Here is a 57671-nt window from a genome sequence, read left to right as displayed (position 1 = left end):
CTTCGGCTACGTCTGGCCGCCGGTGCAGAACGCCATCCATGCAGGTGGTGAATGGATTGTGGGCGCGGGCGCGCTCGGCTCCGGTATCTTTGGTTTCATCAACCGTCTGCTGATCCCGACGGGTCTGCATCAGGTGCTGAACACCATCGCCTGGTTCCAGATTGGTGAATTCACCAACGCTGCTGGCGCCGTGTTCCACGGTGATATCAACCGCTTCTATGCGGGTGACGGCACCGCGGGGATGTTCATGTCCGGCTTCTTCCCGATCATGATGTTCGGTCTGCCGGGTGCGGCGCTGGCGATGTATTTCGCGGCCCCGAAAGAGCGTCGTCCGATGGTCGGTGGTATGCTGCTGTCGGTTGCCATCACCGCGTTCCTGACCGGTGTGACTGAGCCGCTGGAATTCCTGTTCATGTTCCTGGCGCCGCTGCTGTATCTCCTGCACGCCATCCTGACCGGTATCAGCCTGTTCGTTGCCACGGCGCTGGGTATCCACGCGGGCTTCTCTTTCTCCGCAGGCGCCATCGACTATGTGCTGATGTACAGCCTGCCGGCAGCCAGTAAAAACGTCTGGATGCTGATTGTGATGGGCGTTGTGTTCTTTGTTATCTACTTCCTGTTGTTCAGCGCGGTAATCCGCATGTTCAATCTGAAAACGCCGGGTCGTGAAGATAAAGTGGATGACGTGGTCACTGAAGAGGCCAACAGCAATACCGAAGAAGGTTTAACCCAGTTGGCGACCAACTACATCGCGGCGGTCGGCGGTACGGATAACCTGAAAGCGATTGATGCCTGTATTACCCGTCTGCGTCTGACCGTGGCGGACTCTGCGCTGGTTAACGACGCGGCCTGTAAGCGCCTCGGCGCTTCCGGTGTGGTTAAACTGAACAAGCAGACCATCCAGGTTATCGTGGGTGCGAAAGCCGAATCCGTCGGCGATGAAATGAAGAAAGTGGTTGCCCGTGGCCCGGTTGCCGCGGCGGCTGCAGCGTCTCACAGCGCACCCGTAGCCGCTCAGGCTGCTAAACCGCAGGCTGTTGCTAACGCGAAAACCGTCGAAGCGCTGGTTTCGCCGATTACCGGCGACATTGTAGCGCTGGAGCAGGTCCCGGATGAAGCGTTCGCCAGCAAAGCCGTCGGCGACGGCGTGGCGGTGAAACCGACCGATAAGATTGTTGTTGCGCCGGCGGCTGGCACCGTGGTGAAGATTTTCAACACCAACCATGCTTTCTGTCTGGAAACTGAAAACGGTGCGGAAATCGTCGTCCATATGGGTATCGATACCGTCGCGCTTAACGGCCAGGGCTTTAAACGTCTGGTGGAAGAGGGCGCGGAAGTGAAAGCGGGTCAGCCGATTCTGGAACTGGATCTTGAGTTCCTGAACGCTAACGCGCGCTCGATGATTAGCCCGGTCGTATGCAGCAATAGCGACGACTACAGCGCGCTGGTTATCCAGGCAACCGGTAAAGTGGTTGCTGGCCAGACGCCGCTGTACGAAATTAAAGGCAAATAAGACTCCTGAGTGGCGTTTATGCCTCAGCGGCGCAGCGAAACCTGCGCCGCTTTTTTACCGCAAACACCCCCATAATCTCCTTCCGATCGCTATTTTGCGTAACTAATAGTTGTCTCTACGCCCTGCTTGTAAGATCATGTGCCGTTATACGTTGTTTACGCTTTGAGGAACCCACGATGAGTGAGGCAGAAGCCCGCCCGACTAACTTTATTCGTCAGATCATTGATGAAGATCTGGCTACTGGTAAGCACACCACCGTTCATACCCGTTTTCCACCGGAACCGAACGGCTATCTGCACATTGGCCACGCGAAGTCTATTTGCCTGAACTTTGGTATCGCTCAGGATTACCAGGGCCAATGCAACCTGCGTTTCGATGACACCAACCCGGTGAAGGAAGATATCGAATACGTTGAGTCGATTAAAAACGACGTGCAGTGGTTAGGTTTCCACTGGTCCGGGGATGTTTGCTACTCGTCTGATTATTTCGATCAGCTGCACCAGTATGCGGTTGAACTGATCAATAAAGGTCTGGCCTACGTTGACGAACTGTCAGCGGAAGAGATCCGTGAGTACCGCGGCACGCTGAAAGAGCCGGGTAAAAATAGCCCGTACCGCGATCGCAGCGTGGAAGAGAACCTGGCGCTGTTTGAAAAAATGCGCAGCGGTGGATTTGCCGAAGGTAAAGCCTGCCTGCGCGCGAAAATCGACATGGCCTCTCCGTTTATCGTGATGCGCGATCCGGTGCTGTACCGCATTAAGTTTGCCGACCATCACCAGACCGGAAGCAAGTGGTGCATCTACCCGATGTACGACTTTACCCACTGCATCAGCGATGCGCTGGAAGGGATTACCCACTCGCTGTGTACTCTCGAGTTCCAGGATAACCGCCGCCTGTACGATTGGGTGCTGGATAACATCAGCATCCCCGTGCATCCGCGCCAGTATGAATTCTCGCGCCTCAACCTCGAATACACCGTGATGTCCAAGCGTAAGCTGAATCAGCTGGTGACCGAGAAGCACGTTGAGGGCTGGGATGACCCGCGTATGCCGACCATTTCCGGTCTGCGCCGTCGCGGCTATACCGCTGAATCCATCCGCGAGTTCTGCAAACGCATCGGCGTGACCAAGCAGGACAACACCATCGAAATCGCTTCGCTGGAATCCTGCATCCGTGAAGATCTGAACGAAAACGCCCCGCGCGCGATGGCCGTTATCGACCCGGTTAAGCTGGTTATCGAAAACTATCCGCAGGGCGGCAGCGAAATCGTGACCATGCCGAATCATCCGAATAAACCGGAGATGGGCAGCCGCGAGGTGCCGTTCAGCGGCGAAATCTGGATCGATCGCGCCGACTTCCGCGAAGAAGCGAACAAGCAGTACAAGCGTCTGGTGCTGGGCAAAGAAGTTCGCCTGCGTAACGCTTACGTGATCAAAGCGGAGCGCGTGGAGAAAGATGCGGAAGGCAACATCACCACTATCTTCTGCACCTACGATGCCGATACCCTGAGCAAAGATCCGGCCGACGGCCGCAAGGTGAAGGGCGTGATTCACTGGGTGAGCGCGGCGCACGCGCTGCCGGTAGAAATCCGCCTGTACGATCGCCTGTTCAGCGTACCGAACCCGGGCGCGGCGGAGGACTTCCTCTCGGTGATGAACCCGGAGTCGCTGGTGATCAAGCAGGGTTTTGCCGAGCCGAGCCTGGCGCAGGCGCAGCCGGAAAAAGCGTATCAGTTCGAGCGCGAAGGTTATTTCTGCCTGGATAGCCGCTATGCAACCGCAACCAATCTGGTGTTTAACCGCACCGTCGGTCTGCGCGACACATGGGCGAAAGTCGGCGCGTAGCTACCCGCCGTTATTGAGAACGCCGCTTACTGCGGCGTTTTTTTTATTCAGAATCAGAGAATTAAATCCTCATATTTTCGCGATGCGAATTAATCTTGTTTACAGATTGTAATAACCGCTTTTATTAACTCTTTCCATCCAGTGCATATAAATATGTAATCGCTTTCATTTCCCCTAATTTTCTCTTTTTTTTGCAAGCACTTCACCCGCCAAACGTGTGACATCTACGACTGAAACAAAAAGACATAAATTATGTGCGCTTTGTCATAATCTTCATCTTTGGTCGGCGAAAGAGATTGATAATTCGCGTCACGAAAAATAGTCTATACCCAGTGGTTATGCGAATTTTTACCGCACCACTTTTTAAGCAGTCTTATTTTATTTTTTTGCGTGTTGCCTTTGGTAACCGCACTTTTAAAACGTCAAAGAGGATATGCATATGCGTACGTTTAGTGGCAAACGTAGTACGCTGGCGCTGGCTATTGCTGGTGTCACAGCCCTGTCAGGATTTGCAATGGTGCCGGATGCAAAAGCAGAAGGGTTCATTGATGATTCAACGTTAACCGGCGGCATCTATTACTGGCAGCGTGAGCGCGACCGTAAAGATGTGACCGACGGCGATAAATATAAAACTAACCTGTCGCACTCCACCTGGAACGCCAACCTCGACTTCCAGTCCGGCTATGCCGCCGACATGTTCGGTATTGACGTTGCTGCCTTTACCGCCATCGAAATGGGCGAAAGCAGCGAGAGCGGTCATCCGAACGAAATCGCTTTTTCCTCGCGCAATAAAACCTACGATGAAGACTATTCCGGCGATAAGAGCGGGATCAGCCTGTATAAAGCAGCCGCAAAATTTAAATTTGGCCCGACCTGGGCGCGCGCGGGCTATATTCAGCCAACCGGCCAGACGCTGCTGGCGCCGCACTGGAGCTTTATGCCGGGTACCTATCAGGGGGCTGAAGCCGGTGCGAACTTTGACTACGGCGATGCGGGCGCGCTGAGTTTCTCCTATATGTGGACGAACGAATATAAAGCGCCGTGGCACATTGAGATGGATGAGTTCTACCAGAACGACAAGAAAACCAAGGTGGATTACCTTCACTCTCTTGGCGCCAAATATGATTTTAAAAACGACCTTGTGCTGGAAGCGGCGTTTGGTCAGGCACAGGGTTATATCGACCAGTATTTTGCCAAGGCCAGCTATAAGTTTGATGTTGCAGGCACGCCGTTAACCACCAGCTATCAGTTCTACGGCACCCGCGATAAGGTCAGCAACGGCGGGGTTAACGATATCTATGACGGTACCGCGTGGCTGCAGGCATTGACCTTTGGCTATAAGGTTGCCGACGTTCTGGACCTGCGTCTGGAAGGAACCTGGGTTAAAGCTGATGGTCAGCAGGGCTACTTCCTGCAGCGTATGACGCCAACTTACGCATCGTCTAACGGGCGACTGGATATCTGGTGGGATAACCGTTCGGACTTCAACGCCAACGGTGAAAAAGCGGTGTTCTTCGGCGCGATGTATGACATGAAGAACTGGAACATGCCGGGCTGGGCCTTCGGCGCCTCCTACGTTTATGCCTGGGATGCGAAGCCGGGGAGAATGTCCTCGCCTGATGCGTACTACAACCCGGATAAACGCCTGGAAGAGTCCGCCTATAGCCTGGATGCCATGTACACCGTTCAGGAAGGACGGGCTAAGGGCACGCTGTTCAAACTCCACTTTACGCAATACGACAACCACTCCGATATCCCAAGCTGGAGCGGCGGTTACGGCAACATCTTCCAGGATGAGCGCGACGTGAAGTTCATGGTTATCGCTCCGTTCACCATTTTCTGATGCCACTGCGGCGGGGGAAACCCGCCGCAATTTCCCGAGGTTCATGATGAAAAAGTTAATACTTGTCGCCATTATGGCAGCAGGTCTGGTTGCCTGTACCCAGTCGCCAGCGCCTAAGGAAGACTCAAAGTTAAAAGATGCCTACAGCGCCTGCATTAATACCGCAGAGGGCAATCCGGATAAAGTTGAAGCCTGTCAGAGCGTACTGAACGTGCTGAAGCAGGAGAAACAGCATCAGCAGTTCGCGACCCAGGAAAGCGTGCGGGTGCTGGATTATCAGCAGTGCATCCAGGCGCGCAAAACCGGGAACGATCAGGCTGTAGAGGCGCGCTGCGACCAGATCTGGAAAGAGATCCACAGCAACAATACGCCGCGTTAAGCCAGACGGCGGCAAGCAAACGGGCGGAGCGTCAACTCCGCCCGTTGCTATTTTAGCGGGGTATTTCTGCCGGCTGGTAGCCGCGGCCCAGGCGTACGAAGAGCATCGCGGTAGCGGCCAGGCCGCATAGCGCGGCGCACATCAGCCACCAGCCCGGCGAGCTTTTGTCGCCCGTTATCTCGACCAGCGCGGTGGAAATGGCCGGCGTCAGGCCGCCGAAGATCGCGGTGGCGAGGCTAAAGGCCAGTGAAAAGCCCACGGTGCGGACGTAGACCGGCATCACTTCCGTCAGGGCGGCCACCATCGCGCCGTTATACATCCCAAAGAAGAACGAGAACCAGAGCAGGACCAGCGTCATGCGGGTGAAATCCGGCGCGGCGGTGAGCCAGTGCATGACCGGCCAGGTAGTGAGCAGCGCCAGCAGGGTTATGCCCATCAGCACCGGCCGACGGCCTATTCTGTCAGAAATTGCCCCGCCAATCGGTAACCAGATAAAGTTAGAGATGCCGACCAGCATGGTCACCAGCAGACTGTCGCGGGCGCTCAGATGCAGAACGGCTCTACCGTAGGTCGGCGTATAGACGGTAATAAAATAAAAGGTGGTGGTGGTCATCGCCACCAGCAAGGTCCCCGCCGTGATGATGCGCCAGTTTTTGGCAATCGTGCTCAGGATCTCACGCGTGTCAGGGCGATGCTTGCGCTGCAGGAAGGCTTCGGTTTCCTGCAACGAACGCCGCAGCACAAAAATCAGCGGAATAATCATACAGCCAATAAAGAAGGGAATACGCCAGCCCCATTCGGCTATCTCATCGTGGCCGAGCGTTTCATTCAGCGCGTAGCCAATCAGCGCCGCGAAGACGATAGCCACCTGCTGGCTGGCGGATTGCCAGCTGGTATAGAACCCTTTTTTCCCCGGCGTGGCGATTTCCGACAGATAGACCGACACGCCGCCGAGCTCGACGCCCGCCGAGAATCCCTGCAGCAGGCGACCCACTAATACCAGAACGGGGGCGAGAATGCCGATGGTTTGATAGCCGGGAACCAGCGCTATCAGCAGCGTCCCGCAGCCCATAATCGCCAGCGTCACCATCAGCCCTTTACGCCGTCCGATCCTGTCAATATAGGCCCCCAGCACTATCGCGCCGATGGGGCGCATCAGAAAGCCCGAACCAAACACGGCGAAGGTCAGCATTAACGCCGCAAACTCGCTCTCCGCCGGAAAGAACGTTCTGGCGATATAGGTGGCGTAAAAGCCAAACAGAAAAAAGTCGAATTGTTCGAGAAAATTACCGCTGGTCACGCGGAGAATGGCGCCAAAGGTACCGGCGCGCGATGAGGGTTGCGTCATAGGGGTTGCTCTCCATTGTCTTTATCTTGTTTTTATAGAGGTAAGAGGAGCGGACTAGTCGCCTGCGACTGCCGCCTGTTTTCCGCGTCGTTTCTCAATCGCCCACTTGAGTAACGCCGCACAGCGATAAAATCCGTGGGCGAATTTTCCGTATGGCAGGGTCAAAAACAGCGCCATGACCACGCCGAGGTGAATGGCAAGCAGAATGCCCATCCACGAGGTGTCTCGTCCCGCCAGCAGGGCGAGGCCGGTGAAGCTGGTCAGCAGCAGCAGCAGAATAAAGCCGCGATCCATCGGTTTTTGCCGCGGGTCGCCGTGCAGCGGCGAGCGGCGCAGGTTCAGCCATAGCAAACCCGCCGGGCCCACCAGCAGGCCGATGCCGCCGAGCGTGCCCAGCACAACCGGTACGCTGAAGAACGGGTAGGGGGCCTCCCAGCCGGCGATATAGTGATAACCTGTGGCTACCACTGTGGCGGCGAAACAGAGCAGAAACCCGTAGAAGGTAAAGTGATGGAAACGGCGGCGCAGCAGGGTAAACGCGTCATCGGCCTCGTTGCAGCCCTTACCGTGCCCGCCGTCGAGATACTTCAGCGTGAGCGCATTATGCGAGGCTTTAACGATGTCGATGGCCTGAGGCTGACCCGGCGAGATCTCGCGCCAGAAGCGGATCACCCCGGCCATCAGTAACCCCATGGCCAGTATGAAGACCGTGCCAAACATCCACGCCAGCAGGTTATGGGGAAAAATCTGGTAGAAATCGCCGGCCAGCGGCGGATGAAGAAGGGAGCCTTTGAGCCCCATCGCCAGCAGCAGAAAGAGGATCAGCCCGCCGACCAGCGCCAGTACCGTGGTTACGCCGGCCCGACGATACAGGCTGCCGAAAGCCGCGGGCTGAGCATAGTGTTGATAGGTCTCCAGGCGCACTTCCGCCATCGCCTTCGGGACATTAATGGCAAACTCGTGCGGCGGCGCGTACTGGCAGGCATGCAGGCAGGCGCCGCAGTTATGGCACAGGTTGGCCAGGTAGTTTATATCCGCTTTGCCAAAAGCCAGGCGCTGGGTCATGGCCGGAAACACGGCGCAAAACCCTTCGCAATAGCGGCAGGCGTTACAGACCTGCATCACCCGTTCAACTTCCGCTTCCGACTCGGTGATGATTTGCGCGTCAATGATCAGCTTTTCAAGCGATTTCATGGTGTGTCTCCTGCTGCGCCGCGCGGGCGGCCTGCTGGCCGGCAATGCGGCCGAACGTCGTACCGATGGACATGCCCACGCCGGCGGTATACCCCTTACCCAGCACGTTGCCGGCCATCATTTCGCCGGCGACGAACAGGTTGCGGCTCGGCTTGCCCGCAAAATGGACGGCGGCGCGTTCATTAACGTACAGCCCAAGGTAGGTAAAGGTGATCCCCGGCCGTAGGGCATAGCCGTAGTAGGGCGGGGTATCGATGGGCCGCGCCCAGTGGGTTTTCGGCGGCGTCAGGCCGGATGTCGCGCAGTTATCAAGGCGAGTATGATCGAACTGGCCCGGCGTACAGGCGGCATTGTAGCTGGCGATGGTTTGCGCCAGGCGTTCCGCGTCCAGCCCCAGCTGGCGAGCCAGCTCTTCAATGGTATTGGCCTGGGCGCCGGGGAAAACGGGCGGCATAAAGTGGCCGATCGCTTTGCTGTCGATGATCGAGTAGCCGATTTGCCCCGGCTGGTGGGCGACCAGCCTGCCCCAGATGGCATAGCGTTTGGGCCAGAAATCTTCCCCTTCATCATAAAAGCGCCCGGCGTCGCGGTTCACGACCACCCCCAGCGACACGCAGTCCACGCGCGTGCAGATGCCGCCATCGTAGAGCGGCGCCCTGGCGTCAATGGCGACGCAGTGGGATTGCGAGGGGTCGCCAATAATGTCAGCCCCGGCGTCAATCATAAACTTGAGCAGCACGCCCTGATTGAAGCGGGTGCCGCGGATGAGAAAGTTATCGGCTGGCCATTCACCGCGCTCGTTCTGTCCCCATGCTTCACGCAGCCACTCGCGGTTAGATTCAAATCCGCCGGCGGCGAGGACGCAGGTTTTGGCGACGATCCTCTCTTCGCCCGCCAGCGCGGCGATGAATTCGCCGTTATCTAATTCGAGCGCCTGTACCGGCGTGTTGTAGCGGATCTTTACGCCCATCTGCTCCGCGCTGCGGTAATAGGCATTTATAAGAGCTTTGCCGCCGCCCATAAAAAAGGCGTTGGTGCGGGCCACGTGCAGGGCGCCGGAGAGGGGCGGCTGAAAGTTAACCCCGTGCTGGCGCATCCAGTCCCGGCACTGCGATGAGGTGCGGATCACCAGGCGCGCCAGCGCTTCGTTGGTGTTGCCCTCGGTGACGCGCAGCAGGTCCTGCCAGTACTCTTCTTCCGGATAGCTGTCGACCAAAACATCCTGCGGAGCATCGTGCATACAGCGAAGATTCCGCGTGTGCTGAGAGTTGCCGCCTCGCCATTCCCGCGGCGCGGCCTCCAGCAGCAGCACGGACGCGCCAGCTTCCCGGGCGGTTAAGGCGGCGCATAGCGCGGCATTGCCGCCGCCAATGACCAGTACATCCACCATTTATGGCTCCATTACGCTTTGCTTGATTGTTAAATTTGTAATGGAAATGTATGCGTTACGGCCGGCTGGACGCTATGGCGTATTGCTAAAGGGGGGTTTAGTTTGCGTAAAGGCTGGCGCCGGGCCAGCGACCCGACTCAACCAGCTGACGCATGACTTTCGCCAGTATTACGCGGGCCGCAAGGCCTGCCGGAGTCAGTTCATCATCGGAAAGGCTGACGAGAAAATTAGGTCGACTGAGTATCGGATTGTCGACGCCGATCACTCTCAGGGACTCGCTGTCGAGATGGGAAATTGCCGCCCCCGGCTGCAAAGTGGCGCCGAGCCCGTCGCGGACGGCGCGCATCAGCAGGGCCAGGCCGTCGATTTCAGCCACCACATCGACGCTCAGGGCATGCTCCTGGCAGATCGCCTCCAGCCTGCCGCGCAGTCCATGCCCCAGGCTTGGCATTATCAGCGGGATAGCGGCCAGCTGGCCAGGCGAGATGCTCGCTTCGGGAAGGGGGGACAGCACGTCATGGGTGCCAATCAGAAACAGACGCTCTTCGAGAATAGGCCTGGCGCTCCAGCGCAGGAGCTTCTCCTTCTGGAACACGATAGCTAAATCAAGCTGGCGGGTGTTGATCATGCGTTCAAGGTTACCGGAGAGGCTCTCGACTAAATGCAGGCGGACGTCGGCATAGCTTTCGCGCATCGCGTGAATAAAAGGCACCCCGAGAACGGAGGCGGTGCTGGGGGCCATACCGACGCTGACGTGGCCGGAAAGGCGCGCCTCGCGCGCGGCGAGCACCGCATCATCGGCGTGACGCAGCGCGAGCTGCGCCTGGGAGTAGAAGGCGAGGCCGGCGCTGGTCGGCATTACGCCGCGAGACGTCCGCTGCAGCAGACGGATGGCGAGTTCGTTCTCCAGGCGCGCCATCTGTTGGCTAAGCGCGGAGACGCCGATATCCAGGTCAAGCGCGGCGCGGCCCATACTGCCGGTTTCAATAATGCGCACAAAATAGCGTAGCTGGCGAAGCTCCATGTCGACTCTCCGTACACGTCAGGATGCACTGACAGTAAACGTATTGCAGCGCGAGAGAAAGAGGCGGCAGATTCCGGGCAAAAAAAAGCCAACCTTCAGGTTGGCTTTTGGCTGTATACGATGCGGTGATTATTTCTCTGCCGCGTCGTGGGCATGTTCATCTTCGCGGCAGTCGCCTTCTGCGCAGTGGCCGTACAGGTACAGGCTGTGGTTAGTCAGGCGAATACCGTGCCTTGCGGCAATTTCACGCTGGCGCGCTTCGATGGAATCATCGCTAAATTCGATCACTTTGCCGCAGTCGAGGCAAATCAGGTGATCGTGATGATGCTGCTGCGTCAGTTCAAAAACGGATTTACCGCCTTCGAAATTATGACGGGTGACGATGCCGGCGTCGTCGAACTGGTTCAGTACGCGGTAGACGGTAGCCAGGCCAATCTCTTCACCCATATCAATCAGGCGTTTGTATAAGTCTTCCGCACTGACATGATGGTTATCCGGTCCTTGCAGCACTTCCAGGATTTTTAATCTCGGAAGCGTCACTTTCAGGCCAGCTTTCTTTAATGCGGTATTGTTGTCAGTCATGCGGAATCTGTCCTGTTGCTAAACGATCTACTTCCATCAGCGGAAGTAATACAGAGAATCACCCGATGTAATGCGTCTCATTATAGAACTGCCATGGTGAAATGAAAACTGCAAGCATCGGGCCTTGTATGCTGTCAAAAACGAGGCACTCGCTACAAAGTGCTTCACGCGACCCCGTTAAATCAGAGGACATTGTACAGATATGTGATTAAAAGTTAAAAACTTGTAGCTATAACTTTGATTGCTTTTATCTATCAATTCGGCGAAACCTGAGGATTACGCCGTTCAGACTCAGGCATTCTTGATTTCTTCGAGGTGCAGCTCTTCAGAAATCTGTTTTACCCATTTTTCCACGCGTTCGTTAGTCAGCTCAGGCTGACGGTCTTCGTCAATGGCCAGGCCAACAAAGTGATCGTCATCGGCCAGGCCTTTAGAGGCTTCAAAATGGTAGCCGGCGGTCGGCCAATGGCCAACGATAGTTGCGCCGCGCGGTTCGATGATATCGCGGATAGTCCCCAGCGCATCACAGAAGTATTCAGCATAGTCCTCCTGATCGCCACAGCCAAACAGAGCCACCAGTTTGCCATTGAAATCGATCTCTTCCAGCGTCGGGAAAAAATCGTCCCAGTCGCACTGGGCTTCGCCGTAGTACCAGGTGGGAATGCCGAGCAGCAGGATATCGTGAGCTTCCAGATCCTCTTTGCTGCTTTTGGCAATGTCGTGAACATCAGCAACGTCTTTACCAAGCTGCTTTTGGATCATTTTTGCAATATTTTCGGTGTTGCCGGTGTCGCTGCCAAAAAAGATGCCGATGATTGCCATGAGTAAAATAACCTCTTGAAACTTAATGATGTGGTAGTGGCGTAATGCCCGCAGATAGGGGCAATGATAGCAGAACTGAGAAGGGCGCGGAAACAGCAATCACGCCCAACTGCACACTCTGCTACACGAAAGCTTATTTTTTGAGGGTTTTAGGCTTTATCCTGGCCGCGCAGGGCTGCCAGCTGGTTCATCAGCATCTCTTCGATGAGATCGCTGCGGTTCATGTTACGGGCTTCGGCCAGCTCATTAAGCGCATCGACAGCATCGGCATTGAGCTTTAGCTCCACGCGCTTCAGACCGCGACTCTTATCGCGTTTAAGCTGATTGCGTTTGTTGATGCGCAGCTGTTCATCGCGCGAAAGCGGATTCGTTTTCGGTCTACCCGGCCGACGCTCAGTTGCGAACAAATCTAATGTCGTACGGTCCGTTTGTTCTTTTGCCATGATTCAGAGTGACTTCGGGGGAAACAAGCTATCGGGCATAGCCGACGCAGACAGCGCGCCATAATACATCAGGCGACGGGCTGCGCCAACGGCCGCGGGCATTAAGCCGCGCGGTCGAGTATATTTTAGGCAGTTACGCGGCGATAGAGGTCAAATAACGACGGATCGCGCGGATAACGGCCTCCGGTTTTTCTGCATGCACCCAGTGCCCGGCGCCGGCGATAACGTGCGCGCGCGCCTGGGGAAACTGAGCTAATAAAGTCTCGCGGTAGGCATCGGTGACGTAGGGGGAGTTGCCGCCCGGGATAAACAGCGCCGGATGCGGCCAGGGCGGAACGGTTTGCCAGCCGACGATATTATCGTACTGCTCCCACAGCACCGGTACGTTAAACCGCCACTGGCCGTCCACGAAAGATTTTAACAGAAACTGAATCACGCCCTCTTCGTTAAGGTGCTGGCGCATGACCGTCGCCGCCTGCTGACGCGTAGCGGCCCCCGCGTCGGTGACGGCATTGATGGCGGCGAAGATTTCATCATGGCGGCGGACGTGATAATCCACCGGGGCGATATCAATGGCGACCAGGCCCGCGATGCGCTCCGGGGCCAGCGCGCTCAGCGCCATCACCGCTTTACCGCCCATTGAGTGACCAATAAAGGTGGCTTTCTCAATCTGTGATTCATTGAGAATATCAAGCAGATCCTGGGCCATCGCGGGATAGGTCATGTCAGGCGAGCGTGGCGAAAGGCCGTGGTTTCGCATGTCGACCTGGATAATATCGCGATCGAGAACCAGATCGCGGGCGAGGATCCCAAGATTATCCAGGCTGCCAAAAAGGCCGTGGACCAGGACGATAGGGGGATTATTGTGCGGATTCTGTGCAGATTGCGCTCGGCTATTTAATTTCATGGCAAAGTTCTTTTTTTCGCTCCGTCGGGTTAGGGTATTATGTTGGACATTCTGCCATCCGGCTGCAAGACCCGGAAGATATCCGAGTTTTACCGCCATCCTGGTTTGACGCTATCCGCGGTTGGGATTTGTCCCTATAATCCCGACAACTTGTATTCAGAAAAAGATATCGCACTGGATTAAGATGAAAACAATTGAAGTTGATGATGAACTCTATAGCTATATTGCCAGCCACACCAAGCATATTGGCGAGAGCGCATCCGACATTTTACGGCGCATGTTGAAGTTTTCCGCCGTTTCCCAGCCTGTCGCACCGGTAGCGAAAGCCGCTCCGGCCCCTGCGCCAACGCCTGTCGTTGAAGTGAAACCCGCCAATCCTCTGAAAGATAAAGTTCGCGCTATGCGTGAGCTGCTGTTATCTGATGAGTACGCTGAACAAAAGCGCGCGGTAAACCGTTTCATGCTGGTTCTGACCACCCTCTACGCCTTAGACAGCAAAGCGTTTGCCGAGGCGACCGAGTCCCTGCACGGGCGCACCCGCGTTTATTTCGCTGAGGATGAACGCACGCTGCAGAAAAACGGTAATCAGACGAAACCTAAGCAGGTACCGGGAACGCCGTGGTGGGTCATTACAAATACCAATACCGGTCGCAAATGCAGCATGATCGAACATATCATGCAGTCAATGCAGTTCCCTGCGGAATTGATCGAAAAGGTTTGCGGTACGATCTAGTTAGTTAACTTTGCACCAGAAGGATCAGGCAATGGCAATCGATAAGCGCGCGGGTCAACCTGCGCAACAGAGTGATTTGATTAACGTCGCCCAACTGACTGCCCAGTACTATGTGCTGAAGCCGGAAGTTGGCAACGCGGAACATGCAGTGAAGTTTGGCACCTCCGGTCACCGCGGCAGCGCGGCGCGCCACAACTTCAACGAGCAGCATATTCTGGCGATTGCTCAGGCAATTGCTGAAGATCGCGCGAAGAACGGGATCACCGGCCCATGCTATGTTGGTAAGGACACACACGCACTCTCCGAACCGGCTTTCATTTCCGTACTGGAAGTGCTGGCGGCGAACGGCGTTGACGTCATCGTTCAGGAAAACAACGGCTTCACCCCGACGCCGGCGATTTCCAATGCGATTCTGGTGCACAACAAGAAGGGCGGCCCGCTGGCTGACGGTATTGTTATCACGCCGTCCCACAACCCGCCGGAAGACGGTGGTATCAAGTACAACCCGCCTAACGGCGGCCCGGCGGATACCAACGTGACTAAGGTGGTAGAGAATCGCGCCAACGAACTGCTGGCTGCCGGTCTGCAGGGCGTGAAGCGTATTTCTCTTGATGCGGCGCTGGCCTCCGGCCACGTCACAGAGCAGGATCTGGTGCAGCCGTTTATTGAAGGGCTGGCGGATATCGTCGATATGGCGGCGATCCAGAAAGCCGGACTGACGCTGGGCGTCGATCCGCTGGGCGGCTCCGGTATCGAATACTGGAAGCGTATCGCTGAGCATTACAATCTCAACCTGACCATCGTTAACGACCACGTCGATCAGACCTTCCGCTTTATGCACCTCGATAAAGACGGCGCAATCCGCATGGACTGCTCCTCCGAGTGCGCGATGGCGGGCCTGCTGGCGCTGCGCGACAAGTTTGACCTGGCCTTCGCCAATGACCCGGATTACGACCGTCACGGTATCGTCACGCCGGCCGGGTTAATGAACCCGAACCACTACCTGGCGGTGGCGATTAACTACCTGTTCCAGCATCGCCCGCAGTGGGGCAAAGATGTGGCTGTCGGTAAAACCCTGGTCTCCTCGGCGATGATTGACCGCGTAGTCAACGATCTGGGGCGCAAACTGGTGGAAGTACCGGTTGGCTTTAAGTGGTTCGTTGACGGCCTGTTTGACGGCAGCTTCGGCTTCGGCGGCGAAGAGAGCGCGGGGGCGTCGTTCCTGCGCTTTGACGGCACGCCGTGGTCGACCGACAAAGACGGCATCATCATGTGCCTGCTGGCGGCGGAAATCACCGCAGTCACCGGCAAAAACCCGCAGCAGCACTACGACGAGCTGGCAGAGCGCTTTGGTGCGCCAAGCTACAACCGTCTGCAGGCTTCCGCGACGTCTGCCCAGAAAGCGGCGCTGTCTAAGCTCTCCCCGGAAATGGTGAGCGCCAGCACCCTGGCAGGCGATCCGATTACCGCGCGTCTGACCGCGGCGCCGGGCAACGGGGCGGCGATTGGCGGTCTGAAGGTGATGACCGACAACGGCTGGTTCGCCGCGCGTCCGTCAGGTACCGAAGATGCCTATAAAATCTACTGCGAAAGCTTCCTCGGCGCTGAACATCGTCAGCAGATTGAGAAAGAAGCGGTAGAGATTGTCAGCGAAGTGTTGAAAAACGCGTAATTGACCGCACGATAAACAGGCCCTTTTCAGGGCCTGTTTTTTTCGCAGGGATAGCGATGAATCGGGAACGAAAAAACGTTTTTTGGTTTTGGGGTGGGATGGATCTCTTTTATCTCTTGCAGTTTATTGGCTGGAACATCTACCACCGGCGAGTACCGCTTTACGACGATATCCTCTCATTTTTACCGCTGCTGCAAACCTGGGGCTCCGCGGCCGCCTGGCTGTTTACCCTTCATTTTATTCTGACTATCAGCATTCCCGCATCGATGATTCTCTTCTGGCGCCAGAGCCGCTATGCGCTGTGGCTGGCCTATGCGCAGACGCCGCTGCGTCTGGCCTTTATGCTCCCGTCGCTTTCGCTGGTGGTCTGGCTGGCGCAGGCGGTGGCGTTGAAAAGCGCGGCCTTCTTTATTGCTCTGCTGCTGGTCTCAGAGGCGGCAAAAGTCGTGACACTATGGCGATGCCGCAAGGTTTGACGTTATGTGTTATCCAGACGGCACAGGCCTGGCGGATATTACGCTGACTGAATCGGGCATAAACGGGTATTATTGCTTTGACCGGGTTTGCCCGTTTTAGCGAATATACGGCTAAAGCAAACGAACAATTACGGCTAATTCTGCGATTTTAATCACAAATTTATTTCATCCAAAATGAAAGTTGCCTGATATATATGATCAACTTCAAACTAAAAAAAGCTAAAAACTTGTTTTGATTTTGTATGATTTATGTCACTTACTGATATGGACGATTTTGTTATATTTATGTCATTAAATCCTGAATGCTTTCTTGAGAACGTCTATGTTACAAGTTAAACGTCATTCATTAATTGTGGAATATGTCGTAGAAAAAGGATGCGCCAGAGTTAATGAGCTCTCACAGATATTCGGTGTATCTCCAGAAACCATTCGCCGGGATTTAACCGCGCTGGCGAGAAATAAAAAAATAGTTCGCAGCTTTGGCGGTGCAATGATTTCTGAAAATAACGCATCATTTTTAGCTGCCGATACGCCGACAAATCACGGGAACTTTGTCGATAAAGCCGAGGCCTTTATTAAGCGCACCAAAGAGCAGCCGGAACGTAAGATGCGTATTGCTAAAGGCGCGCTGCAGTTTATTCATGAGCATGAGTGCATTATCATGGATAATAGCAGCTCCTGCTGGTTTTTAGCGCGCCAGCTGCCTGACATCGAGCTGACCGTGATTACCAATTCTTTGAATATTATTCAAACCTTAGCCTGTCGTAAGAAAATAAGAATAGTCAGCGTTGGGGGGGAATATTCTGAGCGCCACGGTGATTTTCACGGTCCGGTCGCCGAGTTCATTATCAACAACTTTAAGGTCAATAAGCTGTTTTTTTCTTGCCAGGGTCTCGACGCCGGGCTGGAAATAAAAGACAGCAATGAAGTCAACGTCCGGCTGAAGCAGGAGATGCTGAAAGTTGCCGATCAAAAAATCCTGATGGTCGATAGCAGTAAGTTTGAACGCTATTCACTCTATAAAATATGCGATCTGGCGGATATTGATGTGTTGATCACTAACGAATTACCAGCTGATACCTATCGCCAGCACCAGGTACATATTGTCGAGACTAAATAGCCGCTCTGCCAGATATTCTACCGGCATTATTATTGAATAGCCCTTGTGCCCGATGGAGGGGTATTGCGCCAGCAATACCATCCCTCTTCATTATTTATCCGAAAAAGAGGTTTACGATGGAACAATTACCTGAAGATATGAAAGCGGTTGTCTGCCATGGTCCCCAGGATTATCGCTTTGAGAAAATTCCCCGCCCGGTCGCCAAAGAAAAGGAAGTGGTCATTAAGGTTGACGGGTGTGGAATCTGCGCCGGCGACTGCAAGGCCCAGGACGGCGCGCCGATGTTCTGGGGCGATAATCCGTGGGTGAAAACGCCGGTGGTGCCCGGCCATGAGTTTTACGGTCGGGTTGCCGAATTAGGCCCGGGCTCCGCTGAAAAATATCAATTAAAAATTGGCGATCGCATCCTGGCTGAACAGATTGTCCCCTGCCATGAGTGCCGTTTCTGTAAAACCGGCAAATACTGGATGTGCGAAACCCATGATATTTACGGTTTCCAGAAGGATGTCGCCGATGGCGGTATGGCTGAATATATGCGTTTTTCCGAACGGGCGATTATTCACAAAATTCCTGAATCATTAAGTGAAGAAGATGCCGCGCTGATCGAACCTATGGCCTGCGCAATCCACACGGTACGCCGCGGTGATATCGAACTGGATGATGTGGTTGTTATCGCCGGCGCCGGGCCGCTGGGGCTGTGTATGGTGCAGGTCGCTCATCTGAAAACGCCGAAGAAACTGGTGGTCATCGACACGATGGACGACCGCCTGGCGCTGGCGAAAGCGTTTGGCGCCGACGTGGTCATCAATGCGGCGCAAGAGGACGCCATCGCTATCGTAAAATCCATGACCGATGGTTACGGCTGCGATGTGTATATCGAAGCGACGGGCGCCCCTATCGGCGTGACCCAGGGTCTGGAGATGATTCGTAAGCTGGGACGCTTCGTTGAGTTCAGCGTGTTTGGTAAAGAAACGACCGCCGACTGGTCGATTATTGGCGACCGTAAAGAGCTGGATATCCGCGGCGCGCATCTGGGGCCTTACAGCTATGAAATCGCCATCGATCTCTTTGCGCGCGGTCTGCTGACCGCCAAAGGCGTGGTGACGCATTTCTATTCTATTGATGAGTGGAAAGCCGCTTTTGAGATGGCTAAATCGCTCGATTCGATTAAGGTCGTCATTAAGCCATAAATTTTTTAACTAGTTAAGTTCGTCATTTTTAATTATTACGCAAATGACCGCTGATGGCTGTTCATTAAATACTGGATTTCAATCATGGGGATAACTGAGAACAATATCAGTGGCTTCTGGCTATCTGCCAGCGGCGTATTTATTGCTCAGTATATCAGGCAGCATCCGTACCATGAAAACGCTGATAAATAAATTTTATTTCTCAGCGCATTACTCAATAAGGAGATAGTGAATGCCTGTAAAATTTAAGACTAAAGCAATACTCTCAGGACTTCTTGCGATGAGCATGGTTGCCTGCGTTAATGCCAAACCTTTGACTATCGGTATGTCGTTCCAGGAATTGAATAACGAATATTTCGTCACCATGAAAGAGTCGCTTGAGCAGTCGGCAAAAGATATTAACGCCACCGTCTATACAGCGGATGCGGCGCATGATGTCTCCAAGCAGATTAGCGACGTTGAGGATATGCTGCAAAAGAAAATAGATATTTTGCTGATTAACCCGGCTGATAGCGTCGGTGCGGAAACCGCCGTGCTGGCCGCTAAAAAAGCCGGCGTGGTGGTGGTGGCGATAGATGCTCAGGCTAATGGCCCGATCGATTCTTTTGTCGGCTCAAAAAACTATGATGCGGGCTTTATTGCCGGGGAACACTTAGCCAAAGCGCTAGGTGATAAAGGCAACGTAGCGATTCTCGACGGGATTCCGGTGGTACCTATTCTGGAGCGCGTGCGCGGCTTTGAAGATGCGATGAAAAAGCATCCCAATATTAAAGTGATTACCAAACTGAATGGTAAACAAGAGCGCGATACCTCCATGAGCGTGACGGAAAATATGCTGCAATCCAACCCGACGCTCAACGGTATTTTTAGCGTGAATGATGTTGGCTCACTCGGCGCTCTGGCGGCGATTCAGGCATCAGGGCGCGATGTGAAGCTGGTGAGCGTTGATGGTTCTCCGGAAGCGGTCGCTGAAATTGCTAAAGGTAATACGCCGTTTATTGCCACCGCCGCTCAGTTCCCGCGCGATCAGCTGCGTATTGGTTTAGGCATTGCCCTGGCCAAACATTGGGGGGCGAATATTCCTAAAGAGATCCCTGTTGATGTGAAGCTTATCGATAAAACCAACGCCAAAGATTTCCACTGGTAATCGCATTATTACGCCATAGCGGCTCTCGCTTATTCAGGTGAGCCGTGCCGGATTCTTATTAAAGTATGGCTCGCTATTTTATCGAGCCATTATGGAGCGATGTTTATGCCCAGCTTACTGGAAGTCAAAAACGTCAGTAAAAGCTTCCCCGGGGTCAAGGCGCTGGATAATGTCAATATCACCCTAGGCCGAGGGGAGGTGCATGCTTTATTAGGTGAAAACGGCGCGGGTAAATCGACGTTAATGAAAATCCTTTGCGGGATATATCAACCTGACGCCGGTAATATTTTTATTGACGGTAAGCAGCAGCATTTTCATAACTATCGTGACGCGATTGCCTGCGGCGTAGGGATTATCTTTCAGGAGTTTTCTCTTATTCCCTATCTGAACGCTTATGAGAATATTTTCCTTAATCGCGAAAAGGTAAATCGTTTTGGCCTGCTAGATCGTAAAGCGATGCGCCGCGAGGCGTTACGCATTTTTAAAGATCTTGGCGTGACCCTCGATCCCGATGAGCAAATTTGCCATCTCAGCGTCGCCGAACAGCAGTTTGTGGAAATTGCCAAAGCGCTGTCGCTGGATGCGCGAATTCTCATTCTGGATGAACCCACCGCGACCTTAACCCCGAGCGAGGCGGAGCATCTTTTCCGCGTGATGCGCGATTTAAAGGCCAAAGGCGTCGGGATGTTCTTTATCTCACACCATCTTGAGGAGATATATGAGATCTGCGACAGCCTGAGCATTCTCCGCGACGGCAAATATATCGGGTCGGCAAAGGTCGACAATATCGATATCGCCGAGATGATCCAGATGATGGTCGGCCGTGAGGTGGAGAATATCTATCCCGAGCGGCGGACGCTGGCGCATGATGAGATACTGCTGGAGGCCGAAATTCAGCTTACCGAGAGTAGCCAGCTCAATCGACTGACGCTGCGCAAAGGGGAGATCCTGGGCCTCGCCGGGCTGGTGGGGTCGGGCCGTTCCGAAGCGATTCTGGCCCTGACCGGCGCGGATAAATGTTTCAAAAAACGCGTCCGTCTGGCCGGAAAAGAGGTGACGATAAATTCCACCGATCGGGCTCTGCGTCTGGGTATCGGCCTGTTGCCGGAAAGCCGCAAAACGCAGGGACTGGTGCTGCCTTTTTCGGTCAAAGATAATATCTGGCTTAACAAACACGCCTGCCAGTTCTCGCTTATCCGCGATAACGAAGAGCGCCTGACCGCCGAGCGTTTAATTAATCACGTTGGCGTGAAAACGCCGGATGCCGGGACCGCGGTGGGGACGTTGAGCGGCGGTAACCAGCAGAAAGTCGTTATTTCCCGTTGGTTAAATCATGATGTCAATATTCTTATTTTTGACGAACCGACTCGCGGTATTGATGTCGGAGCGAAATCAGAAATCTATCAGATTATGCGCGACCTCACCGCCCAGGGTATTTCAATAATTATGATTTCATCTGAGCTACCAGAGGTGATTGGCGTTAGCGACCGGGTAATGGTTTTTCGCGACGGTAATATTGTTGCCGAACTCGAGAACGACCAAATCAATTCCACTGTGATTATGCTGCACGCTGCCGGTAATATTATTTAGGGAGTATTAAATGAGTAATGAAAACGTGTCATTAGCGCCCGCCGCATCTCCTGATAAAAATAAAAAGATGCTCCATGGTTTATTAAAAATGCCCGCGTTCCTGCCGTTTGTTGGTCTGGTACTCCTGTTCTCCTGTATGGCTATTTTTAATGACTACTTTTTAACGGTCGATAACTTATCGACCGTCGCTCGTCAGGTCTCGATTAATGCCATCATTGCCATCGGGATGACCTTTGCCATTCTGACCGGCGGGATCGACCTCTCCGTCGGCGCGGTCATGGCCCTGGCCGGTACCCTGATGGCGGGATTAATGAAGTACTATGGTTTAGATCCGTGGTTAGCCATTCTTATCGGCCTGTGCTCCGGCGTCGCCTTTGGCGCGCTGAACGGCTTTTTAACCGCCTACGGTAAAATGCCGCCGATTATCGTGACCCTCGGGGCAATGATTATTGCGAAGGGGTTGGCGCTGATCTATACCGGCGGCTACCCCATCTCCGGCTTACCGGATTCATTCGCTTTTTGGGGCCGTGAATATCTGTTCGGTATTCAGGTGCCTATTATTCTGATGGTGGTTTTATATCTCATCTTTTATATCGTCCTGAATCATATGCCGTTTGGTCGCTATGTTTATTCCCTCGGTGGCAATGAAGAAGCGGCGCGCCTGAGCGGTCTGCGGGTGAAATATTATAAATTGCTGGTTTACGTGATCAGCGGTTTTACCGCCAGTTTTGCCGGTCTTATTTTCACCTCGCGGGTGATGAGCGGCCAGCCGAATGCCGGCGTCGGATTTGAACTGGATGCCATTGCCGCCGTGGTGCTCGGCGGGGCATCCATTGCCGGCGGCCGCGGAATGATTATCGGCACCCTGATTGGCGCCATGATGCTCGGCGTACTGAATAATGGTTTAAACCTTCTGGGGATCTCTCCTTACGTTCAGTACGTGGTGAAAGGGCTTATTATTTGGGGCGCCACCTTTATTAGCTCAGCCAGACGTTAACTTATTTTAAATATGAGGCGAAGGGATATGAATTTTATCGGGGTTGATATCGGTGGTACGGTCACCAAAGCCGGTATATATAATGAGTTAGGGCAAGAGATTCACGTGGCGTCGCAATATGCGCAGGTATTATCCGAACAGCCGGGCTTTACCGAGCGGAACATGCATGAGCTATGGGACACCGTTTGCAGCGTGATAAAAAAAGCGCTGTATGAAAGCCAGGTGCCGCCGCTAAGCATCGGCGGGATCGGTTTCTCCTCGCACGGCAAAGGGCTCTACGCGATTGATAAAAAAGGCGAACCGGTGCGCAACGGGATTATCTCATCCGATACCCGGGCGCTGGCGTTTGTTAAAAAATGGTATCGCGAAGGTATAGACAAGCTGGCATACCCAAAAGGATTGCAGCAGCTGTGGACCGGACATCCGGTGTCGCTACTGGCGTGGCTGAAAGCGCATGAACCGGCCAATTACGACAGGATCGACGCCGTTTTAATGGTGCACGACTACGTTCGTTTCCGCCTGACCGGCGAGGCGACGGCGGAGATCACCAATATTTCCGGCAGCAATTTTTATAACCAGTTTACCTCCCGCTATGACCGCGACATGATGGCGCTGTTTGGCATTGAGGAAGTGGCGGATAAAACCGCGCTGGTGGTGAACTCGACGGACTGCGTGGGCCACATTACCCTGCAGGCCTCGCTGGATTGCGGTTTGTGCCCGGGGACGCCGGTTTTCGGCGGCTTTTTCGACGTGGTGGCCTCCGCCGTCTCCTCGGGCATTGACCGGGCGGATACCCTGAGCGCGGTGGCCGGCACCTGGAGTATCGCCACCTCGGTGACGGATAGCATTATTGCCAGCGACTTTCCCTACATCTGGGGGAAATACTGCATTCCGGGCAAATACTTCGTTCACGAGGGCAGCCCCACTTCGGCGAGCAATCTCTCCTGGTTTGTGAAGCAGTTTTTCCCTGACGATGACCGCTGCTACGACCATTTCGAAAGCTGGATCGCGCAAGATACCGACAGCAACCTCATTTTTTTACCCTATTTGTTCGGTTCCAATCTGGCGATGGATCTGCCCGGCGCGCTGGTGGGCCTCGCGGGGCATCATACGAAAAAGGATATTATTGCGGCTATCTATCGCGGGATCGTTTTTTCTCACCTGGTGCATCAGGACCGCATTATTGAACTCAATCGGGATATTCAAAAAATTCGCTTTACCGGCGGGCCGAGCCAGTCGAGAGGCTGGACGCAGATGTACGCCGATGCGGCCAATCTTCCGCTGGAAGTGGTGGATATCGAACAGGCCGGCTGTCGAGCCGCCGCGCTGTGCGCCGCGGCCGGCAGCGGCGCCTACGCTAACTTCAGCGAAGCGATTGCCGCCACGCAGCCCGAGGTGGTCTGCTATCAACCCGACAGCAATCGGCATCAGCAGCTGCGTGAAGGCTACGCCCGTTACTTAGCGGTCGCGCAAAGCCTCTCCAGGGCGACGGGAGCGGCGCAATGAAACCCAGACTTGGCATCTACGAAAAAGCGCTCCCCGCGGCGCTGGACTGGCCGAAACGCTTTGAAATGGCGGCGGGCCTGGCGTTTGATTTTATTGAAATCTCCGTTGACGAAAGCCCCGAGCGCCAGGCCAGGCTGCGTTGGAACCGGGGGCAGCGGCTGGCGTTCGTGGCCGACAAAATTAACAGCGGCATTGATGTGCCGAGCATGTGCCTCTCCGCGCACCGCAGCCATCCCTTTGGTAGCGTCAATTGCGATACCCGGCTTAAGGCGCGGGAACTGATGCTTGATGCGCTGGATTTTGCCAGCCACGTCGGCATTCGCAACATCCAGCTGGCAGGCTATGACGTCTATTACGAATCCTCTTCGGCGCAGACCCGGGAATACTTTATCGAGGGCATCAACTGGGCGGTGGCCGAAGCGGCGAAAGCGCAGGTGATGCTGTCGATGGAGATTATGGATACCGCCTTTATGAGCAATATCTCCCGCTGGCTGGATCTCGAACGGAAGGTTTGCAGTCCGTGGTTTTGCGTCTACCCGGACGTTGGCAACTTAAGCGCCTGGCAAAACGACGTTCCCGAAGAGCTGAGGAAGGGCATTCATAAAATCACCGCCATTCATTTGAAGGATACCCAGCCCGTTTCCCACGCTTCGCTGGGGCAGTTCCGCGATGTGCCATTCGGGACCGGCTGCGTCGATTTTACCGAGATATTTCGTACGCTCTCGGCGCTGAACTATCGCGGCGCCTGGCTGATTGAGATGTGGGCCAAAAATGACGGGCGGGACAGCGAGAGAATCGCCGACGCTAAAGCGTGGCTAACGGATAAATACCAGCAGGCGTTTCTCCCGCCTCAGTATGAAGGCATTGTGAATTCAGGAGTGAAGTATGTTGGATAACCTCAAGCAGGCGGTTCTTGACGCCAATCTGGCGCTGCCGAAATTTCATCTTGTGACCTTTACCTGGGGCAACGTCAGCGGTATCGATCGCGAGGCCGGGCTGGTGGTAATCAAACCCTCCGGCGTGGAATACGCCGTGATGACGGCCGAGGATATGGTGGTGGTGGAGCTGGCGACCGGCAGGGTGGTGGAGGGGCGCTATAAGCCCTCGTCGGATACGCCGACCCATCTGGAGCTGTATAAGGCGTTTAGCGGCGTGGGCGGAATTGTGCATACCCATTCGCGCCACGCGACGATTTGGGCGCAGTCGGGCAGGCCGCTGCTGGCGATGGGCACCACCCACGCCGACTATTTTTATGGGCCGATCCCCTGTACCCGCCCGCTCAGCGATGATGAAATCCGCGGTGATTATGAAACCAATACCGGTCACGTGATTATTGAAACGCTGGGCGCGCAGCATACCGATCCGCTCAGCGTGCCCGCCGCGCTGGTCCACGGCCACGGCCCGTTTGCATGGGGAAAAGATCCGGCGAACGCGGTGCATAATGCGGTGGTGCTGGAGGAGATTGCCTATATGAATATGTGGACCCGTCAGCTGAGCATTGACGAACAGCCGGTCTCTGCGACGCTGCTGGATAAACACTATTTGCGTAAACACGGGGCAGGGGCCTACTACGGACAATAATCGCCTGCCTTCCCCGGATTGCGGCGTAAACGCCTTATCCGGGCTACCGGCCCGCAGTCGACGGTGAACACGTAGCCCGGTCAGCGCAGCGCCACCGGGATGAAACAGCGTTGATTTATGAGGCCCGGCACATTTCCCGGAGGCGGCGCTTGACGCGCCTGTCCGGGCTACCGCCTGGCAGACGATGGCGGTAGTCCGGCTAAGCGAAGCGCGAGCCGGGGACAACGGCTAGGGCATAAACCGATAGCCGATCCCCGTTTCGGTCAGCAAATGCTGCGGACGCGCCGGATCGGCCTCCAGCTTTTGCCGCAGGTGCCCCATATAAATGCGCAGATAGTGGCTGTGCTCCACCGCATTCGGCCCCCAGACCTGATTGAGCAGCTGCCGCTGGGTCAGCACCTTGCCGGGATTATTGAGCAGTACCGCCAGCAGGCGAAATTCAATCGGCGTCAGGTGGATCTCCTGCTCGCCGCGTACGATGCGGCGGGCGGGGATATCAACGTCAATATCGGCAAAACGCACCCGCGGTTCGTCGGCCTGGGCGCCGGCATGACGGCGCATCGCCACCCTCAGCCGCGCCTGCAGCTCGCCAATACCAAAGGGTTTACTGAGATAGTCATCGGCACCGGCGTCAAGCGCGGCGATTTTGTCCTGCTCCTCGGTGCGCGCCGACAGCACGATAATCGGCATCTGGCTCCACTGGCGAACCTCGCGAATAAACGCGTTGCCGTCACCATCGGGTAGTCCAAGATCGAGAATCGTTAAATCCGGCTTGCGGGTCGCGGCTTCGATCAGCCCGCGCTGCAGGGTCTCCGCTTCAAATACGCGCATGCCGTCGGCTTCCAGCGCGGTGCGCAGAAAGCGGCGGATAGCATTTTCGTCTTCAACGATCAGAACGTTAATCACATTTCCTCGGCTAACTCTTCCAGTTCAGGGGGCGTTTCCCTCGGCAGTGTAACACGGAAGCAGGCGCCGCCCTGCGGGCGCGTCGCGGCGCTAATGGTCCCGCCGTGCACCTCAACGATCGCCTGGCAAATGGCCAGCCCCAGCCCGACGCCGGGGATCGCCGACTCTTTATTGCCGCGAGCGAATTTATCAAAGATAGCCTGTTCTTGCCCGGCGGGAATACCCGGTCCGTTATCCCATACCTCAAGCACTAAAGTGTGCGGATCGACGTCCGCGGTAATGCCGATTTGCGCCTGTGCTCCCGCGTATTTCACCGCATTTTCCAGAAGATTGATCAGTACCCGCTCAAAAAGAGGACCGTCGACGTGAACCAGCAGCAGCGGGTCCGGCAGCGCAAGCTGAATATGCCGCCCGCCGAGCCCCGGCTCCAGCATACGCAGCGCGCTGCCGACGACCTCTTCCAGGGTTAGCCACTCTTTATGCAAATTAAAGCCGCCGGACTGGATCCGCGCCATATCCAGCAGATTATTCACCAGGCGGGTGGTATTGAGCACGTGCTGGCGTATCTCGTTGGCCTGCGGCGCGTGCTTCGATCCTTCGCTGGCGAGATCGAGCGTCAGGATCTCCGCCTGGCCAAATAGCACCGTAAGCGGAGTCCGTAGATCGTGGGACAGCGCCGCCAGCAGCGAGTTGCGCAGGCTTTCCCGTTCGCTGTTCAGCCGGGCCTGCTCTTCGCTGGCGGTGAGCGCCAGCCGTTCCAGCGCGCTGGCGACCAGCAGGGTGAAGGTTTCCAGCAGGCGCTGCTGTTCGGGGATCATCAGCTGGCGCAGGTTGGCCGGCTCCACCACCAGCAGCCCCCAGGTGCGGGCGGCGCTTTTCAGCGGCAGGATCTGGTAGGGCACTCCGGGAAGCGTATCGGTGCCCGCACCGGCGGGCTGGCCTTTATCAAAGCTCCAGCGGGCAATCGCGTCATCCCAGGTGATTGCCGCCGCGGGCTGCGTCAGCGGCGTGAGTCTTAATGTTTCATCGGGCAGCAGCAGCTGGCTGCGCGCCTGAAACGTTGAGGCGATAAACCGCTCGCTGGTGGCGGCGATATCTTCACGGCTGCGGCCCACCGCCAGCGCTTTTGACATTTCGTACAGATGCCGGGTGCGCTGTTCGCGGTAGCGCGCCACCCGCGCCTGGTAGCGTACGCCGGCGGTGAGGTTGCCGATAAGCAGCCCGACGGTTAGCATCACGCCAAAGGTCAGCAGATACTGCACGTCAGAAACCGCCAGCGTGCCGCGCGGCGCGACAAAAAACAGGTCGAAGCTGACCACGTTAATCACCGTCGCCAGTACCGATGGCCAGCGGCCGTACAGGAGGGCGATAATTACCACGCCGAGCAGGTACAGCATCACCAGGTTGGCGGCCTCAAAGGCCATCAGCCACTGCATGGCGACGACGGTAATAACCGCGCACAGGGCGATGGCGACGACGCACCCCTGGAGCTGCAAACGCCATTTTTCCATCGCCGTCCGGCTATCGCTGGCGCGCGCCGGCAGGGAGGCGGCCTTCTCATCCAGCGCGATCACCACCAGGTCGAGATCCGGCGCGTGACGGGCCAGGCGATCGGCGAAGCCGCTGCGATCCCACCAGCGCCTTTTCTGCTGGCGGCCAATCACTATCTTGCCTAGATTATGTTCGCGGGCGTAGTGGAGAACGGCCTTCTCTTCAGAAGGATCGGCGAGGGTGGCGGTTTCCGCGCCCAGCTCCTGCGCCAGCCTGAGCGCGGCGAGAATCGCCCGCCGTTTCGCCTCCGGCAGGCGGTGCAGAGAGGGGGTTTCAACATACACCGCATGCCAGACGCTCCCCAGCCGGGCCGCCAGCCGGGCGGCGGCGCGGACCAGCTTTTCGCTGCCGGTGTTATGGCCGATGCACAGCAAAATGGCGTCGCGGGTATGCCAGACTTTTTCCTGGCCCTGACGGTCGCGCCAGGCGCGCATCTGCTCATCGACCCGATCGGCGGTACGGCGCAGCGCCAGCTCGCGCAGGGCGATGAGGTTGCCCTTGCGAAAGAAGTTCTCGATGGCCCGCTCGGCCTGGCCGCCGATATAGACTTTTCCCTCATTGAGCCGCTGACGCAGATCGTCGGGGGGCAGGTCCACCAGCACCACATCGTCGGCGGCGTCGAAAAACGGATCCGGGACGGTTTCGCGAACCTGCACGCCGGTGATGCCGCTGACGACATCGTTCAGGCTCTCGAGGTGCTGGACGTTAACGGTGGTAAATACGTCAATGCCGGCTTCCAGCAGCTCTTCGACGTCCTGCCAGCGTTTAGGATGACGCGAGCCGGGCGCGTTGCTGTGCGCCAGCTCATCGACCAGAATCAGCGCCGGGCGACGGGCCAGCGCGCCGTCAAGATCAAACTCCTTTACGTAGCGCCCGCGGTGGGAAAGGCGGCGCTGGGGCAGGGTACTGAGCCCCTCAAGCATTGCGGCCGTCTCTTTGCGTCCGTGGGTTTCCGCCACGCCAATCAGAATATCCAGCCCCTGGGCGCGCAGCCGCTGCGCTTCCGCCAGCATCGCCCAGGTTTTACCGACCCCGGCGCAGGCGCCAAAAAATATCTTTAGCTTACCGCGATGCGGGGCGGCGGCGTGTTGCAGCAGGCGGTCAGGGTCCGGACGCAGCGGCTCGTCACTCATTTTTACTTATCCTTCAGGGCATCCAGCGACATATTCAGCTGCAGTATATTTACCACAGGTTGGCCGAGAAAACTGAGCAACGGTTTTTGCGTTGCCTCGTTCACCAGCTGCGTGACCTGCTCCACGCTAAGCTGGCGCGCTTTGGCGACGCGCGGCGCCTGCCACAGAGCGGCGGCAGGCGTCAGACTGTAATCCAGTCCGCTCGCCGAGGCGGCCACCAGCTCCACCGGAACCGTTGCGCTGGCGTCCGGATTGGCGGCGCGCAGGGCCTGCACCCGTTCGCTGATGGCTTTGTCCAGCGCTGGATTGCTGGCGGCGAGGTTGCTGCCGCCGGACGCCAGCGGGTTATCCGGCATCTCCGCCGTCGCGGAAGGGCGGCCCTGGAAGTAGCCCGGCGCGGTAAAGTTCTGCCCGATAAGGCGGGAACCGCGCACTTCGCCGTCAATCCGCACCAGCGAGCCGTTGGCCTGCTGCGGGAACCACCACTGTCCCAGCGCGGTGGTTAACAGCGGATAGACGCCGCCGGTGAGCAGCGTTAACAGAATAAACAGCACAACAGCAGGACGAATGAATGACATGGTTTTTTCCTCACAGCAGCCCGGTCAGGGTCAATAACAGGTCGATCGCTTTGATACCGATAAAGGGCACCAGCAGTCCGCCCAGGCCGTAGACCCAAAGGTTGCGGCGCAGCATCGCCGAGGCCGTCAGCGGCTTATAGCTCACGCCCTTCAGCGCCAGCGGGATCAGGAAGATGATAATCAGCGCATTAAAAATCACCGCGCTCAGGATCGCCGAAGAAGGCGAGTGCAGATGCATCACGTTAAGCATCGCCAGCGGCGGATAGACGGCGGCAAAGGCGGCCGGAATGATGGCGAAATACTTCGCCACGTCGTTGGCGATACTGAAAGTGGTTAACGAACCGCGGGTCATCAGCATCTGTTTACCGATATGTACGACCTCGATCAGTTTGGTGGGGTTAGAGTCGAGATCCACCATATTGCCCGCCTCTTTCGCCGCCTGGGTACCGGAGTTCATCGCAACCGCCACGTCGGCCTGCGCCAGCGCCGGGGCGTCGTTGGTGCCGTCGCCGGTCATCGCCACCAGCCGTCCTTCCGCTTGATACTGGCGGATCAACGCCAGCTTGGCCTCCGGCGTCGCTTCGGCGAGAAAGTCGTCCACGCCTGCTTCCGCGGCAATAGCGGCGGCGGTCAGGCGGTTATCGCCGGTGATCATCACCGTCTTAATCCCCATTTTACGCAGCTGGGCAAAACGCTCTTTGATGCCGCCTTTGACGATATCTTTCAGCGAGATAATCCCCAACACGCGTTCGCCTTCGGCGACCACCAGCGGCGTGGCGCCAAGTCGCGCCACGTCTTCAACCTGTTTATCGACGTCGGCCGGGAAGTGGCCGCCGTTGGCCTCAACGTGGCGGCGAATGGCATCCACGGAACCTTTGCGGATCATCCGCTGGTCGATGTTGATGCCGCTCATCCGGGTCTGGGCGGTAAACGGCACGAAGGTGGCATGCAGCGATTGCAGATCGCGCTCGCGCAGATTAAAGCGCTGTTTTGCCAGCACCACGATGCTGCGGCCTTCCGGCGTTTCGTCGGCCAGCGACGACAGCTGGGCGGCATCGGCAAGGGTTTTCTCTTCCACGCCCTGCGCAGGCAGGAATGCCGAAGCCTGGCGGTTGCCGAGGGTAATGGTGCCGGTTTTGTCCAGCAGCAGGACGTCGACGTCGCCCGCCGCTTCAACCGCGCGGCCGCTGGTGGCGATCACGTTCGCGCCGAGCATGCGGCTCATCCCGGCGACGCCGATGGCCGACAGCAGGCCGCCGATGGTGGTGGGGATCAGGCACACCAGCAGCGCCACCAGCACCGTGACGCTGACCGCGTTACCGCTCCAGGCGGAGAAGGGCCAGATGGTGGCGGTGGCCAGCAGGAACACCAGGGTCAGGGCGATAAGCAGGATAGTCAGCGCGATTTCGTTCGGCGTCTTGCGGCGCTGGGCGCCTTCAACCATGGCGATCATCCGGTCAAGGAAGGTTTCGCCGGGGTTGACGCTGCAGCGGATCACCAGCCAGTCGGAGAGAATACGCGTCCCGCCGGTCACCGAGGCGAAGTCGCCGCCGGACTCGCGGATAACCGGCGCGGATTCACCGGTAATGGCGCTCTCATCCACCGACGCGCCGCCTTCGATAACTTCGCCATCGCAGGGAATAATATCCCCCGCTTCGACCAGCACCACGTCGCCTTTACGCAGCTCTTCGGCGGGGACGTGGTCAATTTGCGCATCGTGCTGCGGCGCGCGCAGCTTACGGGCAAAGGCGGTCTTTTTGACCCCTTTGAGGCTGTTAGCCTGCGCTTTACTGCGGCCTTCCGCCATCGCTTCGGCGAAGTTGGCGAACAGGACGGTGAACCACAGCCAGAGACTAACGGCGGCGGTAAATCCGGCGCTGCCGGCGATCTGCCCGCTTGCCATGGCAAGAGCCAGCAGGGTGGTGAGCAGACTGCCAATCCAGACGATAAACATCACCGGGTTACGCCACTGTACGGCAGGGCTCAGTTTTTTCACGGCGTCCAGCAGGGCCTGACGCACCAGCGTCGGCTCCAGCAGGGCTAATGATTTGCGACTCATAACAGGTTGCTCCGCAATCGCTTAAAGTAAGGAAAAGTGTTCCGCCAGCGGGCCGAGCGCCAGCGCGGGAATAAAGGTCAGGGCGCCAACCAACAGCACGGTGCCGATCAGCAGGCCGATAAACAGCGCGTCATGGGTGGCGAGCGTGCCGCTGCCGGCGGGCTGAATTTTCTTCGTTACCAGCGAACCGGCAATCGCCATCACCGGGATAATGACCGCGAAGCGGCCAACCAGCATGCAGAACGCCAGCAGCAGGTTCCAGAACGGCGTCGCCGCGCTGAGGCCGCCAAAGGCGCTGCCGTTGTTGTTGGCCGCCGAGGTGACGGCGTACAGCACTTCGCTGAAGCCGTGCGGCCCGGGGTTGAACATGCCCGCGCGACCGGCTTCGGTCATCATCGCCAGCGCCGTGCCGAGGAGCACCAGCGTTGGGGTCACGAGGATCGCCAGCGCAATCATTTTCATTTCGCGGACGTCAATTTTCTTCCCGAGGTACTCCGGGGTGCGGCCAATCATCAGCCCGGCGATAAATACCGCCAGCATCACGAACAGCAGCATGCCATACAGACCCGAGCCGACGCCGCCGAAGACCACTTCGCCTATCTGCATCAGCCACATGGGGACCATTCCGCCCAGCGCGGTAAAGGAGTCGTGCATGGCGTTGACCGCCCCGCAGGACGCGGCGGTGGTGACCACGGCAAACAGGCTGCTGGCGAGAATACCGAACCGGCTCTCTTTGCCTTCCATATTGATACTGCTATCGGCGCCAAGGCTCAGCAGATGCGGGTTACCGCGGGTTTCCGCCCACATCACTACCGCCACGCAGACGATGAAGATGAGCGTCATCGCCCATAGAATGGCCCGTCCCTGACGGCGATCGCCCACCACCTCGCCGAAAGCGAAGCACAGCGCCGCCGGGATGAGAAAGATCGCCAGCATCTGCACCAGGTTGGTCAGCGCGGTCGGGTTTTCAAACGGATGCGCTGAGTTGGCGTTAAAGAAGCCGCCGCCGTTAGTACCCAGCATTTTGATCGCCTCCTGTGAAGCCACCGGCCCCATCGGCAGCATCTGGCGTACCCCTTCAAGCGAGGTAAAGCCCTGATTCGGGGAAAAACTCTGCGGCACGCCCTGCTGAATAAAGAACAGCGCGATGAGCAGCGAAATGGGCAGCAGCAGCCAGAGGGTGATGCGGGTCAGATCGACCCAGGCGTTGCCCAGGGTGCTGACTTTCTGCCGGGCATAGGCGCGGGTAAGGGCAAAGATCACCGCGATGCCGGTGGCGGCGGAGAAGAAGTTTTGTACCGCCAGCCCAGCCATCTGGCTAAGGCTACTCATGGTGGTTTCACCGGCATAGGCCTGCCAGTTGGTGTTGCTGACAAAGCTCACCGCCGTATTCAGCGCCAGATCCCACGACAGGCCGGGCAGGTGCTGCGGATTGAGCGGCAGCGAGCCCTGGAACATCAGCAGCGTGAACAGGACCAGCAGACCCAACGCGTTAAACAGCAGAATAGCGAATAAATATTGATACCAGTTCATCTCCTGCGAACGAATGCCCGCCGCCCGCCATAAACCGCGTTCGATACCGGCCAGGCCCGGTAGCGGGGCATCATTGATCATCGTCGCCAGCGCCGTGCCCAGCGGACGAGCCAGGATCATCAGCAGCAGAATAAAGCTCGCGATGAGTAAAAATCCTTGAGCGGCCATCAGAATGCCTCCGCGTGTATCAGGGCATAAACCAGATAAACCAGCAACAGGAACACCAGCGCTACGCCAGCGATTACGCCTGCACTCACAATCCACCTCCGGGTGTCTTTTTGATTTACGAGGAGAATAGGCAGTCGGGCGCAAAGATTTCGCAAAAATCAGCGGCGGGGGTGTAAAAAAAATATAAAAATCGCCAAGACCACAATTTAACTAATGATTAGTATTAATTTAACCTTTTTGTAACTAAGTTACCGGGTGAATGTAAATAAAGGCTAAATACGTGCTTTTTAGTGGTCGGATGAGTAGTAAAATTACAGCCAAAGCGGTACTATTTTAAGCAGAGAAACAGATTAACTTTACCGGCTTTGCTTGCCGGCCTGACAAAGGGGAGAGAAATTATGGCGTTGTACAAAACTTATCCTGCTCATATCATCTTTGCGCGTCGCGCTTTCGCCGTGGCGGCTGGCGTGCTGGCGCTGCCGGTAATGCTGTTCTGGAAAGATCGCGCCCGTTTTTACAGCTGGCTGCACCGCGTGTGGGCGAAAACCAGCGAACAGCCGGTATGGCTGGCGCAGGCTGAAAAAGTCTCCGCAGATTTTTATTAATAACGGTTTATGGCTCAGCGGGCGCGCGCTGCGGAAACGGGCTAATGGATTGATATCCTGGCTTATTTACCCTGTTTTCCCCGGCACAGCGTGCCAACAGATTGCCTTATCATCATGCCGCCGGTTTACCCGGCGGTTTTTTTTTGCCATGAGTGGCTTACACTTATTCACTCCCCGAAGGTTAAGCCTGCGGGAGGGTTAAATATAAGTCGAACTTATCAATTTTCATGATGAAAGGAATGCTATGGCCACCCATCTGGTCTGGTTTCGCGCGGATTTGCGCATCCACGATAACCTGGCGCTCGCCGCCGCCTGCCGCGATCCCGATGCCGAGGTGCTGGGATTATTTATCGCCACGCCTGGGCAATGGCGCCAGCACGGTATGGCGCCGCGCCAGGCGGCGTTTATGGTCAGCCACCTTCATAGCCTGCAAGCGGCGCTGGCCGAAAAGGGGATCCCGCTGCAGATTGAACATGCCGCAGATTTCACCGCCAGCGTGGCGCTGCTCGCCAGCATTTGCCGGCAGCGGCAGGTGACCCATCTGTTTTACAACTACCAGTACGAAATCAATGAACGCCAGCGCGATGCGGCGGTGGAGAAAACCTTAGCGGAGGTGACCTGTCAGGGCTTTGATGACAGCGTTCTGCTGCCGCCGGGCAGCGTACTGACCGGCAGTCGTGAAATGTATAAGGTCTTTACGCCGTTTAAAAATGCCTTTATTCGCCGTTTGCAGGAAGCGCTGCCGGAGTGCGTCGCCGCGCCGCAAGTCCGCGCGGGCGGGCCCATCGCTGCGGCGTCTGAAGTGAAAATAGATTATCCGCAGACGCCATTTGATAGCGAGCTGTTCGCCGCGGATGAAAAAAGCGCCATCGCCCGGCTTCGCGGCTTCTGCCAGCAAAAGGCCGCCGACTATGAGCAGCAGCGCGATCTTCCCGCCATCGAGGGGACCAGCCGACTGTCGCCGTGCCTGGCGGTGGGCGCGCTCTCACCGCGCCAGTGCCTGCACCGTTTGCGGGTTGAGCAGCCGCGGGCGCTGGATGGCGAAGCCGGATCGGTATGGCTCAACGAGCTTATCTGGCGCGAGTTTTATCGTCACCTGATGGTTTACTACCCAAACTTGTGTAAGGGGCGGCCTTTTATCGACTGGACCGATAACGTGGCGTGGCTGGACGATAAATCCGCGCTTCAGGCCTGGCAGCGCGGGCAAACCGGCTTCCCGATTGTCGACGCCGCAATGCGTCAGCTTAATGCGACCGGCTGGATGCATAACCGCCTGCGGATGATTGTCGCCAGTTTTCTGGTGAAAGACCTGCGCATCGACTGGCGGCTGGGCGAGCGCTACTTTATCGAACAACTTATTGATGGCGATCTGGCGGCGAATAACGGCGGCTGGCAGTGGGCGGCTTCAACGGGTACCGATGCCGCGCCCTATTTTCGTATTTTTAACCCGACGACCCAGGGAGAGCGCTTCGACAAAGCGGGGCAGTTTATTCGTCAATGGCTGCCGGAGCTGGCCGGGGTACCTGAAAAAGCGGTGCATCAACCGTGGCTGTGGGCGGAGAAACAGGGCGTAACGCTGGATTATCCGCGCCCGATTGTTGACCACAAGCAGGCGCGGCTGGCGACGCTGGCGGCCTGGGAAGCCGCCAGAGAGCTTAAGACTCCATCGCCAGGCGACGAGTCCGGATCTTAACGGCGTGATACAGCCAGATAGCCAGCACCAGGCCAACGCAGGCCAGCGCGCCCCAGGTTATCTGGCTGAACACCTCAATGTAGGCGTTGATCGAGTAGTTGACGGCCCCGGCGGCGTCGAACGACCCCTGCGAGGTTTGATCGGCAATCACGCCTGCCAGATAGTTAGCGATAGCGCCGGAGAGCAGCATATAAATACCGGTCAGCACCCCGGTCACGCCGGGGATCTCAATACGGGTAATCTGCGACATCGCCACCGGGTCGATAAACAGCTCGGCGAAGCCCATCACCGCCAGGCCCAGCACCATCAGCGGCATTGAAGATTGTCCGTAAGCCGCCGACCAGCGTGCGCTGAGGGTCAGGATACAGAAACCGGCGCTCATCAGGCCGAGGCCCAGCGCGAATTTGCCCCAGATGCGCACGGTACGGTTGCCGTTAATATTCTCCTTCACTAGCCACGCCAGCACCACCCCACAGAGCATCACCGCAAAGGCGTTCACCGACTGGAACATCGCGGTCGGTATCTCATAGCCCATAAAATGACGATTAACAAAACGGTCGATATAGAGGCTGATGGAGCTGCCGCCCTGCTGCGCAAAGGCCCAGAACAGCAGGCTGAAGCAGGTGAGCACCATAATCAGACGCAGATCTTTACGCTGCCTGGCGGTCTCCGCCCGTAGGTAGATCCGCGTCAGTACCGCCAGGCCGATAACCGTCGCCACAATCAGCGCGTAAACCGACCACTCCTGCCAGAACAGCACGGTGATCAGCAGCGGCGCGGCGATCAGCAGCACCAGCAGCCAGCCCCAGTTTGGTAAGACGAAACTCCGCGCCCGCAGCGCTTCGCGATTGACGCCCCGGGTGTGGCGGAAATGGTGATTGCCGCTGAGGAAAATCACCAGCCCGGCGATCATGCCGACGGCCGCCAGCGCGAAGCCCATCGCCCAGCTGTACTCTTCCTGCACGTAGCCGCAGGCGATCGGCGCAACGATAGACCCGACGTTACCCGCCGCGTACATCAGCGAAAAACCGCCGTCGCGGCGCGGGTCGGTGGGTTCATACAGCTCGCCGAGCAGGCAGCTGACGTTGGATTTAAACAGCCCGTAGCCGCAGACAATAATCGCCAGCGACAAATAGAGGAAGGTAGGGGCGATTTCGCTGGCGCCGAGCACCAGATGGCCGATGGCCATCAGCAGCGCGCCGAGCATCACCGCCATGCGGTTGCCCAGCAGCTTATCGGCCAGGAAGCCGCCGAGAATCGGCGTGACGTAGACTAAAGAACAGTAGGCGCTGAACAGCGCATAAGCATGATTATCGTCATACTTGAGCTGGTTGGTGAGATAAAGAATCAGCAGCGCGCGCATGCCGTAAAAACTGAAATATTCCCAGATTTGCAGCGCGACGACGTAATAAATCGCCCGCGGCTGTGAGGATTGTGTGTTCATGTAATGCCTTGTCCTGCCGTAAAAAAGAAAGTCGATCTTTCTGCATGAATAGCCATTAACTAGCGATATTCATGGCCTTATGGGCTTTCTGGTTATTTAATATGCTGTAATAGTGCATAAATATACACGAATGCGCGAGCGAGGGAGTAGACAAATTGCGGGATTTCGCGAAAAGTCAAAATGGACGGCGAAGCGGCAGAACTATCGACTGACCGGACGGATACCGTTATGTTATTCCTCTGCATAGAACGATGACCTGGTGGAACGGCAATGAAAAATAGTGAACTGGAACAACTGATTAATGAAAAACTCAATAGCGCGGCCATCAGTGATTACGCCCCCAACGGGCTCCAGGTGGAAGGGCGCGAAACGATACAAAAAGTCGTCACCGGCGTGACCGCCAGCCAGGCGCTGCTGGATGAAGCCGTCCGCCTGGAGGCCGATGCGGTGATCGTCCATCACGGCTACTTCTGGAAAGGCGAATCGCCGGTCATTCGCGGCATGAAGCGCAACCGCCTCAAAACGCTGCTGGCTAACGACATTAACCTCTATGGCTGGCACCTGCCGCTCGACGCTCACCCGGAACTGGGCAATAACGCTCAGCTGGCGTCGCTGCTCGGCATCAATGTGATGGGGGAGATTGAACCGCTGGTACCGTGGGGCGAACTGTCGATGGCGGTATCGGGCCTGGAGCTGGCTTCATGGATTGAAGCGCGGCTGGGTCGCAAACCGCTGTGGTGCGGCGACACCGGGCCGGATAAAGTCGCCCGCGTGGCCTGGTGCACCGGCGGTGGGCAAAGCTTTATCGACAGCGCGGCCCGCTTTGGCGTCGATGCGTTTATTACCGGTGAAGTTTCAGAGCAAACCATACACTCGGCGCGCGAGCAGGGGCTGCATTTCTACGCCGCCGGGCACCATGCCACCGAGCGCGGCGGCATTCGCGCGTTAAGCGAATGGCTGACGGAAAATACCGAACTGGACGTCACGTTTATTGATATCCCGAACCCGGCCTGATGAACGGAGGCAAAAGTGCAGCGAGCGCGTTGTTATTTATTAGGTGAAACGGCAGTCGTACTGGAGCTTGAGCCTCCGGTGACGCTGGAAAGCCAGAAGCGGATCTGGCGGTTAGCCCAGCGGCTGGTAGGCCATACCGAGGTGGTGGAAGCCATCCCTGGCATGAACAACATTACCGTGATATTGCGCAACCCGCAGCAGACGGCGTGGGACGCGATTGAGCGCCTGCAGCTCTGGTGGGAGGAGTGCGATACGCTCGAACCGGAATCGCGGGAGGTCTCGGTCCCGGTAGTGTATGGCGGCGAATACGGCCCGGATCTGGGAGAAATTGCCCGCCACAGCGGCCTGAGCGAAAAGCAGGTGGTTGAGCTGCATTCGTCGGTGGAGTACGTGGTGTGGTTCCTCGGCTTCCAGCCGGGGTTCCCGTACTTCGGCGGCCTGCCGGAGCAGCTGGCGATGCCGCGACGGGCGGAGCCGCGCCTGCTGGTGCCCGCCGGGTCCGTCGGTATTGGCGGAGCGCAAACCGGGATCTATCCGCTGGCGACGCCCGGAGGGTGGCAGCTGCTGGGGCGTACGCCGCTGGCGCTGTTTGATCCGAAGCGCAAGGAGCCGGTGCTGCTGCGTTCCGGCGACAGAGTGCGTTTCGTGCCGCAAAAGGAGGGCGTATGTTAAAAATTATCCGCGCCGGAATGTATACCTCGGTGCAGGACGGCGGGCGTGAAGGGCTGCGTCAGCTGGGCATCAGCCGCTGTGGCGCTATGGATAAGCCGGCGCTGGTCACCGCTAATCTGCTGGTGGGTAACGGCGCTAACGCCGCGGCGCTGGAGATAACGCTGGGTCAGGTGGATATTCAGTTTGAACGCAGCGGCTGGTTTGCGCTGACCGGCGCCGCCTGCGAGGCGAAGCTCGATGGCGAGCCGGTATGGGTGGGCTGGCGAACGGCGGTCAAGGCCGGGCAGCATCTGGTGCTCAAGAACCCGCAGCACGGCGTGCGCAGCTACCTGGCGGTGGCGGGGGGGATTGCGGTGCCGAAGGTGCTGGGTTCGCGCAGCACCGATCTGAAAGTGGGGATTGGTGGTCTGGAAGGTCGACGTTTGCAGGACGGAGACCGGCTGAAGCTGGGGAAATCGGATAAGCAGTTCCGCGGGCCGCGCGGCGTGAAGCAGCTCCCCATCGGCAACCGCATCCGCGCGCTGCCCGGGCCCGAGTACCAGGAGTTTGATAGCGTGTCGCAGGACACGTTCTGGCGCTCGCCGTGGCAGCTTAGCCCGCAGAGCAATCGTATGGGCTATCGCCTGCAGGGGCAACCGTTGAAGCGGACGACCGACCGCGAGATGCTTTCGCACGGCCTGCTGCCCGGCGTGGTACAGGTTCCGCATAATGGCCAGCCCATCGTACTGATGAACGACGCGCAGACCACCGGCGGCTATCCGCGGATTGCGACCATTATCGAAGCCGACATGTACCAGCTGGCGCAGATCCCGCTGGGACAGCCGATCCACTTTGTTCCCTGCTCCCTGGAGGAGGCGCTGAAGGCGCGCGCCGACAGACAACGTTATTTTGAACAGCTGGCATGGAGACTGAACGATGAAGATTGATTTAAACGCCGACCTGGGCGAAGGCTGCGCCAACGATAGCGCGCTGCTGCAGCTGGTCTCTTCCGCCAATATCGCCTGCGGTTTCCATGCGGGCGATGCGGTGATGATGCTGCAGTGCGTCCGCGAAGCGCTGAAATATGGCGTCGCGGTGGGCGCGCATCCCAGCTTTCCTGACCGGGAAAATTTTGGCCGTACGGCGATGCAGCTGCCGCCGGAAACGGTTTATGCGCAAACGCTGTATCAGGTCGGCGCGCTGGCGGCGCTGGTGCGCGCGCAGGGCGGCGAGCTGCAGCACGTCAAGCCGCACGGCATGCTCTATAACCAGGCGGCAAAAGATCCGCAGCTTGCTGACGCTATCGCCAAAGCGGTATATGACGTTGACGCGGGTCTGGTGCTGGTAGGCCTGGCGGGCAGCGAGCTGATTCGCGCCGGGCAGCGTTATCAGCTGACCACCCGCCAGGAGGTCTTCGCCGACCGCGGCTATCTGGCGGACGGCAGCCTGGTGCCGCGCACCCAGCCCGGCGCGCTGATCGAGAGCGAAGAGCAGTCGCTGGCGCAAACCCTGGAAATGGTGCAGCACAGCCGGGTGCGTAGCATCACCGGCGAATGGGCGCACGTGGTGGCGGAAACCGTCTGCCTGCACGGCGACGGCGAGCACGCGCTGGATTTTGCGCGCCGCTTGCGCGCGGCGTTTGCCGGGCGCAATATACAGGTCAGTGCGGAAGTAGAAGAATAAAAACAATATTATCAAGCAATTAACATTAGACAACAATTCACAACAACATACAGGATGTAACTATGGGAGAGTCATTATCTCTCTGGCCACTGATCGGCATTGCTGCGATCGTGGTCGGATTTGTTCTGCGTTTTAACCCGGTACTGGTGGTTATTGTGTCCGGGATCATCACGGGTCTGACGGCGCATATGCCGATCGCGACCATTCTGGAAAAGCTGGGAGAAGGATTTCTTAATACCCGCAACCTGCCGTTTATTCTTCTGCTGCCGCTGGCGGTGATTGGCCTGCTGGAGCGGCACGGTCTGAAAGAGCGCGCGCAGACGTGGATCGCGAAGATCCGCAGCGCCACCGCCGGTCGTCTGCTTATCGTCTATCTGTTCGTTCGTGAAGTGACCGCGGCGATGGGGCTCACTAGCCTGGGTGGTCATCCGCAGATGGTGCGCCCGCTGCTGGCGCCGATGGCGGAAGGGGCGGCGGAGAAAAACTTCGGCGCCTTGCCCGGCGAGGTGCGCTATCGTCTGCGTGCGATGTCGGCGGCGACCGACAACGTGGGCCTGTTCTTCGGGGAAGATATTTTCGTCGCCTTCGGGGCGATTATCTTTATGCATAACTTTATGCTGGAGTCGGGCGGCATTCAGACCGAGCCGCTGCATATCGCCCTGTGGGGGATCCCAACGGCGGTCTGCGCCTTCCTGATCCACTCCGCCCGCCTGTGGCGCCTCGACCGCCATCTCCAGCGCGAGCTGGACAAGGTTAACGCCGGGCAGGTGAAAGGCGGTGCCGCATGAATTTTCAGCAAACCTGGCTGTACTGGCTGGCGGGCGCGGTTCTGCTGGTGGTGGCGGTGATGTCATGGCGCGATAAGGCCAACCCGCGCAGGCTGACAACCGGCCTGTTCTGGGGGCTGTATGGCCTGGTGTTTCTGTTTGGCGACTGGACCTATGAGCTGGTCGGCGACAAGCGGGCCGTTAATATCGGCGTTGGCGTGGTGGTGGTGGTGCTGGCGCTGATCGCCGGTTTTGGCGGCGTGCGCCTCGGTCGCTATCATCAGCGCTCGCAGGAAGAACGTACCGCCAGCGCCGCGCGTCTTGGCAACCGGCTGTTTTTCCCGGCGCTGGCGATCCCGGTAGTGACGGTGATCGGCGTGCTGCTGTTTAATAATCTCCCCTCGCTGCAGGTCGCTATCTTTGGCCCGGGCAATCACGCCACGCTGATCACGCTGTTTTCGATGACCGCGGGCACGCTGCTCGGTCTGGTGATGGCTATCCGCATGACCCATGAAACGGCGGCGCAGCCGTTACAGGAAGCCCGCCGCCTGCTGGATTCGGTGGGCTGGGCGTTTATTTTGCCGCAGATCCTCGCGGTGCTCGGGCTGCTGTTTACCGCCGCCGGCGTTGGCAACAGCATCTCCCTGCTGACGCAGCACTACCTGGCGGTAGACAGCCGGTTCATCGCCGTTGCCGTCTATACCCTGGGAATGGCGCTGCTGACGATGGTGATGGGCAACGCTTTCGCCGCGTTTCCTATCGTGACGGCGGGGGTCGGGATCCCGATTCTGGTGCTGCAGCACGGGGGGAACCCGGCGGTGATGGCGGCCATTGGCATGTTCTCCGGCTACTGCGGTACCCTGATGACGCCCATGGCGGCGAACTTCAATATCGTGCCTGCCGCGCTGCTGGAGCTGCCGGATAAAAACGCGGTCATAAAAGCCCAGGTGCCGACCGGCGTTATGCTGCTTATCGTGAACGTATTTTTGCTCTATTTCCTGATGTTCCTGTAAGGAGGGATCATGGCTGGCGTGTTAATTACCGGTTTTGAGCCGTTCGGCGGCGAAGCGGTTAACCCTTCGTGGGAAGTGGTAAAGCGGCTGGATGGCGCTATTATCGGCGGACAGCCGGTGGCGGCGCGGCAGCTGCCGTGCGTCTTTGGCGACGCCCTGACGGCGCTGAACGCCGCGCTGGATGAGCTGGATCCCGTCCTGACCCTGGCGATTGGCCAGGCGGGCGGTCGCGTCGACATCACCGTTGAGCGGGTGGCGATCAACGTCGATGATGCGCGGATCCCGGACAATAAAGGCCTGCAGCCGATCGACGTACCGATCGCTGCCGGCGGGCCGGCGGCGTACTTCAGCACGCTGCCGATCAAAGCGATCGTAACCGCCCTGCGCAGCCGGGGGATCCCGGCGTCGGTGTCGCAGACGGCGGGGACGTTTGTCTGTAATCACGTGATGTACGGCCTGCTGCACAGCCTGCGTCATCGCAGCGGCGCGAAGGGCGGGTTTATCCATATTCCGTATTTGCCGGAGCAGGCCGCGGCTCATCCCGGCGAAGCCAGTATGGCGGTAGAGACGGTGCAGGCCGCGCTGGAGACGGCCATCGCCGTTGCCCTGCAGCAGGATGGCGATGTGAAAGTCGGCGGTGGGGCAACGCATTAACACAAGGACAAGATTATGCCGGAAGGTCCGGAAATTCGCCGCGCGGCGGATAGCCTGGAAGCGGCGATTAAAGGCGAACCCCTGACCGGGGCGTGGTTCGCCTTCCCGCAGTTACAACATTACCAATCTCAGCTGGTCGGCCAGCGAGTGACGCACATTGAAACTCGCGGTAAGGCGCTGCTGACCCACTTCTCCGGCGGGCTAACGCTGTATAGCCACAATCAGCTGTACGGCGTCTGGCGAGTGGTGGACGCGGGGGAGCAGCCTGAAACGACGCGCGTTCTGCGCGTTCGGCTGCAGACCGCGCGCAGGGCGATTTTGCTCTACAGCGCCTCTGATATTGAGATGCTGACGCCCGAGCAGCTCGTCAGCCATCCGTTTTTGCTGCGGGTCGGGCCGGATGTGCTCGATATGCGCCTTAGCGTTGAACAGGTCAAAGCGCGGCTGCTGTCGGCGAAATTCCGCAACCGCCAGTTCTCCGGTCTGCTGCTGGATCAGGCGTTTCTTGCCGGATTAGGCAACTATCTGCGCGTGGAGATCCTCTGGCAGGTGGGGCTGACCGGGCGGCATAAAGCCTCTGAACTGGATGAAAAACAGCTCGATGCGCTGGCGCATGCGCTGCTGGAGATCCCGCGCTTGTCCTACAACACCCGCGGTCTGGTGGACGAGAATAAGCACCACGGCGCGCTGTTTCGCTTTAAGGTTTTTCATCGCGAAGGGGAGGCCTGCGAGCGCTGCGGCGGAATAATCGAGAGAACGATGCTATCGTCGCGGCCGTTTTACTGGTGCCCGGGATGTCAGCAATAAAAAAACGCGCCTTCAGGCGCGTTTTTTGTCGCTGCGATAGCCCTCTTAACGGGCGATATCGTTTTTGAAATCGCGCTTTTCGTAGCCGGTATACAGCTGACGCGGACGGGCGATTTTCATGCCGTCGCTGTGCATTTCGTTCCAGTGCGCAATCCAGCCCACGGTACGCGCCATCGCGAAGATAACGGTAAACATAGAAGACGGAATGCCCATCGCTTTGAGGATGATACCGGAGTAGAAATCGACGTTCGGGTAGAGTTTCTTCTCGATGAAGTACGGGTCGTTGAGCGCGATGTGCTCAAGCTCCATGGCCACTTCCAGCAGATCGTCTTTGGTACCGAGCTCTTTCAGCACTTCGTGGCAGGTCTCACGCATAACGGTGGCGCGCGGGTCGTAATTTTTGTACACGCGGTGGCCAAAGCCCATCAGGCGGAAAGAGTCGTTTTTGTCTTTCGCGCGACGGACGAATTCCGGAATGTGTTCAACGGAGCTGATCTCTTCGAGCATCTTCAGCGCCGCTTCGTTGGCGCCGCCGTGTGCCGGTCCCCACAGGGAGGCAATACCCGCAGCGATGCAGGCAAACGGGTTCGCGCCGGAAGAGCCGGCGGTACGTACGGTGGACGTTGAAGCGTTCTGTTCGTGGTCGGCGTGCAGGATCAGGATACGGTCCATGGCGCGTTCCAGAATCGGATTCACTTCATATTTTTCACACGGCGTGGAGAACATCATATTCAGGAAGTTACCCGCGTATGAGAGGTCGTTGCGCGGATAAACGAAAGGCTGGCCGATAGAGTACTTGTAACACATTGCCGCCATCGTCGGCATTTTGGAGAGCAGGCGGAATGCGGCGATATCGCGGTGGCGTGGGTTATTCACATCCAGCGAATCGTGATAGAACGCGGCCAGCGCACCGGTGATACCGCACATGACGGCCATCGGGTGAGAATCGCGGCGGAACGCGTGGAACAGACGGGTAATCTGTTCGTGAATCATGGTGTGGCGGGTAACGATGGTTTTGAATTCGTCGTACTGGGCCTGGGTCGGCTTCTCACCGTTCAGCAGGATGTAGCATACTTCCAGATAGTTGGAGTCGGTTGCTAACTGATCGATCGGGAAACCGCGGTGCAGCAGGATACCTTCATCACCGTCGATAAAGGTGATTTTAGATTCGCAGGATGCGGTGGAGGTAAAACCAGGGTCAAAAGTAAACACGCCTTTTGAACCAAGACTACGAATATCAATAACATCCTGACCGAGCGTGCCCTTTAGCACATCCAGTTCGATAGCAGTATCACCACCCAGGGTGATTTTTGCTTTAGCATCAGACATTTATGGTCTCCTTAGCGCCTTTATTGCTTAAGGCTGCCGGGTGGTGGATTTGCATTCAGCCCGTAGCAGATGACATTACCAGTTTGTTATGTTGCACATCGCTCTGCGTCGCGAAAAGGGCAGGGTACAGAGCAAGGGCGCTTGATGGTACGTCTTCAGCCTACGACGAAACAACAGCAAATCAGCGTTTTAGCAGCCCGAATATTATAAAACTATATACCACTAATAACTGTCCTGATTACATCGGTCAATACTCTCTCACTGTTGCATAACTTATTCTCAGGTAAAAGAGTGACCCCATAACTTTTGCGTATTATTGCATTTATCTGGTAATGGTTGTAACAATAATGTTTAATATTTGTCAAATCAGATGATTAAAAATTAAAAATATGTTGTTATCGTGACATGGATCACTGTTCGGGAGAAAACCCGACAAACTATATGTAGGTTAATTGTAATGATTTTGTGAACGGCCTATACTGCCGCCAGGTCTCCGGAACACCCTGCAATCCCGAGCCACCCAGCGTTATTTTGTCACGCTTTAACTCCTGGAAAGGCGTTTTAACATGACTTTTAGTTATAGATAAGGACGCTGTCTGACCCGCAAGCAGACCGGAGGAAGGAAACAATAAGAACAGCATGTGGGCGTTATTCATGGTAAGAAATGTGAAAAAACAAAGACCTGTCAATCTGGATCTGCAAACGATCCGGTTCCCAATCACGGCGATAGCGTCCATTCTCCATCGCGTATCCGGAGTGATCACCTTCGTGGCGATCGGGATTCTGCTTTGGCTGCTGGGCACCAGCCTTTCCTCTCCCGAAGGTTTTCTCACTGCGGCATCCATTATGGATAGCTTCTTTGTGAAGTTTATCATGTGGGGCATTCTGACCGCGCTGGCGTATCACGCGGTGGTCGGTATTCGCCACCTGCTGATGGATTTTGGCTACCTTGAAGAAACCCTCGAAGTAGGGACACGCTCCGCCAAAATTTCTTTTGTTATTACTGTCGTGCTTTCACTTCTCGCAGGAGTCCTCGTATGGTAAGCAACGCCTCAGCACTAGGACGCAACGGCGTACATGACTTTATTCTGGTCCGTGCTACCGCTATCGTTCTGACCCTCTACATCATCTATATGGTTGGCTTCTTTGCCACCACCGGTGAAATTTCATGGGAAGTCTGGACGGGCTTTTTCTCCTCCGCGTTCACTAAAGTCTTCACCCTGCTGGCTCTCGTTTCCATTCTGATCCACGCCTGGATCGGGATGTGGCAGGTATTAACGGACTACGTTAAACCACTGGCCGTGCGCTTAATTCTGCAACTGCTGATCGTTGTTGCGCTGGTGGCTTACGTTCTTTATGGATTTGTTGTGGTGTGGGGTGTGTAATGAAATTGCCTGTCAGAGAATTTGATGCTGTTGTCATTGGTGCCGGCGGCGCAGGTATGCGCGCGGCGCTGCAGATTTCCCAGAGCGGCCAGAGCTGTGCGCTGCTCTCTAAAGTTTTTCCGACCCGTTCCCATACCGTTTCCGCGCAGGGTGGTATCACCGTCGCGCTCGGTAATACCCATGAAGATAACTGGGAATGGCATATGTACGACACCGTTAAGGGGTCGGACTACATTGGCGATCAGGACGCCATCGAATACATGTGTAAAACCGGCCCGGAAGCGATTCTGGAGCTGGATCATATGGGTCTGCCGTTCTCGCGCCTCGAAAATGGCACGATTTATCAGCGTCCGTTCGGCGGCCAGTCGAAAAACTTCGGCGGCGAGCAGGCGGCACGTACCGCTGCGGCGGCTGACCGTACCGGTCACGCCCTGCTGCACACCCTCTATCAGCAGAACCTGAAGAATCACACCACTATTTTCTCCGAGTGGTACGCGCTGGATCTGGTGAAAAACGCCGATGGCGCGGTGGTCGGTTGTACCGCCCTGTGTATCGAAACCGGTGAAGTGGTTTACTTCAAGGCTCGCGCCACCGTGCTGGCTACCGGCGGCGCCGGTCGTATCTACCAGTCCACCACCAATGCCCATATCAATACCGGCGACGGCGTTGGTATGGCGATCCGCGCCGGCGTGCCGGTGCAGGATATGGAAATGTGGCAGTTCCACCCGACCGGTATCGCCGGGGCGGGCGTTCTGGTGACAGAAGGCTGCCGCGGTGAAGGCGGCTACCTGCTGAACAAACACGGCGAACGTTTCATGGAACGTTATGCCCCGAATGCGAAAGACCTGGCGGGTCGCGACGTGGTGGCGCGTTCCATCATGATCGAAATCCGTGAAGGTCGCGGCTGCGATGGTCCGTGGGGCCCGCACGCCAAGCTGAAGCTCGATCACCTCGGTAAAGAAGTGCTGGAATCCCGCCTGCCGGGTATCCTGGAGCTCTCCCGCACCTTTGCCCACGTCGACCCGGTAAAAGAGCCGATTCCGGTTATCCCAACCTGCCACTATATGATGGGCGGTATTCCGACCAAAGTGAGCGGACAGGCGCTGACCGTCAACGAGCAGGGCGAAGATGTGGTTATTCCGGGACTGTTCGCGGTAGGCGAAATCGCCTGCGTATCGGTACACGGCGCGAACCGTCTGGGCGGCAACTCGCTGCTTGACCTGGTGGTCTTTGGCCGCGCGGTGGGTCTGCACCTGCAAGAGTCTATCGCCGAGCAGGGCGTACTGCGCGACGCGACGGATGAAGAGATCGACGCTTCTCTGGAACGTTTGAACCGCTGGAACGGCAACCGGAATGGTGAAGACCCGGTCGAAATCCGCAAAGCGCTGCAAGAGTGTATGCAGCATAACTTCTCGGTCTTCCGCGAAGGGGATGCAATGGCGAAGGGCCTTGAGCAGCTGAAAGCCATCCGCGAGCGTCTGAAAAACGCCCGCCTGGATGATACTTCCAGCGAGTTCAACACCCAGCGCGTTGAGTGCCTGGAGCTGGATAACCTGATGGAAACCGCTTACGCCACCGCGATGTCTGCGAACTACCGTACCGAAAGCCGCGGCGCGCATAGCCGCTTCGACTTCCCGGATCGTGATGATGAAAACTGGCTGTGCCATTCCCTGTATCTGCCAGAGTCGGAATCCATGACGCGTCGTAGCGTCAATATGGAACCGAAGCTGCGTCCGGCATTCCCGCCGAAGATTCGTACTTATTAATGCGGAGACAGGAATATGAAACTCGAGTTTTCAGTTTATCGTTATAACCCGGACGTAGACGATGCTCCGCGCATGCAGGATTACACCCTGGAAGCGGAAGAGGGTCGCGACATGATGCTGCTGGACGCGTTAATCCAGCTGAAAGAGAAAGACCCGTCGCTGTCGTTCCGCCGCTCCTGCCGTGAAGGGGTTTGTGGCTCCGACGGTCTGAACATGAACGGGAAAAATGGTCTGGCGTGCATCACGCCGATCTCCGCGCTGAATCAGCCGGGTAAGAAAATTGTTATCCGTCCGCTGCCAGGATTACCGGTTATCCGTGATTTGGTGGTAGACATGGGGCAATTCTATGCACAATATGAGAAGATTAAGCCTTACTTGTTGAATAATGGGCAAAATCCTCCGGCTCGCGAGCATCTGCAGTCGCCAGAGCAGCGTGAGAAACTCGATGGTTTGTATGAGTGTATTCTCTGCGCATGTTGTTCAACGTCTTGCCCGTCGTTCTGGTGGAACCCGGACAAGTTTATCGGCCCGGCCGGCCTGCTGGCCGCGTATCGCTTCCTGATCGACAGTCGCGATACCGAAACCAGCGAGCGCCTCGAAGGGCTGAGCGATGCTTTCAGCGTATTCCGCTGTCACAGCATTATGAACTGCGTCAGTGTGTGTCCTAAGGGGCTGAACCCAACGCGCGCCATCGGCCATATTAAGTCGATGCTGCTGCAGCGCAGTGCGTAAGTAACCCGGTCTGCCCCGGATGGCGCTAGCGCTTATCCGGGCTACCAAAAGCAGTCGCCCCGGCAGCGTTCGCGCCGCCGGGGGATATAGCAGGAAATCTTTAAAAACCGCCAAATATGTACCAGTAATCAAGGCGTTCAGAGCGAGGTAAGGCGGCAACTGAACGCATCTCCGGGAGCATAGTGAACTATGTGACCGGGGTAAGTGAAGGCAGCTAACGCAACCGCAGCCTGAACGCCGAAGATTAATGGCAGTTTTTAAAGGTTCCTTAGCGGACGAAACCACAACTCATCCGCAACAAGTGAACCCCGGCACGTACAACTTCTGTGCGTGGTAGTTTCTACGGCGAAATAAGCATATAAATGCTTAAGGGATCACGATGCAGAACGGCGCAATGAAAGCCTGGCTGGACTCTTCTTACCTCTCTGGTTCGAACCAGAGCTGGATAGAACAGCTCTATGAAGACTTCTTAACCGATCCTGACTCTGTTGACGCCAACTGGCGTTCTATGTTCCAGCAGTTACCTGGCACCGGAGTCAAACCGGATCAATTTCATTCCAAAACGCGTGATTATTTCCGCCGCCTGGCGAAGGATGCCTCGCGTTACACTTCTTCGATTTCCGACCCTGACACCAATGTGAAGCAGGTTAAAGTCCTGCAGCTCATCAACGCATACCGCTTCCGTGGTCACCAGCATGCGAATCTCGATCCGCTGGGACTGTGGCAGCAAGAGAGAGTGGCGGATCTCGATCCGGCTTACCACGATCTGACCGAGGCCGATTTCCAGGAGATCTATAACGTAGGTTCTTTTGCCATCGGTAAAGACACGATGAAGCTGGGCGATCTGATCTCTGCCCTGAAGCAAACCTATTGCGGCTCCATCGGCGCGGAATATATGCACATTACTTCTACCGAAGAAAAACGCTGGATCCAGCAGCGTATCGAGTCGGTAGCAGGCAAAGCGAGCTTTAGCGCCGAAGAGAAAAAACGCTTCCTGAGCGAGCTGACCGCGGCGGAAGGCCTCGAACGCTACCTCGGGGCGAAATTCCCGGGCGCAAAACGCTTCTCGCTGGAAGGCGGCGATGCGCTGATCCCGATGCTCAAAGAGATTATCCGCCACGCGGGTAAGAGCGGCACCCGCGAAGTGGTGCTGGGCATGGCGCACCGCGGTCGTCTGAACGTACTGGTCAATGTGCTGGGTAAAAAACCGCAGGACCTGTTCGACGAATTTGCCGGTAAACATAAAGAACACCTCGGTACCGGTGACGTGAAGTACCACATGGGCTTCTCGTCCGACATGGAAACCGAAGGCGGCCTGGTGCACCTGGCACTGGCGTTTAACCCGTCGCACCTGGAAATCGTCAGCCCGGTGGTTATCGGCTCCGTACGCGCTCGCCTCGATCGTCTCGACGAACCGAGCAGCAACAAAGTTCTGCCGATCACCATTCACGGCGACGCCGCGGTCACCGGCCAGGGCGTGGTTCAGGAAACCCTGAACATGTCCAAAGCGCGCGGTTACGAAGTGGGCGGTACCGTACGCATCGTGATTAACAACCAGGTGGGATTCACCACGTCTAACCCGCTGGATGCGCGTTCTACCCCGTACTGCACCGACATCGGTAAGATGGTGCAGTCGCCGATTTTCCACGTCAACGCCGATGACCCGGAAGCGGTCGCTTTCGTGACCCGCCTGGCGCTGGATTTCCGTAATACCTTCAAACGCGATGTCTTCATTGACCTGGTGTGCTACCGCCGTCACGGCCACAACGAAGCCGACGAGCCGAGCGCAACCCAGCCGCTGATGTACCAGAAAATCAAAAAGCATCCGACCCCGCGCAAAATCTACGCTGACAAGCTGGAAGCCGATAAGGTCGCGACGCTGGAAGACGCTACCGAGCAGGTTAACCTCTACCGCGACGCGCTGGATGCTGGCGAATGCGTGGTGCAGGAGTGGCGTCCGATGAACATGCACTCCTTTACCTGGTCCCCGTACCTCAACCACGAGTGGGATGAGAGCTATCCGGACAAAGTTGAACCTAAGCGTCTGCAGGAGCTGGCGAAACGCATCAGTACGGTGCCGGAAGCCGTTGAGATGCAGTCGCGCGTCGCGAAAATCTATGGCGATCGTCAGGCAATGGCCGCCGGCGAGAAGCTGTTCGACTGGGGCGGCGCGGAAAACCTCGCCTACGCCACGCTGGTCGATGAAGGCATTTCGGTGCGTCTGTCCGGCGAAGACTCCGGGCGCGGAACCTTCTTCCACCGCCACGCGGTGATCCATAACCAGAAAAATGGTTCAACCTATACACCGCTGCAGCACGTCCACAACGGTCAGGGCCATTTTAAAGTCTGGGACTCCGTGCTGTCGGAAGAAGCGGTCCTGGCGTTTGAATACGGCTATGCCACCGCAGAGCCGCGTACTCTGACCATCTGGGAAGCGCAGTTCGGCGACTTCGCCAACGGCGCGCAGGTGGTTATCGACCAGTTCATCAGCTCCGGCGAGCAGAAGTGGGGCCGTATGTGCGGTCTGGTGATGCTACTGCCGCACGGCTACGAAGGCCAGGGGCCGGAGCACTCCTCCGCGCGTCTGGAACGCTATCTGCAGCTCTGCGCCGAGCAGAACATGCAGGTTTGCGTACCGTCCACGCCGGCGCAGGTTTACCATATGCTGCGTCGTCAGGCGCTGCGCGGTATGCGTCGCCCGCTGATCGTGATGTCGCCGAAATCGCTGCTGCGTCACCCGCTGGCGGTATCGAGTATGGACGAACTGGCTAACGGCACCTTCCAGCCGGCAATCGGTGAAATCGACGATCTCGACCCGAAAGCCGTGAAGCGTGTTGTGCTGTGCTCTGGTAAGGTTTATTACGACCTGCTGGAACAGCGCCGCAAGAAAGAGCAAAAAGATGTCGCTATCGTTCGCATAGAGCAGCTCTACCCGTTCCCGCACCAGGCGGTACAGGAAGCGCTGAAACCGTATGCGCACGTGCATGATTTTGTCTGGTGTCAGGAAGAACCGCTCAACCAGGGCGCGTGGTACTGCAGCCAGCATCACTTCCGTGAAGTGATTCCGTTTGGGGCCTCTCTGCGTTATGCAGGCCGCCCGGCCTCCGCCTCTCCGGCGGTAGGATACCTGTCCGTTCACCAGAAACAGCAACAAGATCTGGTCAATGACGCGCTGAACGTCGATTAATTAAAGGATACATAATGAGTAGCGTAGATATTCTGGTTCCCGACCTGCCTGAGTCCGTAGCTGACGCAACGGTTGCCACCTGGCATAAAAAACCGGGCGATGCGGTTGTTCGTGACGAAGTGCTGGTAGAAATCGAAACTGACAAAGTGGTACTGGAAGTACCGGCTTCAGCGGATGGCATTCTGGACGCGGTGATTGAAGACGAAGGCGCTACCGTGCTCTCTCGTCAGATCCTGGGCCGCCTGCGTGAAGGCAACAGCGCGGGCAAAGAGTCCGGTGCGAAAGCCGATGCCAAAGAGTCGACGCCGGCCCAGCGCCAGCAGGCTTCTCTGGAAGAACAAAACAACGATGCGCTGAGCCCGGCGATTCGCCGTCTTCTGGCGGAACACAGCCTCGACGCGGCGGCCATTAAAGGCACCGGCGTTGGCGGCCGCCTGACCCGTGAAGACGTGGAGAAGCATCTGGCGAGCGCGCCGGCTAAAGCTGAAGCGCCGGCGGCTGCACCCGCTGCTGCTGCTCCGGCGGCGCAGCTGGGCAACCGCTCGGAAAAACGCGTGCCGATGACCCGTCTGCGCAAACGCGTTGCCGAGCGTCTGCTGGAAGCGAAAAACTCCACCGCCATGCTGACGACCTTCAACGAAGTCAACATGAAGCCGATTATGGATCTGCGTAAGCAGTACGGTGACGCGTTTGAAAAACGTCACGGTATCCGCCTGGGCTTCATGTCCTTCTACGTGAAGGCGGTCGTGGAAGCGCTGAAACGCTATCCGGAAGTGAACGCCTCTATCGATGGCGACGACGTGGTGTACCACAACTATTTCGACGTCAGCATGGCGGTCTCCACGCCTCGCGGCCTGGTCACCCCGGTTCTGCGCGACGTCGATCTGCTGGGCATGGCGGATATCGAGAAGAAAATTAAAGAGCTGGCAGTAAAAGGCCGCGACGGCAAGCTGACCGTAGACGACCTGACCGGCGGTAACTTCACCATTACCAACGGCGGCGTATTCGGTTCTCTGATGTCCACGCCGATCATCAACCCGCCGCAGAGCGCGATTCTGGGCATGCATGCCATTAAAGATCGTCCGATGGCGGTGAATGGTAAGGTGGAAATTCTGCCGATGATGTACCTGGCGCTCTCCTATGACCATCGTCTGATCGACGGACGTGAGTCGGTTGGCTACCTGGTTGCGATTAAAGAGCTGCTGGAAGACCCGACTCGTCTGCTGCTGGACGTGTAGTCAGCAAGAGTATGACCTACCGTAGGCCGGGTAAAGCGCGCGAGCGCCGTTATCAGGCCTACAGGTTTATAATTATTCCCTGAAGGATGGACTGAACACATGAACTTACATGAATATCAGGCAAAACAACTCTTTGCCCGCTATGGCTTACCGGCGCCGGTGGGTTATGCCTGTACTACTCCGCGTGAAGCAGAAGAAGCCGCTTCAAAAATCGGCGCGGGTCCGTGGGTAGTGAAATGTCAGGTTCACGCTGGTGGCCGCGGCAAAGCGGGCGGTGTGAAAGTAGTGAAGAGCAAAGAAGACATTCGCGCATTTGCTGAACACTGGCTGGGCAAACGCCTCGTCACCTATCAAACAGATGCGAACGGCCAGCCGGTTAACCAGATTCTTGTTGAAGCGGCGACCGATATTGATAAAGAGCTGTACCTGGGCGCGGTTGTTGACCGTAGCTCCCGTCGCGTGGTCTTTATGGCCTCTACCGAAGGCGGCGTGGAAATCGAAAAAGTAGCGGAAGAGACCCCGCACCTGATCCACAAAATCGCCATCGATCCGCTGGCGGGTCCGATGCCTTACCAGGGCCGCGAACTGGCGTTCAAACTGGGTCTGGAAGGTAAACAGGTTCAGCAGTTCACCAAAATCTTTATGGGCCTGGCGACCATTTTCCTTGAGCGCGACCTGGCGCTGATCGAAATCAACCCGCTGGTGATCACTAAGCAGGGCGACCTGATCTGTCTCGACGGTAAACTGGGCGCTGACGGCAACGCGCTGTTCCGCCAGCCGGATCTGCGCGAAATGCGCGACCAGTCGCAGGAAGACCCGCGCGAAGCTCAGGCGGCGCAGTGGGAGCTGAACTACGTCGCGCTGGACGGCAACATCGGCTGCATGGTGAACGGCGCGGGCCTGGCCATGGGCACCATGGACATCGTTAAGCTGCACGGCGGCGAACCGGCTAACTTCCTCGACGTTGGCGGCGGCGCAACCAAAGAGCGCGTCACCGAAGCGTTTAAAATCATCCTCTCTGACGACAACGTAAAAGCGGTTCTGGTTAACATTTTCGGCGGTATCGTACGCTGCGATCTGATTGCCGACGGCATCATCGGCGCGGTAGCCGAAGTGGGCGTTAACGTCCCGGTAGTGGTTCGTCTGGAAGGTAACAACGCCGAACTGGGCGCGAAGAAACTGGCTGACAGCGGCCTGAATATTATTGCAGCGAAAAGTCTGACGGATGCAGCTCAGCAGGTTGTTGCCGCAGTGGAGGGGAAATAATGTCCGTTTTAATTAATAAAGATACCAAGGTTATCTGCCAGGGCTTCACCGGTAGCCAGGGTACATTCCACTCTGAACAAGCCATCGCTTACGGTACGCAAATGGTTGGCGGCGTAACGCCGGGCAAAGGCGGCACCACCCATCTGGGCCTGCCGGTGTTCAACACCGTGCGCGAAGCGGTAGAAGCGACCGGCGCAACCGCATCCGTTATCTACGTTCCGGCGCCGTTCTGCAAAGATTCCATCCTGGAAGCTATCGATGCAGGCATTAAGCTGATTATCACCATCACCGAAGGCATCCCGACGCTGGATATGCTGACCGTGAAGGTGAAGCTGGATGAAGCGGGCGTGCGCATGATCGGGCCAAACTGCCCGGGCGTGATCACCCCAGGCGAATGCAAAATCGGCATCATGCCGGGCCACATTCACCAGCCGGGTAAAGTGGGCATCGTTTCCCGTTCCGGTACCCTGACCTATGAAGCGGTTAAGCAGACCACTGATTACGGCTTCGGCCAGTCCACCTGCGTGGGCATCGGCGGCGACCCGATCCCGGGCTCTAACTTCATCGATATCCTGAAGCTGTTCCAGGAAGATCCGCAGACCGAAGCGATCGTCATGATCGGTGAGATCGGCGGTAGCGCGGAAGAAGAAGCGGCCGCTTACATCAAAGATCACGTGACCAAACCGGTTGTCGGCTACATCGCCGGCGTGACCGCGCCGAAAGGCAAACGTATGGGACACGCGGGCGCCATCATTGCCGGTGGTAAAGGGACGGCGGATGAGAAATTCGCCGCGCTGGAAGCCGCTGGCGTGAAGACCGTTCGCAGCCTGGCCGATATCGGCGAAGCGCTGAAAACCGTAATTAAGTAATAAGTAAAAAAACAGCCCTGACGTTCTGCATGGTTAAGGGCTGGTCCAATTTCGACATGGTTGGCCATCTGATGATGGCCTTTTTTTTGCCTGCAGTTGCGCCATCAGGCGTTACGCCGTTTTCGCCCGCGATTTCATGCCGTTTAATCATATTCATCTGCGCAAATGAGATTATTTTTTGCGTCCGGCATCATCCTTTTTATCCGCGCTATTTTGCATATTAAGTGCTTGCAAAAGGCGGTGGGGAATAATGTGGTGCGAAAGAAAAGGCATGAACAATGGGAGGGCTTTAGCTCGCTGGCAGCGCTTTTTTCGCGGGCTACCGGGCTGGAGACCACGGTGATTGAGGCGAATGACAATCGATTACCTGCTGGCTACGGTGGGTTAAATTTCTTTGCCTTACCGCTGATTCAGGACAATACATTATCCGGTTATATTATTTGCGACCATCATAACGCGACCGACAACCAGCATCGGGCGGCGGCGATAAGATTACTGCATTTTATCGTTAATAATATGTCTGCGATTGCAGAAAACAGGGAAGTGGACGAGAAACCGTTGCGGCATAAGAGAGAGTTTTATTATTCGCAAAAATCGTCGCATGAAATAAAACTGCTGTCGGCATTACGCTATATTGATGAGAATTTATATGGTGAGCTGTCTTTAGAGACCGTCGCCGCTCACGTTTGTTTAAGCGCAAATTATTTTAGTCGTTTTTTTAAAAAACGCCAGGGGGTGAATTTTAAAGTCTGGGTTAATCAGCGCAAAATGCAGCGTGCCGGAGAACTGCTTGGCGATCCGTCATATTCGGTAGACAGCGTAGCGCGTAAGCTTCAGTTTGCGCAAACCAGCTACTTTTGTCGGGTGTTTCGCGCCGCTCATCGCACCAGCCCGCAGTCGTTCCGCGATCGGCATCTCGCAGCCGCTTCACGGTAAGTCGATTAGCCGCCGTTTTATCGTTAATACAGATTTTTCCTGGAGCGCTCATAATGTGTGGCCGATCGCGGAAAAATTTTCATTTATGCTCACCAGCGGGCAATTAAATTTCATCGTCTCATCGACTGACTTCGCAAATAAACAAGTTAATGTGAAAAAATATTGACAACTTATTGCTGTTATTTGCATGGCAATCACATTGTTTAAATTGTGTTTATTGTAGTGCCTGGGTATTATTGGTTATTATTTGATCAATAACAGTGTGCATTTATCATGGAATAGATCAATGACATCTGAAGGTAAAATAAAATATAACACCCGGGGCTAATCTGATGTCCTTGCGCGCTTTTTTTATCTATTAAACAATTTTTTGCACGCCGTAAATGGAAGACGTTATGAGAGGAAAAATCCCCAAAACTGAATTACTGGTGACCTTTGAGGTTGTGGCTCGCCACGAAAGTTATACTCGAGCAGCGGAAGAGTTGGCTTTAACACAAAGCGCCGTGTTCCGACAGGTCACGGCGCTGGAGGATTTCCTCCATACGTCATTATTTAATCATGCTAAAAAAAGGATTTTTTTAAATGCGGCTGGCAAGCATTATTTGACTATCGTTAAGGAAACGCTTAACAAACTGGAACGTGATACCAACTCCATTATGACATGGCAACCGACGGTGCAGGTGCTTGAGCTGGCCGTCAATCCTACCTTTAGCACCCACTGGCTGATCCCCAACCTGCGCGAGTTTAATAAATTACATCCGGGCATTATCGTTAATATTCATTCGCTGGCTAATATTGGCGATTTTCTTAGCCGCGAGTACGATGCCGCCATTATGCGCGAGGATTTTTGCTCGCCGTGGGCGGAGGTTGAGTATCTGTTCGAAGAGGAAATTCTGCCGGTGTGCGGCTGCGGGCTGCTGTCCGAACCCGGGCAGAAGCTGGCGGTCGAGGAGCTGCTGGGCGAGTTTCCGCTGCTGCATCAAAGCACGCGAATTCACGGCTGGCAGGAGTGGTTTGCGCTGTCGAATATCACCAGCCCGCAGATCAACATCGGTCCGCGTTTTGACCTGCTCTCAATGCTGATTGCGGCGGTGCGTTCGAACCTGGGGGTGGCGCTGCTGCCGCGTTTTGCCATTCAGCATGACCTGGATAGCGGTGAGATGGTGATCCCCTGCGATGTGCCGATTCGCACCGGCAACCGCTTCATTATGACGTGGCAGGAGGATAAAGCGGAATCCCGGCATTTACAGGTATTCCGCGAGTGGCTGCTGCAAAAATCGGTGGTCTCGGCAGCCTGACGGCGCGTTATCCGGGCCGCAGACGGCGGTGCCGGGCGCAGAGCGGCATCATTTCCCGGAGGCGATGCTGCGCATCTGTCCGGGCTACCGGCCCGCAGACGGCGG

The 57671-nt window shown here is 56.8% G+C and carries 51 protein-coding genes and 1 pseudogene (1 of these 52 running past the window's edge); 35 read left to right on the top strand and 17 right to left on the bottom strand.

The genetic code is table 11. The features are described 5' to 3' along the window. Together nagE and glnS are read left to right on the top strand one after the other, a co-directional pair. Positions 1–1513: the 3' portion of a PTS N-acetyl glucosamine transporter subunit IIABC gene (gene nagE / locus ABLU96_RS13805; RefSeq protein ID WP_004848836.1), read on the top strand. It extends 440 nt beyond the left edge of the window; 1513 of the gene's 1953 nt are visible here — the last part of the coding sequence; its start codon lies beyond the left edge, outside the window; its stop codon occupies positions 1511–1513. Between the two features lie 176 nt (positions 1514–1689). Continuing rightward, positions 1690–3357 carry a glutamine--tRNA ligase gene (glnS, locus tag ABLU96_RS13800; RefSeq protein ID WP_014228415.1) on the top strand — a complete coding sequence of 556 codons (1668 nt, stop codon included), beginning with the start codon at positions 1690–1692 and terminating at the stop codon, positions 3355–3357. 253 nt (positions 3358–3610) lie between these two features. On the opposite strand, the pseudogene ABLU96_RS13795 reads toward glnS, so the two are convergent. Then, a pseudogene (locus ABLU96_RS13795) lies at positions 3611–3703 on the bottom strand (methionine synthase); the annotation flags it as partial. Between the two features lie 93 nt (positions 3704–3796). Between ABLU96_RS13795 and chiP the strand changes: the two are divergent. Together chiP and chiQ are read left to right on the top strand one after the other, a co-directional pair. Continuing rightward, positions 3797–5200 carry a chitoporin gene (gene chiP, locus ABLU96_RS13790; protein WP_004130464.1) on the top strand — a complete coding sequence of 468 codons (1404 nt, stop codon included), beginning with the start codon at positions 3797–3799 and terminating at the stop codon, positions 5198–5200. Positions 5201–5246: 46 nt separating this feature from the next. After that, a complete protein-coding gene (gene chiQ, locus ABLU96_RS13785) occupies positions 5247–5579 on the top strand; it encodes a ChiQ/YbfN family lipoprotein (protein WP_004848843.1) in 333 nt (110 codons plus the stop codon). A gap of 52 nt (positions 5580–5631) precedes the next feature. Here the strand turns inward: chiQ and ABLU96_RS13780 are convergent, their stop codons facing one another. From ABLU96_RS13780 to ybfF, 8 genes are all read right to left on the bottom strand, one after another. After that, a complete protein-coding gene (locus ABLU96_RS13780; RefSeq protein WP_014228416.1) occupies positions 5632–6927 on the bottom strand; it encodes an MFS transporter in 1296 nt (431 codons plus the stop codon). Positions 6928–6981: 54 nt separating this feature from the next. Beyond that, positions 6982–8121 (bottom strand): tricarballylate utilization 4Fe-4S protein TcuB, encoded by a 1140-nt coding sequence (gene tcuB / locus ABLU96_RS13775; RefSeq protein ID WP_064404751.1) that lies wholly within the window; start codon positions 8119–8121, stop codon positions 6982–6984. Continuing rightward, a complete protein-coding gene (tcuA, locus tag ABLU96_RS13770; RefSeq protein ID WP_064404749.1) occupies positions 8108–9511 on the bottom strand; it encodes an FAD-dependent tricarballylate dehydrogenase TcuA in 1404 nt (467 codons plus the stop codon). The genes tcuB and tcuA overlap by 14 nt, the downstream gene beginning before the upstream one ends. Before the next feature lie 97 nt (positions 9512–9608). Beyond that, a complete protein-coding gene (gene tcuR, locus ABLU96_RS13765) occupies positions 9609–10535 on the bottom strand; it encodes a tricarballylate utilization LysR family transcriptional regulator TcuR (protein ID WP_064404747.1) in 927 nt (308 codons plus the stop codon). A 129-nt stretch (positions 10536–10664) separates the two neighbouring features. Beyond that, positions 10665–11117 carry a ferric iron uptake transcriptional regulator gene (gene fur / locus ABLU96_RS13760; protein ID WP_004130476.1) on the bottom strand — a complete coding sequence of 151 codons (453 nt, stop codon included), beginning with the start codon at positions 11115–11117 and terminating at the stop codon, positions 10665–10667. A gap of 291 nt (positions 11118–11408) precedes the next feature. Next, positions 11409–11939 (bottom strand): flavodoxin FldA, encoded by a 531-nt coding sequence (gene fldA / locus ABLU96_RS13755; RefSeq protein ID WP_004100234.1) that lies wholly within the window; start codon positions 11937–11939, stop codon positions 11409–11411. Positions 11940–12088: 149 nt separating this feature from the next. Continuing rightward, a complete protein-coding gene (ybfE, locus tag ABLU96_RS13750; protein WP_004848855.1) occupies positions 12089–12382 on the bottom strand; it encodes a LexA regulated protein in 294 nt (97 codons plus the stop codon). 133 nt (positions 12383–12515) lie between these two features. Then, a complete protein-coding gene (gene ybfF / locus ABLU96_RS13745; protein ID WP_014837821.1) occupies positions 12516–13289 on the bottom strand; it encodes an esterase in 774 nt (257 codons plus the stop codon). A gap of 184 nt (positions 13290–13473) precedes the next feature. On the opposite strand from ybfF, the gene seqA reads away from it, so the two are divergent. From seqA to araD, 11 genes are all read left to right on the top strand, one after another. After that, on the top strand, positions 13474–14022 hold the full coding sequence (gene seqA, locus ABLU96_RS13740; protein ID WP_004848859.1) for a replication initiation negative regulator SeqA: 549 nt from the start codon (positions 13474–13476) through the stop codon (positions 14020–14022). A gap of 31 nt (positions 14023–14053) precedes the next feature. Continuing rightward, the gene (gene pgm, locus ABLU96_RS13735) at positions 14054–15694 is read left to right on the top strand and encodes a phosphoglucomutase (alpha-D-glucose-1,6-bisphosphate-dependent) (RefSeq protein WP_014228422.1); all 1641 of its coding nucleotides are present in this window, start codon (positions 14054–14056) and stop codon (positions 15692–15694) included. 56 nt (positions 15695–15750) lie between these two features. Then, positions 15751–16170, top strand: coding sequence for an arginine:ornithine antiporter (locus tag ABLU96_RS13730; RefSeq protein ID WP_233933101.1), 420 nt, complete (start codon positions 15751–15753; stop codon positions 16168–16170). 322 nt (positions 16171–16492) lie between these two features. Then, positions 16493–17290 (top strand): DeoR/GlpR family DNA-binding transcription regulator, encoded by a 798-nt coding sequence (locus ABLU96_RS13725; RefSeq protein ID WP_004848865.1) that lies wholly within the window; start codon positions 16493–16495, stop codon positions 17288–17290. A gap of 116 nt (positions 17291–17406) precedes the next feature. Next, positions 17407–18480 carry an erythritol/L-threitol dehydrogenase gene (locus ABLU96_RS13720; protein ID WP_004848867.1) on the top strand — a complete coding sequence of 358 codons (1074 nt, stop codon included), beginning with the start codon at positions 17407–17409 and terminating at the stop codon, positions 18478–18480. A 280-nt stretch (positions 18481–18760) separates the two neighbouring features. Next, positions 18761–19627 carry an ABC transporter substrate-binding protein gene (locus tag ABLU96_RS13715; protein WP_014228426.1) on the top strand — a complete coding sequence of 289 codons (867 nt, stop codon included), beginning with the start codon at positions 18761–18763 and terminating at the stop codon, positions 19625–19627. Positions 19628–19732: 105 nt separating this feature from the next. Then, the gene (locus ABLU96_RS13710) at positions 19733–21217 is read left to right on the top strand and encodes a sugar ABC transporter ATP-binding protein (RefSeq protein WP_064407337.1); all 1485 of its coding nucleotides are present in this window, start codon (positions 19733–19735) and stop codon (positions 21215–21217) included. Positions 21218–21284: 67 nt separating this feature from the next. Next, on the top strand, positions 21285–22214 hold the full coding sequence (locus ABLU96_RS13705; RefSeq protein WP_046878552.1) for an ABC transporter permease: 930 nt from the start codon (positions 21285–21287) through the stop codon (positions 22212–22214). A 27-nt stretch (positions 22215–22241) separates the two neighbouring features. Next, positions 22242–23720 carry an FGGY-family carbohydrate kinase gene (locus tag ABLU96_RS13700; RefSeq protein WP_064404745.1) on the top strand — a complete coding sequence of 493 codons (1479 nt, stop codon included), beginning with the start codon at positions 22242–22244 and terminating at the stop codon, positions 23718–23720. Beyond that, positions 23717–24616 carry an L-ribulose-5-phosphate 3-epimerase gene (locus ABLU96_RS13695; RefSeq protein WP_064404743.1) on the top strand — a complete coding sequence of 300 codons (900 nt, stop codon included), beginning with the start codon at positions 23717–23719 and terminating at the stop codon, positions 24614–24616. Before ABLU96_RS13700 ends, ABLU96_RS13695 begins: the two co-directional genes overlap by 4 nt. Continuing rightward, positions 24606–25301, top strand: coding sequence for an L-ribulose-5-phosphate 4-epimerase (gene araD, locus ABLU96_RS13690; protein ID WP_025106380.1), 696 nt, complete (start codon positions 24606–24608; stop codon positions 25299–25301). The genes ABLU96_RS13695 and araD overlap by 11 nt, the downstream gene beginning before the upstream one ends. 228 nt (positions 25302–25529) lie before the next feature. Here the strand turns inward: araD and kdpE are convergent, their stop codons facing one another. The 6 genes from kdpE to kdpF are packed head-to-tail and all read right to left on the bottom strand — an operon-like array spanning position 25530 to position 33318. Beyond that, a complete protein-coding gene (gene kdpE / locus ABLU96_RS13685) occupies positions 25530–26207 on the bottom strand; it encodes a two-component system response regulator KdpE (protein WP_004848880.1) in 678 nt (225 codons plus the stop codon). Next, positions 26204–28891 carry a two-component system sensor histidine kinase KdpD gene (kdpD, locus tag ABLU96_RS13680; protein WP_064404741.1) on the bottom strand — a complete coding sequence of 896 codons (2688 nt, stop codon included), beginning with the start codon at positions 28889–28891 and terminating at the stop codon, positions 26204–26206. The genes kdpE and kdpD overlap by 4 nt, the downstream gene beginning before the upstream one ends. 2 nt (positions 28892–28893) lie before the next feature. Then, positions 28894–29469 carry a potassium-transporting ATPase subunit KdpC gene (gene kdpC, locus ABLU96_RS13675; protein WP_064404739.1) on the bottom strand — a complete coding sequence of 192 codons (576 nt, stop codon included), beginning with the start codon at positions 29467–29469 and terminating at the stop codon, positions 28894–28896. Between the two features lie 10 nt (positions 29470–29479). Beyond that, positions 29480–31528, bottom strand: a complete 2049-nt coding sequence (kdpB, locus tag ABLU96_RS13670) for a potassium-transporting ATPase subunit KdpB (RefSeq protein WP_004848888.1) — start codon at positions 31526–31528, stop codon at positions 29480–29482. Positions 31529–31549: 21 nt separating this feature from the next. Further along, a complete protein-coding gene (gene kdpA, locus ABLU96_RS13665; protein WP_064404736.1) occupies positions 31550–33229 on the bottom strand; it encodes a potassium-transporting ATPase subunit KdpA in 1680 nt (559 codons plus the stop codon). Further along, on the bottom strand, positions 33229–33318 hold the full coding sequence (gene kdpF, locus ABLU96_RS13660) for a K(+)-transporting ATPase subunit F (RefSeq protein ID WP_009651669.1): 90 nt from the start codon (positions 33316–33318) through the stop codon (positions 33229–33231). The genes kdpA and kdpF overlap by 1 nt, the downstream gene beginning before the upstream one ends. A gap of 309 nt (positions 33319–33627) precedes the next feature. Between kdpF and ABLU96_RS13655 the strand changes: the two genes are divergently transcribed. Further along, positions 33628–33834, top strand: coding sequence for a DUF2517 family protein (locus tag ABLU96_RS13655; protein ID WP_004848892.1), 207 nt, complete (start codon positions 33628–33630; stop codon positions 33832–33834). Between the two features lie 244 nt (positions 33835–34078). Beyond that, complete coding sequence (gene phrB / locus ABLU96_RS13650; protein WP_064358420.1) at positions 34079–35527, top strand: deoxyribodipyrimidine photo-lyase; 1449 nt, start codon at positions 34079–34081, stop codon at positions 35525–35527. Here phrB and dtpD read toward each other — a convergent pair. After that, complete coding sequence (dtpD, locus tag ABLU96_RS13645; RefSeq protein ID WP_038424224.1) at positions 35490–36971, bottom strand: dipeptide permease DtpD; 1482 nt, start codon at positions 36969–36971, stop codon at positions 35490–35492. The two genes, phrB and dtpD, sit on opposite strands and share 38 nt — an antisense overlap. Positions 36972–37241: 270 nt before the next feature. Here dtpD and ABLU96_RS13640 point away from each other — a divergent pair, with 270 nt between their 5' ends. The 8 genes from ABLU96_RS13640 to nei all read left to right on the top strand — a co-directional run bounded on the left by ABLU96_RS13640 (position 37242) and on the right by nei (position 43560). Continuing rightward, complete coding sequence (locus ABLU96_RS13640; RefSeq protein ID WP_014228436.1) at positions 37242–37985, top strand: type 2 GTP cyclohydrolase I; 744 nt, start codon at positions 37242–37244, stop codon at positions 37983–37985. Between the two features lie 15 nt (positions 37986–38000). Beyond that, entirely contained in the window at positions 38001–38657 is a 657-nt protein-coding gene (pxpB, locus tag ABLU96_RS13635; RefSeq protein WP_004848901.1) for a 5-oxoprolinase subunit PxpB, read from the top strand. After that, the gene (pxpC, locus tag ABLU96_RS13630) at positions 38651–39583 is read left to right on the top strand and encodes a 5-oxoprolinase subunit PxpC (protein ID WP_009651642.1); all 933 of its coding nucleotides are present in this window, start codon (positions 38651–38653) and stop codon (positions 39581–39583) included. Before pxpB ends, pxpC begins: the two co-directional genes overlap by 7 nt. Beyond that, the gene (gene pxpA / locus ABLU96_RS13625) at positions 39573–40319 is read left to right on the top strand and encodes a 5-oxoprolinase subunit PxpA (protein WP_004848906.1); all 747 of its coding nucleotides are present in this window, start codon (positions 39573–39575) and stop codon (positions 40317–40319) included. Before pxpC ends, pxpA begins: the two co-directional genes overlap by 11 nt. Positions 40320–40381: 62 nt before the next feature. Beyond that, complete coding sequence (locus ABLU96_RS13620) at positions 40382–41107, top strand: DUF969 domain-containing protein (protein ID WP_025106371.1); 726 nt, start codon at positions 40382–40384, stop codon at positions 41105–41107. Continuing rightward, positions 41104–42099, top strand: coding sequence for a DUF979 domain-containing protein (locus ABLU96_RS13615; RefSeq protein WP_025106370.1), 996 nt, complete (start codon positions 41104–41106; stop codon positions 42097–42099). The genes ABLU96_RS13620 and ABLU96_RS13615 overlap by 4 nt, the downstream gene beginning before the upstream one ends. 9 nt (positions 42100–42108) lie before the next feature. After that, positions 42109–42753, top strand: a complete 645-nt coding sequence (gene pcp / locus ABLU96_RS13610) for a pyroglutamyl-peptidase I (protein WP_014228439.1) — start codon at positions 42109–42111, stop codon at positions 42751–42753. Positions 42754–42768: 15 nt separating this feature from the next. Further along, positions 42769–43560, top strand: a complete 792-nt coding sequence (nei, locus tag ABLU96_RS13605; protein ID WP_064404734.1) for an endonuclease VIII — start codon at positions 42769–42771, stop codon at positions 43558–43560. A gap of 45 nt (positions 43561–43605) precedes the next feature. Here the strand turns inward: nei and gltA are convergent, their stop codons facing one another. After that, complete coding sequence (gene gltA, locus ABLU96_RS13600; protein WP_004100276.1) at positions 43606–44889, bottom strand: citrate synthase; 1284 nt, start codon at positions 44887–44889, stop codon at positions 43606–43608. A 639-nt stretch (positions 44890–45528) separates the two neighbouring features. Between gltA and sdhC the strand changes: the two genes are divergently transcribed. The 10 genes from sdhC to ABLU96_RS13550 all read left to right on the top strand — a co-directional run bounded on the left by sdhC (position 45529) and on the right by ABLU96_RS13550 (position 57566). Next, positions 45529–45933 carry a succinate dehydrogenase cytochrome b556 subunit gene (gene sdhC / locus ABLU96_RS13595; RefSeq protein ID WP_014837839.1) on the top strand — a complete coding sequence of 135 codons (405 nt, stop codon included), beginning with the start codon at positions 45529–45531 and terminating at the stop codon, positions 45931–45933. Then, the gene (sdhD, locus tag ABLU96_RS13590) at positions 45927–46274 is read left to right on the top strand and encodes a succinate dehydrogenase membrane anchor subunit (RefSeq protein ID WP_004100278.1); all 348 of its coding nucleotides are present in this window, start codon (positions 45927–45929) and stop codon (positions 46272–46274) included. The genes sdhC and sdhD overlap by 7 nt, the downstream gene beginning before the upstream one ends. Next, entirely contained in the window at positions 46274–48040 is a 1767-nt protein-coding gene (gene sdhA, locus ABLU96_RS13585; RefSeq protein WP_014228442.1) for a succinate dehydrogenase flavoprotein subunit, read from the top strand. The genes sdhD and sdhA overlap by 1 nt, the downstream gene beginning before the upstream one ends. 15 nt (positions 48041–48055) lie before the next feature. Next, positions 48056–48772, top strand: a complete 717-nt coding sequence (gene sdhB, locus ABLU96_RS13580; RefSeq protein WP_004130526.1) for a succinate dehydrogenase iron-sulfur subunit SdhB — start codon at positions 48056–48058, stop codon at positions 48770–48772. A gap of 379 nt (positions 48773–49151) precedes the next feature. Continuing rightward, positions 49152–51959: a 2-oxoglutarate dehydrogenase E1 component gene (gene sucA, locus ABLU96_RS13575; protein WP_004130528.1), complete on the top strand. Its 2808-nt coding sequence runs from the start codon at positions 49152–49154 to the stop codon at positions 51957–51959. 14 nt (positions 51960–51973) lie between these two features. Continuing rightward, positions 51974–53197 (top strand): 2-oxoglutarate dehydrogenase complex dihydrolipoyllysine-residue succinyltransferase, encoded by a 1224-nt coding sequence (odhB, locus tag ABLU96_RS13570; protein WP_004848921.1) that lies wholly within the window; start codon positions 51974–51976, stop codon positions 53195–53197. A 99-nt stretch (positions 53198–53296) separates the two neighbouring features. After that, entirely contained in the window at positions 53297–54463 is a 1167-nt protein-coding gene (gene sucC / locus ABLU96_RS13565) for an ADP-forming succinate--CoA ligase subunit beta (protein ID WP_004848923.1), read from the top strand. Then, on the top strand, positions 54463–55332 hold the full coding sequence (sucD, locus tag ABLU96_RS13560) for a succinate--CoA ligase subunit alpha (RefSeq protein ID WP_004100288.1): 870 nt from the start codon (positions 54463–54465) through the stop codon (positions 55330–55332). Before sucC ends, sucD begins: the two co-directional genes overlap by 1 nt. Positions 55333–55497: 165 nt before the next feature. Continuing rightward, entirely contained in the window at positions 55498–56268 is a 771-nt protein-coding gene (locus tag ABLU96_RS13555; protein WP_064404733.1) for an AraC family transcriptional regulator, read from the top strand. A 395-nt stretch (positions 56269–56663) separates the two neighbouring features. Continuing rightward, complete coding sequence (locus ABLU96_RS13550) at positions 56664–57566, top strand: LysR family transcriptional regulator (RefSeq protein ID WP_004848928.1); 903 nt, start codon at positions 56664–56666, stop codon at positions 57564–57566. The last annotated feature ends 105 nt before the right edge of the window (positions 57567–57671 follow it).

It is taken from the genome of Klebsiella sp. CN_Kp106 (assembly GCF_040064575.1).
Classification (GTDB): Bacteria; Pseudomonadota; Gammaproteobacteria; order Enterobacterales; family Enterobacteriaceae; genus Klebsiella; species Klebsiella michiganensis.
Note: the sequence above shows the minus strand (reverse complement) of the source record. Positions and strands in the feature narration are given on the sequence as shown.

Excerpts from the sequence above, each read along its gene's own strand:
- sdhC (WP_014837839.1), top strand. The coding sequence starts at position 45,529 with ATGTGGGCGTTATTCATGGTAAGAAATGTGAAAAAACAAAGACCTGTC.
- pcp (WP_014228439.1), top strand. The coding sequence starts at position 42,109 with ATGGCTGGCGTGTTAATTACCGGTTTTGAGCCGTTCGGCGGCGAAGCG.
- odhB (WP_004848921.1), top strand. The coding sequence starts at position 51,974 with ATGAGTAGCGTAGATATTCTGGTTCCCGACCTGCCTGAGTCCGTAGCT.
- sdhD (WP_004100278.1), top strand. The coding sequence starts at position 45,927 with ATGGTAAGCAACGCCTCAGCACTAGGACGCAACGGCGTACATGACTTT.
- dtpD (WP_038424224.1), bottom strand. The coding sequence starts at position 36,971 with ATGAACACACAATCCTCACAGCCGCGGGCGATTTATTACGTCGTCGCG.
- ABLU96_RS13705 (WP_046878552.1), top strand. The coding sequence starts at position 21,285 with ATGCTCCATGGTTTATTAAAAATGCCCGCGTTCCTGCCGTTTGTTGGT.
- nei (WP_064404734.1), top strand. The coding sequence starts at position 42,769 with ATGCCGGAAGGTCCGGAAATTCGCCGCGCGGCGGATAGCCTGGAAGCG.
- chiQ (WP_004848843.1), top strand. The coding sequence starts at position 5,247 with ATGAAAAAGTTAATACTTGTCGCCATTATGGCAGCAGGTCTGGTTGCC.
- chiP (WP_004130464.1), top strand. The coding sequence starts at position 3,797 with ATGCGTACGTTTAGTGGCAAACGTAGTACGCTGGCGCTGGCTATTGCT.
- sucD (WP_004100288.1), top strand. The coding sequence starts at position 54,463 with ATGTCCGTTTTAATTAATAAAGATACCAAGGTTATCTGCCAGGGCTTC.
- sucC (WP_004848923.1), top strand. The coding sequence starts at position 53,297 with ATGAACTTACATGAATATCAGGCAAAACAACTCTTTGCCCGCTATGGC.
- pxpA (WP_004848906.1), top strand. The coding sequence starts at position 39,573 with ATGAAGATTGATTTAAACGCCGACCTGGGCGAAGGCTGCGCCAACGAT.
- ABLU96_RS13615 (WP_025106370.1), top strand. The coding sequence starts at position 41,104 with ATGAATTTTCAGCAAACCTGGCTGTACTGGCTGGCGGGCGCGGTTCTG.
- tcuA (WP_064404749.1), bottom strand. The coding sequence starts at position 9,511 with ATGGTGGATGTACTGGTCATTGGCGGCGGCAATGCCGCGCTATGCGCC.
- ABLU96_RS13715 (WP_014228426.1), top strand. The coding sequence starts at position 18,761 with ATGAGCATGGTTGCCTGCGTTAATGCCAAACCTTTGACTATCGGTATG.
- sdhB (WP_004130526.1), top strand. The coding sequence starts at position 48,056 with ATGAAACTCGAGTTTTCAGTTTATCGTTATAACCCGGACGTAGACGAT.
- ybfF (WP_014837821.1), bottom strand. The coding sequence starts at position 13,289 with ATGAAATTAAATAGCCGAGCGCAATCTGCACAGAATCCGCACAATAAT.
- sdhA (WP_014228442.1), top strand. The coding sequence starts at position 46,274 with ATGAAATTGCCTGTCAGAGAATTTGATGCTGTTGTCATTGGTGCCGGC.
- phrB (WP_064358420.1), top strand. The coding sequence starts at position 34,079 with ATGGCCACCCATCTGGTCTGGTTTCGCGCGGATTTGCGCATCCACGAT.
- ABLU96_RS13655 (WP_004848892.1), top strand. The coding sequence starts at position 33,628 with ATGGCGTTGTACAAAACTTATCCTGCTCATATCATCTTTGCGCGTCGC.
- ABLU96_RS13710 (WP_064407337.1), top strand. The coding sequence starts at position 19,733 with ATGCCCAGCTTACTGGAAGTCAAAAACGTCAGTAAAAGCTTCCCCGGG.
- kdpB (WP_004848888.1), bottom strand. The coding sequence starts at position 31,528 with ATGAGTCGCAAATCATTAGCCCTGCTGGAGCCGACGCTGGTGCGTCAG.
- gltA (WP_004100276.1), bottom strand. The coding sequence starts at position 44,889 with ATGTCTGATGCTAAAGCAAAAATCACCCTGGGTGGTGATACTGCTATC.
- ABLU96_RS13725 (WP_004848865.1), top strand. The coding sequence starts at position 16,493 with ATGTTACAAGTTAAACGTCATTCATTAATTGTGGAATATGTCGTAGAA.
- fur (WP_004130476.1), bottom strand. The coding sequence starts at position 11,117 with ATGACTGACAACAATACCGCATTAAAGAAAGCTGGCCTGAAAGTGACG.
- glnS (WP_014228415.1), top strand. The coding sequence starts at position 1,690 with ATGAGTGAGGCAGAAGCCCGCCCGACTAACTTTATTCGTCAGATCATT.
- ABLU96_RS13700 (WP_064404745.1), top strand. The coding sequence starts at position 22,242 with ATGAATTTTATCGGGGTTGATATCGGTGGTACGGTCACCAAAGCCGGT.
- ybfE (WP_004848855.1), bottom strand. The coding sequence starts at position 12,382 with ATGGCAAAAGAACAAACGGACCGTACGACATTAGATTTGTTCGCAACT.
- ABLU96_RS13780 (WP_014228416.1), bottom strand. The coding sequence starts at position 6,927 with ATGACGCAACCCTCATCGCGCGCCGGTACCTTTGGCGCCATTCTCCGC.
- araD (WP_025106380.1), top strand. The coding sequence starts at position 24,606 with ATGTTGGATAACCTCAAGCAGGCGGTTCTTGACGCCAATCTGGCGCTG.
- ABLU96_RS13720 (WP_004848867.1), top strand. The coding sequence starts at position 17,407 with ATGGAACAATTACCTGAAGATATGAAAGCGGTTGTCTGCCATGGTCCC.
- sucA (WP_004130528.1), top strand. The coding sequence starts at position 49,152 with ATGCAGAACGGCGCAATGAAAGCCTGGCTGGACTCTTCTTACCTCTCT.
- kdpC (WP_064404739.1), bottom strand. The coding sequence starts at position 29,469 with ATGTCATTCATTCGTCCTGCTGTTGTGCTGTTTATTCTGTTAACGCTG.
- kdpD (WP_064404741.1), bottom strand. The coding sequence starts at position 28,891 with ATGAGTGACGAGCCGCTGCGTCCGGACCCTGACCGCCTGCTGCAACAC.
- ABLU96_RS13550 (WP_004848928.1), top strand. The coding sequence starts at position 56,664 with ATGAGAGGAAAAATCCCCAAAACTGAATTACTGGTGACCTTTGAGGTT.
- ABLU96_RS13555 (WP_064404733.1), top strand. The coding sequence starts at position 55,498 with ATGAGATTATTTTTTGCGTCCGGCATCATCCTTTTTATCCGCGCTATT.
- seqA (WP_004848859.1), top strand. The coding sequence starts at position 13,474 with ATGAAAACAATTGAAGTTGATGATGAACTCTATAGCTATATTGCCAGC.
- ABLU96_RS13620 (WP_025106371.1), top strand. The coding sequence starts at position 40,382 with ATGGGAGAGTCATTATCTCTCTGGCCACTGATCGGCATTGCTGCGATC.
- fldA (WP_004100234.1), bottom strand. The coding sequence starts at position 11,939 with ATGGCAATCATCGGCATCTTTTTTGGCAGCGACACCGGCAACACCGAA.
- tcuB (WP_064404751.1), bottom strand. The coding sequence starts at position 8,121 with ATGAAATCGCTTGAAAAGCTGATCATTGACGCGCAAATCATCACCGAG.
- pgm (WP_014228422.1), top strand. The coding sequence starts at position 14,054 with ATGGCAATCGATAAGCGCGCGGGTCAACCTGCGCAACAGAGTGATTTG.
- ABLU96_RS13730 (WP_233933101.1), top strand. The coding sequence starts at position 15,751 with ATGAATCGGGAACGAAAAAACGTTTTTTGGTTTTGGGGTGGGATGGAT.
- tcuR (WP_064404747.1), bottom strand. The coding sequence starts at position 10,535 with ATGGAGCTTCGCCAGCTACGCTATTTTGTGCGCATTATTGAAACCGGC.
- ABLU96_RS13640 (WP_014228436.1), top strand. The coding sequence starts at position 37,242 with ATGAAAAATAGTGAACTGGAACAACTGATTAATGAAAAACTCAATAGC.
- kdpA (WP_064404736.1), bottom strand. The coding sequence starts at position 33,229 with ATGGCCGCTCAAGGATTTTTACTCATCGCGAGCTTTATTCTGCTGCTG.
- pxpC (WP_009651642.1), top strand. The coding sequence starts at position 38,651 with ATGTTAAAAATTATCCGCGCCGGAATGTATACCTCGGTGCAGGACGGC.
- ABLU96_RS13695 (WP_064404743.1), top strand. The coding sequence starts at position 23,717 with ATGAAACCCAGACTTGGCATCTACGAAAAAGCGCTCCCCGCGGCGCTG.